The organism is Nitrospirota bacterium (genome assembly GCA_016194305.1).
GTDB lineage: Bacteria > Nitrospirota > Nitrospiria > JACQBW01 > JACQBW01 > JACQBW01.
Genome location: JACQBW010000033.1, coordinates 57,672 through 106,451, shown reverse-complemented (window position 1 = coordinate 106,451; position 48,780 = coordinate 57,672). Strand labels below are relative to the sequence as shown.

Below are 48,780 nucleotides of genomic sequence, written 5' to 3'. Positions count from 1 at the left end.
TGGCTGGATCACGATCTGATTTTCATTATTATCGTTAATGACCATGACATTTTTTGCAACCTGGGCAATTTTTTTGCCGTCCTTGTTATAAGAGGTAGCATTAATAACCAGCTGGTTATTATTCCCCACTTCAAAACTGATTAACGGTTCATTATTGACAAAAAGGACTTTAGGACAACCGTCAAAAACCTCTTCACCGATCATAAATTTTTGTGCTGACATGGAAGATTCCTTTTATATGAATAAATCCGGTTAACGATATCGAGGCACAGCCGGATCGACTTTCAGCGACCAGGCCTCAATTCCACCTGCCATATTCTTAACATTCTTAAATCCGCACGATTGCAGATATTTCATCGCTTTAAAGCTTCGTACACCCATATGACAGAGACAGACAATCTTCATTTCCGGATCCAATTCGTCTTTTCTCTTTTCTAACTGTCCAAGCGGAATTAAAACAGAACCTTCGATTTTAGCGGTCTGATATTCCCATGGCTCCCGGACATCCAGAATGGTTAAAGAGTTCCCGTCAGCGATCATTTTCTTAATCTCTTCGGCACTTAAATTGTCTTCGCCTCCAAGCGCTGCAAATCGTCCTTGAAAATCAAACATGCGAGACTCCTTATTTCATCTATCTGCAATCCTGATAGTACTGAATATACAGGATTGGAGTCAAACGACAATTTATTATACCAAAAACTGGCTGATGAGAGAAGGAAAACGAAAAAAGACCTGTTCAGCCTTGATAAGAGCAACCTGACAATATCCCAAAAAGTGGTAGAATTAGATCTGAATGTTACGGAATCAGGAACCTGATCTTGCGGGATTTCTATGGATCTAAGTCAGAGAATTGTGGTTCGGTTTCAGGATGGAAAGGTTCTTAAGGGAACGACCCAGGATTTCTTCCCCAATAAGGACCGGTTCCATTTAAACCAGACAGACGGAGAATCCTTTCCGGTGCCTGTCGAAATTTCCTTAACTCAGGTGAAAGCGGTATTCTTTGTAAAGGATTATAAAGGGAATAAAGAATACCAGGCGCCCAGCGGCTTTGAGGGATCGAGCCAGTCTCAATATGGGAAGAAAGCGATGATCCATTTCAAGGATGGGGAGATTCTGTATGGGTATACTCAGGGATTTTCGCCGGGCAGGTTAGGATTTTTTCTCTTTCCACACGATGCGAATTCCAACAATCTGAAAGTGTATATTGTTCAAGCCTTTGTTAGTAAACTCGAGTTTCCGAAGTAAGCGGGATTTTTTGCTTCAGGCAGCCGGGTGTCAAAATCACCTACCGAAGTAAAGGTACCAGGTAATTCCAGACATTGACCAATACAATTTTGTAACCTTCTGCTGTCGGGTGGAGCCCATCCGCCTGATTCAAACCCTCCTTTGCAGCCGTTCCCTCAAGTAAGAAAGGTATCAATTTCAAACGATACTTTTTGGCCAGGCGAAAATACATTTGATGAAATCCATCCGTATAATCCGCTCCATAATTAGGAGGGAGTTTCATTCCTGCCAACAATACCTTGATCTTCCTTTTCTGCAGAATTCCTATCATTTTGCCCAAATTGGATTCGATCAGGCCTAACGGGACACCTCTCAAACCGTCGTTGGCTCCCAGTTCCAGGATCACAATCTCAGGATTATGCCGGATCACTTCGTCTATTCGTGAGAGCCCCCCACTGGTTGTTTCTCCGCTGATACCGGCGTTCAAAACGCGATAGGAAAAATGATTCTCCCGCAACCGTCTTTCCAGAAGTGCCGGATAAGCCTCATCAGGAGTCACACCGTAACCAGCCGTCAGACTATTACCAAACGCTACGATGAGATGGGAAGATTTTTCAATGAAATTTTGATCTCCCCGGGCAGTGGCTATGGTCGTCAAAATTAGAATAAAGCCACCGAAATGTTTTAGAATGTTTCTCATGAAGTAATGATTCAACCATCCATTAGTTTGTGTATAATAACATAGAACATTTTCTCTCATCTCAAATTATTTATAGTCGCAGGAATGGCTTATGATTTTGGTTAAAGAGCTTGTAATGAAAGTCAAGAGCGGTTCAAAAGTGCTGACTATTTTAGACCATATCAATCTGGAAATCGGGCAAGGTCAGTTTATCGCGGTGATGGGACCCTCCGGAAGCGGCAAATCGACGCTCTTAGGGCTCCTGGCAGGCCTCGACAGGCCCACATCAGGAACTATTGAGATCGATCGCCGTGCTTTGGGACTGCTGGATGAAGATGAACTAACCACATTAAGGGGGAAACAGATCGGTCTTGTCTTCCAGTCCTACCAGCTGATTCCTCACCTAACCGCTCTTGAAAATATTTCAGTGCCGATGGAGTTGAACGGAGAAATGAACATTTCCGCCCGTTCGCAGTCACTCTTAAATGAGGTGGGTCTCCTAGAGAGGGCCGGGCATTTTCCGCTCCAGATGTCGGGAGGAGAGCAACAGCGTGTTGCCATTGCCAGAGCGTTTTCAGTCAATCCCCCCATTCTCTTAGCCGACGAACCGACTGGAAATCTGGATGAGGATACCGGAAAAAAGATCGTCGATCTTTTGATCGCTTTGCATCGGAAAGAGAAGAATACCATGGTCTGGGTGACCCACGATCCGGACATCGCGAATCTGGCCGATCGGGTTATCAAGCTTAGAAATGGAAGGATTGAGCTCTCGTGATGAACTTCTCTTATATCATCCGGATGGTTTGGAGGGAAATTCGATCTTCATGGCGTCGTTTTGGGTTCTTTATCTTCTGCATATCTCTTGGTGTGGCCGGAATCGTCACGGTCGGGGCAATTTCAAACCAGGTAGAGCGTTCGATGATGCGGGAGGCCAAAAGCCTGCTGGGAGGAGACATCGAAATCGAGATGAGCCATCCGATCTCAGCTCAGGGTTACGATTACATCAAGGGACTCGAAAAGAAAGGGATCCGGGAGACTCTGGTCTATGAATTGATTGCCATGGCAGGAAAACCTGGCGGCAAGGAGAGCCAGCTAGTCGAACTGAAAGCCGTACGTCCGGAATATCCACTCTATGGGGACCTGATTCTCGAGCCTGCGGGAGTTTTGTCCTCTTTTTCCTCGCCCGGAAAGGCCTGGGTTGAAAGCTCGTTTCTTGCCAAGCTTGGGTTAAAGGAGGGTGAAAAGATCCAGCTTGGTCAGTCCGAATTGGTCATTGAAGGAGTGATTCAGAAAGAGCCTGACCGGATGACCGAAGCCTTTAGTATGGGGCCAAGAATTCTCATTTCCGAATCTTCCCTTAATGAGACTGGCCTGATTCAGCCTGGAAGCAGAGTCCGATATCGATATCTGCTCCAGCTCCCTCACACCCTCAGCCCGGTTCCCCTTCTCGAGGAGCTCAAAGAGGCATTGACCGGAGATAAAGCCACTGTGGAATCTTACCGGGAGGCCCAGCCAAGGCTTCGCCGTTTTCTCAATAATTTGACCATTTATCTTGGTTTGATGGGAATGGTGGCACTTTTTATTGGCGGGATCGGGGTTGGAAATTCCATCCACGCTTACGTGAAAGAAAAAAGTGAAACGATGGGTATTCTCAAATGCCTGGGAACAACCTCTCGCGTGCTCTTTACGATCTATCTGATCCAGTCTCTGATCATGGGTCTTGCAGGTGCATCACTCGGCATCTCCATCGGGCTTGGCATCCATGCCTTATTTCAAGGGACTCTTCGAGGAATGATTCCCCAGGCGGGGTCGTATGTTTTTCCATTCATACCCATTGTTCAAGGAGTTCTTGCCGGAATAGGAGTGATCCTCCTGTTCTCAATCATTCCCCTTTATCGAATAATGGATCTTTCTCCATCGCTTATCCTCCGCGATAAGATTCTTCCACCGACCCGGGCAATCAAGGGGGTTCGCCGATGGATCACGGTGATTCTCATTGTGTTGGGGTCAATTTTCTTTGTTTTCTGGGTAGCGGAAGATATTCGAAGAGGAGCGCTCTTTCTAGGAATTTTCCTTGCTTCGGCACTTGTGCTCAGGCTCGCAGTCCTGTTGTTGCTTAAAGGAATCAAATATCTTCGTCCCGCCTCCTTTGCGATCAGATACGGGGTCGCCAATCTGCATCGCCCGGGCCAGTTTGTCCAGTCAGTCATTTTGTCGATCGGTCTTGGGACGACTGTGGTGACCGCCATATTGTTCATCCGGGCCGGTATGATTCAACAGGTGACTTCCAATATTCCGGAGCGGGCCCCTTCTTTTTTCTTTGTCGATATCCAAAACAATCAGGTTGGCCCGTTTGAAAACCTCGTCGAAAACAGATACCGTGAATGGGGATTCCCGGCGGGGCATGATCTCAATCCAATCCTTCGGGGAAGGCTCTATGCGGTCAACGGCTCACCGCTTGCTCAACTAAAAAGTAATCAGCAGTGGTACTTTCAGAGGGAGTATGTCCTGACCTTTCAAGAGAAGGCTCCCGAAGAGAATCGGATTATCCAGGGTCAATGGTGGAGCGAAGAAGAGGGAAGAGAAAAGGATCTGATTTCGATCGAAGAAGATCTAGCCCGCCATCTCGGCGTCGGAATCGGCTCGACCCTTACGTTTGACCTTCAGGGGTCGCCTGTCGAAGGCGTGATTACGAACATCCGGAGGGTTAACTGGGAAAATCTGCGAACCAATTTCTTTGTGATTTACACTCCGCATGCTTTCAAAGGAAAGGGAGTGACCTACATAGCCACCTCACGAGCACCACTCAATCAGGAGTTGGCCTATCAGGGAGAAGTCGTTGCTCTTTTTCCGAATGTGACGGTGATCAACGTGAGGCATATTCTCGACACCCTCAAGGATATCATGAGAAAAATCCTTTTGGCTGTTCAGTTTATGGGAGGATTTACTGTAGGAGCGGGATGGGTGGTCCTTGCCGGATCGATGGCGGCCACACGATACTTCCGGCTAAAAGAGGCGGTTATCCTTAAAATACTCGGAGCCACTCGGCGAAAGATTTCACACATGTTTATTGCGGAATATGCACTTCTCGGAATGATTGCCGGAACGATTGGCGTCGTCATGGGGTCAATCCTTGCCATTGTATTTTTAAAATATATTCTGGAGATAGAATGGAAAATGCCTTTTGTTATTTTTCCGACGGTCGTGATGGCAACTGTTTTGCTGACGATCGTCATCAGCTATTGGATAACGGGGCGTGTTGCACAAAGAAAACCGATGGAACTCCTCAGAGAGAACTAGCAGGTTGTTGAAAAATCCTGTTAGAATACAGGGTTATTCTTGAATCCTGTTGACTGTTATTCTGAAGTCTGGTACCAATAAGGTTAGCCCTGATTCATAAGGCCGATGTAGCTCAGTTGGCAGAGCAGCTGATTCGTAATCAGCAGGTCGGTGGTTCGATTCCACTCATCGGCTCCATTTTTTAGTAGTAAAAACAATTAGTTACGAAACATTCCAGAATTGTCCATTCCTTGGAATCTCTCCATTTGAACGCCTTGTAGACAGCATTAAAAAATAAATATATGGTCAGATGTGAAAACAGTAGATCTTTTGATGGAAATTTCCAAGACCGAAAAAAAATTGAGAGAAACGAAATTCTTTTTGGATAATCTTATTGCTGTCCACCGCCACCCTACCGAAGCCCATCCGGAAGCATTTGAACATTATTTAAGCGCGTTCCTAAGTGCCGGACGTAGCGTTACGATATATTTGCAAAATGAAGCAAAAAAGGAATATGACGAGTTTTTTCCAGTATTCGAAAAGAGCTTGTCACCTCAGGAGCGTTCTCTTTGTCAGGAAATAATAAACCAACGCAATAATGAAACTAAGAGTTCAGGGGCGGAATTTGAAAAGAAAGACAGGACTGTCCATTCGCCGATTGGTCCGGAATACGATGTAATTCCAGCCCCGGCTCTCTTTAGTATTGATCCCAATTTGGGTTTTTTTATTTCGATTAATATACCGCAGTACTTTTTCAAGATTGATGGATCTCATCCGTCCGAACTTATTCAGGCCTTTCAACAATACGTAGCCATATTGGAAAGATGGCTTAAGGAATTTAAAGAGAAATACTCCGTAAAGGATGTGTAGACTGAATGATATCAATAAAATGAAGAGTTCCCTTTATTGGTTTGTCCGGCTCTTGGGTAATCTAAACGCCGTGAAAGGGACCATGCGCCATTGAGAAGCGATTTGAATGGCGGATCATGGGGAAAAGTTTTCAGCCAAACGTCTATGGAAGCAGGAAAAATGGGTGACCCTAATTAATGTTATGCTAACCCTGATTACTACAGTTATGGGCCTGATAATTTGACGGTGGTTTAAATAGGGGAATCCATGGAGACAGTAATAGCTTTCTGTTTAAAATGTCAATTTGCCTTTTTTACCAGAAATGTGAAACAGATTATTGGGAAACAGCATGGAGTTATTAAGGGCCTTTGCGATAAATGCATGTCTGAAGAAATATTAAATACGGACGAGATAGACTTTGAACGAATAATTAGGGAAAACGAAAAACAGGGTGTAATCGAAAGGCCAGAAAATAGGGCAGAGCTTTTAGAATGGGTCGCGAAGTGGCTGGAAGTTTCATGAAATGAGCAAATTCGAATTGATCTCTTTGAAATGGTCTACATGAATCTAGATCGGAAAAGATTAGCCTACCACGAGGCCGGCCACGCCGTCCTAAGCCACCATTTCAATCAGATAGCCTTAAAGATCACCATTGAGCCTGAAGGAAACTTCTTGGGTTTTCATCAAGGAAAGTCTTTAGAAGATTTTCCGGATCTAAATGCAATAGAGGATCCGGATGAATATGAAAAATGGACAAAATTATATGAAGAAGAGATTCTGATTTGTCTGGCAGGACCTGAGGCAGAAGGATTGTTTACCGGAGAGTTTGATCTGACCGCTCAAGGAGAAGATTACGACAAGGCTTCCTCGTTGGCATTAAGACTTGGGTTAGACAATTATGATAGTTATCTGGATCAGCTAGGCGATTGGTTGGAGTCGGGAAATATAAAACGAAACATTAAAATAATAGCAAGAGGACTTCTTGACAAGAACACCCTCACTGGGGAAGAAATAGACAAGCTCTTAGGATCTAAGAAATGAACATTCTTGATCCGGAAATCCTTAGGGCGCCAGTCTGCAGACGAACCCTTATTAAATGGTTGATGCTCTCCCTGGCGGGGACTTTTTTGTTTTCGTTCCGTTCATTTCGGGCAATTGGTGCAGAGAGCCTTAAATCGTTTCAAGTCGTCAAATCCGATGGAGAGTGGAAAAAGATCCTTACGCCTGAGCAGTATCGGGTTCTCCGGCAGGAGGGGACAGAACCTCCTTTTGAAAACAAATACCACGATAATAAAGAAAAGGGGAGCTACTACTGCGCCGGCTGCGATCTCCTTTTATTTTCCTCGAAAGACAAATATGATAGTCAAACCGGCTGGCCTAGCTTCTGGCAGCCGATGTTTTCGGATGCCATCGGCACCAGGACCGATTTCAAACTCGGTTATCCCAGAACCGAAGTTCATTGTTCCCGATGCGGCGGGCATCTGGGGCATGTTTTTAATGACGGCCCCGCTCCAACCTATTTGAGATACTGCATCAATTCCGCCGCGCTCATTTTTAAACCGTCCAAATAAACTTTCGTTCGGATCCCCGCTTTACCTAAAAAACAGTCAGTCCAAGATCGACTTCATGATTGGCATTCTTGGTCCAAGATGAGATAATAGAAAGGTGAGGTCGAAGGCGACCGGATGTTCTTCAGTCACTCTGCGAGTGGTCTATGAAGGAGTATATCGATTATTATAAATTGCTTGATGTAAGGCCTGGTGCGACGACGCTTGAAATAAAACAGGCCTATTATTTGTTTGCGCGCAAGTTCCACCCCGATATTCATCATGAAAAGGAATCGGAAGAAAAAGCAAAAAGTATTTTCCAGGATATTTCCGAGGCCTATTTTATATTGTCGGACCCAGCTTTAAGGGCAGAATACGACCGAAAAACCTGTCGTCGTCCGTTTCTTTTTCAAAAAGGCGGTCTTCAAGCTAATTTTGGATTTGCCAGAGCGAGGGGAAAAGGCCACCGAAAGATAATTTGGACTCCCTATCCTTCGTTAAACTTTCTTTTTGACATGGTTGAATTGGGAATTATGCTGATCATCCTGGCACTTCCATTTATGGCCCCCTTTATCTTGATTTACTTTTTTCTTCTGTCTATTCGCTACTAAAATCAGAGTTCAATCGGATCCCTTTTCAACCCGAAGATTCAGATTGTCTTGAGATGATTCGAAGTTGGTCCGGAATATCGTGTTCGAGGGTATACCGAATGACCCACCTTGGAACATAGAATGCGGGCTTGAATTTGAGCATATAGATCAGCAGGGTGCCTTTCCCCTCTTCAACCTGTTTTAAGATCCACTTTCCTGAAAAGAGTTCCATATCTCCCCCGATTTTGTAGAAAGAGATCTCACGATCTTTCTTCTCAGAAATATTTAAAATAATTTTGATCTTTTTTCTAAAAAATAAGAAACGGTTCCGGCTGATCTGTTCAAGTATAATCTGATCTTCGGTTCTGCGAACGATTCGGCTCGATTCCATCCCGGGCAAAAAATCGGCTAGGTGATCGTAATTCGTCAAAGTATTCCATACCTTTTCAGGAGGGGCGGGAACCAAAATCTGGGCAGTGAGTGTCATGGGCCATTTAGTTTGGGTAAATTCCAGATCAACCGATTCATCTGACGCTGACGCTGATAGGCAGAAGAGGGTTATTCCAAAAAAAAGAACTGCGGAGTTAAAAAACATTTTTTGCCCCATTATCAGGAAAACTCTTTCGGATAAATAACCTTTTCAAGATAAAGGGCATAAGGCGGAGCCGTTTTGCCCGCCAATGTCCGATCTCTTGCTGCCAGAATTGTTTTGATCTCTCCGGGCTTCCTCTTTCCGGTGCCGACTTCCACCAGAGTCCCTACAACGGTTCTGACCATGTGCGTCAGAAAGCGATCTGCAGTTAACCGAATCCGGATCGAATCCTTTTCTCTTAAAATTTCTCCCTTAAACAGGTGACATATTTTCGAATCAGATTCCGACAGTGAAGAAGCGAAAGAGGTGAAATCATGCTGTCCGATTAGATCATTCAATGCTCTTCTCATGGAAACCAGATTAAGTGGATAAAAAATAGTCCACTCTCTCTTAAAAAGAAAGGGAGATCGATCTTTTCCGATCAAGTAAATGTAACTTTTTCTTCTAGCGGAATAGCGGGCATGAAAAGCCTTTGGAACAATTTCAACCTGGTTCACCGACACATCGTACGGAAGGAGCGCGTTAAGCGCCGTTTTCCACTTTTTCTCCGATAACAATTTTTCTGAATTGAAATTGGCTGCCTGTCCTATTGCATGAACGCCTGCATCTGTTCTTCCGGCGCCGGTCAATCGAATTTTCTCTCCTCCGGTAATCGTTTCAATGGCATGGGTCAGAACTTCCTGAATCGTGACCACGTTAGGTTGAGTCTGCCATCCATGGTAGCGGGATCCGTCGTAAGCAATCGTTAATTTAATATTGGGCATGTCAATTTCAGGTATTTAGCCCGAATAGGGATTTTAAAAAACAGAGGGATTCGAGTTGGCCGCGATGAACTTCGTAATTCCTTCAAGGAGCGATTCTGCCATCAGCTGGCGGTACGATCTGTTTTTAAGCCGTTGTTCTTCTGCTGGATTGCTGATAAACGAAACTTCCGCCAGAATACTTGGCATCGATGTATTGATCAGGACATAAAATGGGGCCGTTTTAACACCCAGGTCTACGACCGGATAGGAAGGCCTAAGCCGGTTCATAAAGGAAGATCGGGTGGCATGGGCCAATTCCAGGGACTCCCCTTTTTTATATTCCTGAAAAAGATCCTTTTTTATCGATACAAGATTCTGGTCCAGCTGGCTGGCCTCTTCTTCTGAAACATTATTTTCCCGGGCGGCGGTTCTCAGCGCCCGCTTGTCTGAAGATTTGCCGAGGAGGTAAATTTCAACCCCTCGTGTCGTCCTGTGGGGTGATGAATTGGCGTGAATCGAGATAAATAGATCAACATTCGCCTCGTTGGCCATCTTAGTACGTTCTCCCAGAGGAATAAAAACGTCGTTGGAACGGGTCATCATAACCTCGACTTTTAACGATTTTAAAAGAAGTACCTTCAAACGCAGGCCGATGTCGAGGACAGCTTCCTTTTCTGAATACCCTCCGAGCCCGACCGCACCAGGATCTTTCCCTCCATGCCCGGGATCAATCATAATTTTGCGAATCCCCTGATTGTGAGAATTAAAATCCTCTACGGTTTTCTTGGGAAAAGGTGTTAGGGGGGGTTGATCATGGGGAGTGTTTTCAACTTTTTGAATCTCTGAAAGCTGGAAATCGATGACCCATCGATGGGGATCATTCAACTGCGAAATATGGAAACGATCGTACGGAATATTGAGCAGGGAAAGGCGGGTTGTTTGTTCTTGAGGCTCTAATTCCGCCTTCATCTCCTTCCTTCCTAGCGTGTAGGATTTCTTCTCAAGGTTTGCATTGATTTTTGCATTTACAAAATCGATCTGGAGCAGATTGGCCTCTCTATTTTCATGTGTCTCGTAAATAGCTCTGTCCTGCAGGTCAAGAACAACTCTTAAGTGTTTGCCCTGGAGGGAATGGCGCAAATTGACAACGGTGTTGGGCAGGGCGGAGACAGGGTTTCTCGCAAGACCTTCCGACTGAAGTCTTCGCCAGTAATCTTCTTTATTCCGGTCTGACGGATTCGCCGAAATATTCCCTAAGCGATGATAGAAGTCAATCAGTTCCGAAATAGCCTCCATCCGGATCGCTTCAGTCGGGGCCTCGTGATAATAGCGCTTTTTAGCCACTGCGATACAAGCCCGCCAGTAGGAACTCTTTTTCTTGGGGAGAGCTTTGGCAACAGAAATGTCGCAAGATCTTAATTTCGAGAGAGGCAGAGAAGGGGCTGAAACCTCATCTGCCAGGCTGGATCCAGAAAAAAGTGAACTAAAAAAAAATAATAGGACTAAATGACGTATCGGTAAGGCAATGACGGAACGCTTCACTCAAACTCCTTGAAATCCCTTTTAAAATTATATCAATGGCGGATTGTTGTCAAATTATTTGAGAATTTAGGTTTGACTCAGTGCTGTATTTCAGATATTTTGTAGGATTAATTTTGAAAAGGGGATAGCATGTTTGAAATCATGGTGGAGGATTCATTTTCCGCCGCCCATAAATTGAGGAACCAGCAGGGCAAATCGGAAAAAATTCATGGTCATCACTGGAAGATTCAGTTCTTTGTCTTATGTAAAGATCTGAACTCTTCCGGCATCTCAATCGAGTTTAATCAGCTTAAAAAAGAACTTCGTTCACTGATCGATCCGCTCGATCGGTCATTTATCAATGAAGTATTTCCGTTTACAGAAATTAATCCGACGAGCGAGAATCTATCCAAATGGCTTTACGATACCCTGACAAAAAGAATCGATAGCGATGACATGGAAGTGTCCCGAATTGTCGTTTCTGAGGAAGAGGGACTTTCGGCGACCTATTTTGAAGATTAGCGTAATTCGGGTCGTTCTGATCGCACCGGGCTTGGTTTAACGTTTAAAAAATCGGGAAGGAAAAGAAGAATATGGAAATCACGCTTTCATTGGTTAAGCCGGATGGCGTAAAAAAAAATAATGTGGGAGAGGTAATCAGAAGATTCGAACAGAAAGGACTGCGTGTGGTCGGTTTGAAAATGCTTCAATTGACCAAAAGAGAAGCGGAAGGTTTTTACCTGGTTCATAAAAGCCGCCCCTTTTTCAACGACCTGACCACGTTTATGAGTTCAGGTCCTATTGTGGCGATGGCGCTTAAAGGAGAAAATGCCATTTCAAAAGTCAGAGAGATTATGGGAGCCACCAATCCGAAAGATGCGGCGAAAGGGAGCATTCGAGGGGATCTCGGCGGCGGCATCGAAGAAAATGTCGTACATGGTTCCGACTCAAAGGATTCAGCACTTTATGAACTTCCCTATTTTTTTAATACTCTGGAACTAAATGGCCAATAGCGTCAAGTTTGCCGTAAGAAGCAACGCCATCATTATCGGAACAGGACTTTCCGGTCTTGTCGCCGGAGCGGTTCTTGCCAGGGGAGGCAAAAAAGTAACCGTTCTTCTGGACGAAAAGGCACGGGAAGAGAAACCACTCTTTTCTCCCTTTCCGCAGCCCTTGCTTTCTGTCGGTTTCGAGAGGGATAGCCCGGTCGAAAGGATCTTTAGCGAATTGGGGATTTCGTTGTCATTGCTTCGCAGATCCAATGACCTTTTCAGGAAAAACTCAGCCTGGCTCCAAATTATTTTTCCTGAATTCCGGTTTACGATCTATTCTGACCGGAATGAGACTTTGTCCAATTTGAAAGCGGGTTTTGGAGAAAGGGTTCTGACTTTCAAGCATTTTCTTGAAAAAATGGATTCATGGATTCCGGTCTTGACTCCTTATTTATATGACGAGGGCATCCCACCCTTAAACAAAGAAAACTGGCTTCGTCCGCTTACGGACTGGTTGTGGTATCGATTCAAGGTTGCGCGGCTTCGAGTCAAGAATGCGGCCCAATTCTGCCAGGAATGCGGGCTCGATGAAGACGGAATAGCCTATTTTAACGCGCTGGTCATTTTTCAGACGGGTCAGACGCTTCAAAATATTTCCACGCTTGAATTATTCAGGCTCCTCCAGTTCATCAGCCATGACCCCCTTGTAGCAACCAAAAGCCTATCTGGATTGAGTGAACTCTTCCTAAAGATCATCAAGGAGAATAAGGGAGAGGTCTTAACCCTGACGCCGAACTCCCTGAGGTTTGAAAAGAAACGAATTGCCGGGATCGAGTTCCAGGGAAGAGAAGGGATCGGTTGCGATTGTCTGATCTGGAATCCCCGAAACGGAAATCTTCAGGGAGAAAGAGAAAACAAAATCTTTCAGTTATTTTTTGAATTGGACGAAATGATGATTCCAACTTCGATGGCTGATTTTCTGATCCTTAAACGAAACCCGCAATTGCCTCTGGAAAAATTTAATTTTCTCTATCTTTCCATGGCAGAGAAGGAAGTTTCAAATTCGAAGGAAGTCAAACAGAGCTCATCCAAAAGAGGGTTGGTGGTTCAATGTCCGGTCGATTCTGGCGGACCGGAAGTCAATGAGAAGGAACTGGCAAAAGAAATTGAAGAACGGCTGGTCTGGTTAATGCCCTTTGCGGAAAATCATCTTCGTCTTTCCGGAATCCTGTTGAACCAGCCGGAATTAAAGTATCCCAGCTTTTTCCCGCAGGAAGCGATCCGAAAAGCGGGAAATCCGCGGAAGAAATCCTGTCCGGTGATTTTGCTTGGAAAGTCATTTTATTTTTTTCCACACCTGGCCACCCCCTTTCTGATTCATTCGTCCCTCATCAAAAGAGGTTACGATCTGGCAAATATCGTGAAAGCAGGAAATTAATTTATAATGAAAACGCAACTATATCACTATCATCCTTGGAGGGTTTCATGAAAAATGAGGATTTGAAATTTTCAACCGATCATGAGTGGGTCCGGAAAGAGGGGAAAAGAGCCGTTATCGGCATCACGGATTTTGCGCAAGAATCTCTGGGAGATATCGTCTATATCGAGTTGCCTGAGGTTGATCTCGAATTGGCCGCTGAGGATGAAATTACCGAAATTGAGTCGACTAAAACGACGTCTCCGGTTCTCTCACCCGTGAGCGGCCGCCTTATTGAAGTCAATCAAGAACTCGTCGAAAGACCGGAATGGTTGAATGAAGATCCTTACGGCGCCGGTTGGATCGCTGTCATCGAGATGTCAGACCCTGCTGAACTGGACAATTTAATGGACCACAAAGAGTACAATGAATTCATTCGGGAAGGGCAGGAAGAGGAGGAATAAGGAGCGTTTTTTTAAAATATGCCTGCTTTTCCTCTCCGCGGGTTTGGCCATCGCAATTCAGCAAAACATGCTTTCGGAAAAACGATCTCTAATAAGCTGGCGCCCGGAGACGAGTCATTACGGTTTTCCAAACGAAAAGTGGAATGGACCCGAAGAAACGGACCTGGACGCAGACGCCACGAAACTGGATCTTAATCGGGCCTCCTTGGAGGAATTTAAACGATTGCCTGGTGTGGGAGAAAAGACCGCAGAGAGGATTCTCGAATTCAGGAGGAAACACGGAACTTTTCATGCCATTGAAGAGTTGATGGCGGTGAGGGGTATTGGAACTCTGAAATTTGAGAAAATGAAATCTTTCATCACGGTAGACGATCAACATGAAAAACAATGATGAAGTAAAAAAGGCAGTCGATTTCCTTTCGAGGGGCTGTGTCGAAATTATACAGAAAGAGGAGTTTGTTGAAAAGATCGAACAATCTATTCGGCTAAAGAAACCGCTCAGAGTCAAAGCGGGATTTGATCCGACTGCCCGGGACCTTCATCTTGGTCATACGGTTCTGCTCTATAAATTGAAAGCCTTTCAGGAGCTGGGTCACGTTGTTATTTTTCTGATCGGCGATTTTACCGGAACGATTGGCGACCCCAGCGGAAGATCCGAAACGCGTAATGCTTTATCGAAGGAAGAGGTATTGCAGAATGCGGAAACGTATCAGGAACAGGCATTTAAAATTTTAAATCGCGAAAAAACAGTTATTGAGTTCAATAGCCGATGGATGGGGAACATGTCCTCAGAGGCGCTTATTCAGTTGAGCGCTCATTACAGTGTTGCGCGAATGCTGGAACGGGACGATTTTCAGAAAAGATATCTAGCTCATCAGCCGATTTCAATCCATGAATTTCTCTATCCTTTGATCCAGGGCTACGATTCTGTTGCGTTGAAAGCAGATATCGAAATCGGGGGAACGGATCAGAAGTTTAATCTTCTGGTCGGACGTGATTTGCAGCGATCATATGGCCTAGCACCCCAGGTGGTGATGACGATGCCTCTGCTGGAAGGAACGGACGGAATTAGAAAAATGAGCAAATCCTACGGAAACAGTATCGGCCTGACAGAGTCCCCTACAGATATGTATGGCAAGGTGATGTCGATTAATGACACGGTGATGTGGAAATATTATGAACTTTTGACGAGTGAACCACTGGAAGAATTAAAGAAACTTCATCCGATGGAAGCCAAAAAAAGACTCGCTAGGGAACTGGTGAGCAGGTATCATGGCCAGGAAGTATCCGTAACTGCCGCAACAGACTTTAGCGGGAAATATAGTCAAAGAGAGTTTCCGGAGGACCTTCCTGCTCTTTTGCTTTCAGAGTTCATTCACGAAACCGGGGATGGATTCGTTCCCCTGGTTTCACTTTTGGTTAGACAGGGAGTGACCAGGAGCAATAGTGAAACGAGGCGCTTGATAGAACAGGGCGGAGTAGAGATCAACGCGATCCGGATGACCGATCCGTTTTTCAAACTGGAATTCAAAAAGAGCGGACAGGAATTTCGGATAAAGATTGGAAAAAAGGGATTTATGCGTCTGATCGATGCTTAGATGTTTTTTTTGTTTTTGATTTTTATCTTGCTTTTTTTTATAAAATCCTTATTTTATTAGAAAATATTGCCGGACAGCGGAATCATCGAACGATTAATAATAACAATGTGGAGGTTTTATGGCAAAGTCTATGACCAAATCAAAAGTCCTGGATCATCTATCTAAAAGACTGGATCTTTCCAAAAAGAAGGTGAATGAAGCTCTCGAGGAGCTCGTGGGACTTGCTTATCGCGAAGCAAAAAATGCGTTCACGCTTCCAGGAGTTGGAAAACTGGTTGTGGTAAACCGGAAAGCGAGAATGGGGAGAAACCCCCAGACCGGCGCGGCAATCAAGATACCCGCCAAGAGAGTTCTGAAATTTCGGATTGCGAAAGCTGCGAAAGATGCAGTCTTGGGAAAGAGATAACCGCAGCATTATTTGAGAAGTTAATTTTTATCATAGATTTTTTGAGAAACGGCCAAAAGCGTTTAATCCAAAAAGAATGGGCGTATGAAAATACGCCCATTCTTTTTTAACTTTCCATTTTGATTAGGCTGGATGAATAAGGAAGGAATACGAAAACATGTTCTTTCAATACGGCAGGAACTCTCTTCGGAGGAATGCCGCGTTCGTTCCCGGGCCATTCAAACCAGATTGTTCAATCGTGAAGAATTCAGAAGAGCAAAAAATATACATTTTTACATCAGTTTCAGAAAAGAGGTCGCAACCTGGGAGATGATCGAGAAGGCGCTTGAAATGGGAAAAGAGGTCGCGGTTCCCTTTATAAAAGAGGATGGAAGCGAGATTGGAATTTCCGGGATTCATAATTTTAAAAAGGATCTCCATGAAAATAGGCTTGGGATTAAAGAACCTTTCGGATCCTCTATTAGACCGGTTAGTCCCCTTTCAATCGACTTATGGATTATTCCGGGTGTCGCGTTCGACCCTTTCGGGAATCGAATTGGCTACGGAAAGGGATATTACGACCGCCTCCTCGTTCAACGGGGAAAAGGACTTTTAACGGGACTGGCATTTGATTTTCAACTGGTGGAGTCTATCCCCGTTGAGACCCATGACGTCCGGATGAACCAGATTATTACGGAATATCGAACCCTTGTGATGAATGAGCCAGATGGGATAAAGTGAATATATGACCGCGAAGATTATTGATGGAAAAAGCATTGGCCTGGAAATCCGGAACGAAATTGCCAGTCAGGTAAAAAAGTTGGCCTCCGAAGGGGTGGTTCCCGGTCTTGCAACGGTCCTGGTTGGAAACAATCCGGCTTCCCAGGTTTATGTTCGAAACAAGAGAAAACTGGCAGTAGAGGCTGGTATGTATTCTGAGTTCCACGAGTTGGGTCCGGAAGCGAAAGAAGAGGAGCTTCTCAAGCTGATTGATCGTCTCAATGGGGATCCAAAAATTCATGGAATCCTGGTTCAACTTCCCCTTCCCAGACATCTAGACGAACGTAAAATAATCGACAGGCTAAGTCCTGACAAGGATGTGGATGGACTGCACCCCATGAATGCCGGCAGACTGGTAATCGGAACACCGGGATTTATTCCGTGCACGCCTTTTGGTGTCATGAAGCTTCTTGATTATATGAAAGTGAAGATAGAAGGTTCGAATGCAGTTGTGATCGGAAGAAGTATTCTCGTGGGGAAACCGGTCGCATTATTGCTGTTGCAGAGGAATGCGACGGTTACCATTTGTCATTCCAAAAGCGCAAATCTTTCTTCGATTGTTCTGCAGGCGGATATCGTGATCGCCGCGGTGGGTAAATCGAAAATGGTCACGGAAGAAATGATCAAGCCTGGAGCGACGATTATCGATGTAGGTATCAACCGTACTTTAGACGGAAAATTAGTCGGAGATGTCGATTTCGAAGGGGTCTCGCGGAGGGCGGGTATGATTACGCCGGTTCCGGGCGGTGTGGGGCCCATGACGATTGCTATGCTCCTGCAGAACACGCTTTATTCAACTCAAAGGAGATTAAGATCATCCGATTATCATGATAATTCCTGACCTGCTTCAGAAGAAAAAACAAGGCAAAAAAATCACGATGCTGACCGCATATGACTTTCTTTTTGCCAAAATCGTTGATGAATCTGGAATTGATCTGATTCTGGTGGGAGATTCCTTAAGCGTCGTGGTACAAGGAAATGCCAATACGCTTCCCGTAACCATGGATGAGATGATTTACCACACCCGGATTGTTTCGAGAGGGGTCAAAACCGCGGTTGTATTAGCCGATATGCCATTTCTCTCGTACCAGACTTCGGTTTCCGACGCGGTCAGGAACGCGGGACGATTTTTAAAAGAAGGAAACGCAATAGGGGTAAAACTGGAAGGGGGAAGCGCCGTTCAAAGGCAAATTAAAGCCATTTCGGAGGCGGGAATACCTGTGATGGGGCATCTCGGATTAACTCCCCAGTCCATTCATCAAATGGGAGGGTATAAGGTTCAGGGGAAAGATCCGAAGGAGGCGGAAAAAATCATGTCGGATGCTTTCCTGATTCAGGAAGCCGGAGCATTCGGATTGCTCCTTGAGGGGATTCCGGCTGCACTCGCCAAGAAAATTACCAAGAGTTTATCTATTCCGACGATTGGAATCGGGGCCGGGGTTGAGTGTGACGGCCAGGTCCTTGTTTTATATGATCTATTAGGACTTTTTGATCAGTTTCTTCCAAAATTTGTCCGCCAGTACGCGGATCTCAAAGGTCAGGCGGGAGAAGCCATTCGCCGCTTTAAAGCAGATGTGGAGAGTGGGAAATACCCCTCATCCGACGAAAGTTATTAGCAGATTCGTAAAAAATGCCAAAGGCCGCGCTCTCGTTCATTAAACTCGTCGACGTACCTGCTTCGTACGCTTCTTTCGTTTTCGGAATTGCGGGATTGCACCCTCTTCGATACATTTCAAATGTTGGAATGTCCTCGGCAGCGGACGTGCGTTGTTTTTTGACCAAACTGTCCAAGAGGAGATTAGATTGAAAGAAGAGATCAGCCCGATTGAAATGAACAATCCTGATGAAATTGAAAAATTATTAAGTCATATTGCCTTAAAGGGAAAGGGGTTTACAACGGAGTGCCTAATGGCTGAAGTCCTTGAAGCGGGACTCTCTTACCCGGACTTTCTAAAAGCGAGCGGAGAAGACCCGCTCGCTGAATATGAGGGCAAGTCTCCTGCGTGGGCGACCTACCACGTGAGACAGGGGAAAAGAGTTTTTATGGTCTACGGGGACGGAATGAGCGGTCGAAGAACGCATTACTCGGAAACGCCTTGATTTGACAGTAAAAACCGGGTTCTCGCACACGGGTCGGGTATCGTAAACCAGCCTGAACAAGGCCTAAAATTGGCCTTGACACCAGCTTAAGAAGTAGTGTAATTTTTGGAATAGCCTGATTTTTGTTATCCTGAAAGTGCATTCAATCCGTTGAAATCATAACCGGTTTTTCAGCAACCTTTTCTGAATAAAGGAGAAAAAAGTGTCAGACGTTAAAACAAATTCTACCGCAACCGCAGAAGCTCCCAAATTAAGCGACGCGGCAATGCAGCGAGTGGTAACCCCGGATTACCTTTTTTTTGAAGCGCCACGTGAGAGAGTGTTTATCACCGGAAGCGAAGCGGCTAAAGAAGCGATTCGACGGAGCAACGTGGACATTGCGATCTCTTATCCGATCACGCCGCAGAGCGAAACGATGCAGCAGGTGGGGTATCTTTATGCGGAAGGATACCTGAAGGACTATTACAGAGGAGAAGAGGAGATTGGCGTGATGTCAGCGATTTCAGGCGCCTCTCGTTCAGGGGTTCGGGCGCTGACCGCGACTGCGGGTCCCGGATTACTCAGAGGACTCGAAACGGTCGTGTCATGGCCCGGAGGACGCATGCCCCTTGTTCTTCTGGTGATGTGCCGTGTCGTGAACGCACCGCTGGCTATTCAGCCCGACAATGTGGAGCTATCCTATTTGTTGAACTCCGGAAATATTCTTTTTCATGCTGAAAACCAGCAGGATTTCTTTGACTACACGATGAAGGCCTTTGTGATTTCTGAAAAAGTGGAAGTCAATCTGCCGGTGGTGGTCGCCGTCGATGGATTTTTTGTAACCCATGCGCGTGGTTATGTCGACCTTCCGCCCAAAGATATCAAACTTCCTCCTAGAGATCCTTACATGGCAGCGACCCCCTGCATGGACAATGAAAATCCTCCGGCCCGTATTTCAAGAGATGCTCCGATTCAAAAGTCCAATTTCATCAGTTATCACATGCATGCTTCCTGGCAGCAGGAAGTATTCGCGGCGCATGAGAGAGCCCGCCGCCATGTGGATCATTATCTGGGAGGCGCAATAGAAGTCGTGAATCCGGGTGCCGAGATCATGCTCGTAGCGAGTGGAAGTGCGGTTTCCCAGGCAAGGGAAGCGGTGCGGCAGGCAGAAGAAGACAAGGGCGTGATGATTGGTCTTGTAAAAGTTAAATCGCTTCGTCCGTATCCAAGACTGGAAGTCATCAATGCCTGTAAACATGCGAAAAAGATCATTGTTCCTGAATTTAACTATGTCGGCTGGCATAATAAAGAGGTGAAGGCGACCCTGTATGGGCATAGCAACGCCGAAATCATGGATGGTCCGAGAGTATTCGGAGGCATGTCGATGCCGACCGAAATGATTCTTGACTATATCTTTCCGACAAAAGGAAAAAAGTTTTAAAGAGCAGTCGCGACTTAAATTAGATAACCTGGATTCAAACTGGGAGAAGAAAATATGTCACTGAATACGATCAAGATATCCGACGGGTTTTCGCATTTCATGCCAAAGGAATATGTCGATCTCGTTGAACGGGGACCTTACGGAAGACAGGTGAAGGTTTCAGAAATGGGATCTTTTAAAGAAATTCTGGAAGAACATCCGATGTGTGCCGGATGTGCCATGACTCTTTTTATCCGGTTGACCATGGTGGGACTTCCGGCTCCTGAACATACGATCATTGTCGGCACGGCGGGATGCGGGCGTCTGGCATTGTCACAGGCCAATATCCCTTTTATTTATGGAAACTATGGGGACACGAACGCAGTGGCTTCAGGTCTCAAGAGAGGGCTTTCTATCCGCCACCCTGATCAGCCCAAAGACGTGGTTGTCATGGCGGGAGATGGAGGACTTGTGGACATCGGATTTTCCGCTCTGATGCATTCCTGGTTTAGAAAAGAAAAATTTACCACGATTTTGCTGGATAACGAAGTTTATGGTAACACAGGCGGACAAGAGTCCGGCATGACAACCAAGGGAATGGTATTGAAGATGGCTCCGCTTGGCAAGAAATTTGAAAAAATGGACGTCATTGGATTGGCGAAGACGGCCGGTCTTCCCTACATTGCGAGAATTGCACCAACCAATCCGACCCGGGTCGCCAATACCATACGCAAAGCGGTCTTGATAGCCAGGGAGATCGGTCCAACCTACGTTCAGGCCTATACTTCGTGCAACATTGAATATGCGATTCCAACTCCCAAAGTGATGGATGACGCGCGCGCCGTTGAAAAGGAGCGTTATGGATTTATGGAAATTATTTCCGATGAAGCGAAGGAGTATTTGGCGCGAGTCGAGAAAGATAGCAAAAAAGCGGTCCCCGCTTCCTGACAGGGATTAAAAATTGAGAATTTCAAGTGAAGGGATATATCGATGAAAAAGAGATATAATATTCGAATGGCTGGAATCGGAGGGCAGGGAGTCGTTACTGCTTCTCATATTCTGAGCAATGCTGTGATTATCAGCAAGGGAGAAAGCACGCTTGTCCCGTTTTTTGGATCAGAAAAGCGGATGGCGCCTGTTGAAAGTTATGTCCGTATTGCGGAGGATAAGATCTATGAAATTGGAGAGATTATTTTCCCGAATGCGTTAATGATCTTTCATTCCCAGGTGATTACGCATGGAAAATCGTATACCATGCCCTTTTATTCAGGTCTTAAAAATGGCGGAATCGTTTTGATCAACAATGAAACGCCTCTTAATTTGATCGAAGACGAAGAGAGAGAATTGAGAGAAAAGAACGCAAGAGTCTATTATATTCCGGCAACTCGAATCGCCGTGGAAGTCGCCGGAACCGAATTGGCAACGAATATGGCGATGTGCGGGGCAATGGCTGGTATAATGGGAATGCCGGATCTCACTTCACTGGAACAGTCGGTAAAGGAGAGGTTTATTGGGAAAGGGTTTGTGGTATCTGGCGGTACAGCTTCACTGGACAATGTGATTGAAAAGAAGTTTGCCAAAAAGGCCCAGCTCATTCAAAAAAATATGGATGCGATTACCTTTGCCCATAACTATGCCATTGAAAAAGGCTGGCAGGCCGTAAAAGGTTCAAAAGAACAGGTGATGGCGTAAAAATTATTAATTTATCTTATTTTTGATATAGCAAAAAGGAAATTCAATGTATGTAGTAGCTGAAATCGATGAATCTATTTGTTCGGAAACAAGTTGCCGTCTCTGTACTCAATATTGTCCGGAAGCCAATACAATTCTGTATGATACTGTGAGAAAAACCGCTTTCGTGGCGATTGACCGTTGCAAGGGATGCGAGATCTGTGTCGGAATATGCGACACGCTGGCCAAACATCACGCCATCAAGATGGTTGCAGCTGATCAGGTCAAACATCCATTTGAAATGTCGAAAGCAGGAATACCCAAGTAAAGCAGACGAAATCGTTTGAAGATGAAGAAAATCCCGCTAAGGCGGGATTTTTTATTTCATAAAGGCTGTCGTTTATGATCCTTTACTGCCCACAGTGCGATACGCCAAATTCAAATCAGTCCAGTTTCTGTGAAAAATGTTTAACGGAATTTCCTTCTTACCTTTGGGAAAAACATCTTTTCTGCCCTGAATGTTTTCATGAAAATATGGCCAAAGAAGAATTCTGCGAGAGGTGTCATGAACCCCTCCGTCCTGGACAGGTCGAATAGATTCAAGGTCACTCTCCCTTTGCCATTTCTTTGATTATTTCAATATAGCTGAATTCTTCAAACATCTGACCTCTTCTTAAACTTGAAAAATAGATTTCCGCATAGATCCCCCCGACTTGATGGATCACTTTGTGCCGGTCGATTCCGTTCTTCAGAAAGGTATTCACGACCTCAACGACTTCCTCAGGTTTGTTAATTTCAATCTGCTTTTCCATGACCAGATGGAGCGCGGTATGAACAAAGGGGTTCACGATTTCTCCATTAATTTCCTGTGGAGATGCGGACAAATCACCCAATTCCCAGATCGGAATGAATTCCGGGTGCTGGGACATGATTTCTGCAATAAGAGCCTCTTCGCTTTCCTGAACAGGAGTTCCTTTTTTCAGTTTTTCGGCGACACGAATGAATTTATGTTGATATTCTTTGCTAAATACGCTCATTTTGTTTTCTCCGGGAATGAATTAAGAATGGTAATAAGTTTCTACGGCAAGGCCACTCTTATTTCTGACTATTTCAGCGATCTCATCGAGCTCGCTATTTTCGAGAGGTTGAACATACGATTCAGTCGGTTTTCTGGCGACCGTATAGACCTGAATCAAATCAAATCTTCCGCCCGCATTGACAAAATCAATGAGCCTTCGAGAATAGGATTCTATCTCCAGTTTTGAAGGAACTTCACGATTTATTTTCATGAAACAGCTTTGTATGACAATGGACCTTTTTTGTGAGATAAGAAGAATGTTATCAAGAATTTTTTGGAACGAAAAGCCGGTCCGGCAAACCTGATGAAAATAAGCCTCCGTGCCGGCATCGAGTTTTGCCCAAAGCGTGCCCTGATCGGCATCGAGAAGACCAATGGCTTTCAAGGTTTCGGGCCTCGAAATGCCGCTGGCATTGGTAATCATGATAAGCTTCACGTTGGGAAATCCAAGAGAGTTTTTTAGAGAGATGACCTCTCGGGTCAGGTTGAATATCCCGGGAAACAATGAGGGCTCGCCATCGCCTGAATAAGCAATGTCTTTTAAATTGACTCGTTCTCTCGGAATCTCTATAAATGGCGGAGTTAAATAGATCGATTCATCCTTAAATGAGATCAAAAGGTTCCTTAGTTCACTAAGAACCGAACCAATATTGACCGTCTGGCTTCCTTCATCGGGAGTACGGCGGTCGACTTGGCAATAAATGCAATCGAAATTGCAGATCTTATCGGGATTCAAATTAATGCCAATGGAAATTCCTTTTGATCTTCGGGAGAGAACAGGATAGACAAAGCGGTTACTTAAATACAATCGGCTATGAGAGGACAATTCCATTCGTTCATCATAAAGGAGAGTATCAACAAGATCAAGTTGATAGAAAAAACTTTACTCTGGAAGGCAATTGACATATATTTAAAAGTTTGTTGCAACAGAATTCTTAGCCCTGTGACGGAAATTTTCCGATTCCATTCATTTCAATTTGACCCATGAAAAAATCTCCGCTTATCATCATCTTTGTCACTGTTTTTGTGGACCTTCTCGGTTTCGGCATTGTGATTCCAATTACCCCTTTTTATGCGGAGAAATACGGTGCAACGGCCCTTGCGGTGGGACTTCTAATGTCATCATACTCACTCATGCAACTAATCTTCGCGCCGATCTGGGGAAGAGTTTCTGACCGGGTAGGGAGGAGGCCGATCATTCTGATGAGCCTTCTGGGATCCACGATTTCGTATTTGATTTTTGGTCTGGCCGATTCCCTGGCAGTATTATTTATTTCGAGATGTTTTGCCGGAGTCTTTGGAGCCAACATTTCAACCAGCCAGGCCTATATTTCAGATTCGACCAATGCAGAAAACCGGGCTAAAGGAATGGGTCTGATCGGGGCGGCGTTTGGGCTTGGATTTGTCCTGGGTCCGCTTTTCGGAGGCTATTTCAGTCATTACGGATATCGAATCCCCGCCTATCTAGCTTCAGTCATCTGTGGTGTCAATTTTTTTTCAGCCCTGGTCAATCTCCCAGAGTCGCGTAAACCTGATCGCATTCTCGCCAGAGAAAGCAGATCGCTGACACTCCAGGGAATAAAGGGGACCTTTTCAATTCATTTGTTGAGCATCCTCGTCATTTTGACGTTTTTAATTACCTTCGCTTTTTCAAATCTTGAGGCGACGTTTGCACTTTTTGCGGAAAAAAAATATCAGTTTGGGTCTGTCGAGACCGGTTATATTTTCGGGTTTCTTGGAATCCTGATGGCCGTCATGCAAGGGGGCTTGATTGGCAGGCTTGCCAAAAAGTTTGGCGAAAAGAAGCTCTTGGTGGCCGGAACAATTTTAATGCTTTTTGGACTGGTTTTAATTCCTTTCGTCCCCCATTTTTATCTTCTGGTTGGTGTGTTAGTTCTGCTGGGGTTTGGTGTCGGCATCAATAATCCCTCTTTAAACAGCCTGATTTCCCAGTACAGCGATCCTCATCAGGTTGGAACGGTGATGGGTGTATCTCAGGCGATGGGAAGCCTGGCCCGTATTTTGGGACCGATGTTCGGGGGGTATGTCTATGACCGATATGGAATGGAATATCCCTATGTCGGTGCGGGAATTTTTATGTTGGTTGCAATTGGCATGGCAGTCTTATTTCTTAATGTCAGTGGAAAAGAAAAACCGGGACTTGTTGATCACAGGTAATTTCACTTATAATAGTGTCATCTTTGTTCGACGGCGGTACAGGTGGAGCGAGTCAAAATGACTGCTAAGCTATATTATTCGGGGGCCTTCGTCCCTGTACTCACTGCCCCCGAACCCCGCGTTTGGACTGGCGAAGCCAGATCCTCACTTTATGAATTAGTAATGTCGCTATTTTTTTTCCATGAATTTATTTTTTTCTTGAAAGTGTTTACGCGCCTGTAGCTCAGTTGGATAGAGTGCCAGATTCCGAATCTGTAGGTCGGGGGTTCGATTCCCTCCAGGCGCATTTTTTGGAACTCTTATCTTCTTTCTTTCGTATTATTCTTTCCATTTTCTTATCGCAGAACTTTTTAAATCATTTTGGTTTTAAAATAGTAGAATCCCGTGAAATCGGCATCCATGTGGAGAAGAACCATGATCCAAAGTGGTCGTTTTAAATCAATCGGATCAAAATTTCTCATCATTCTGGGAATCCTGGTATTCCTGCCGGTGACAACGCGTGCCGCTGAAGAATTATTGTCAGGTTCTGACGATGTCGTCCGGCTTGCCCGGATCAGTTATATCTCCGGAGAGCTTCTTTTTCAAAGGGGAGATGATGACAATTGGATTTCCACATCCGTCAACATGCCTCTTCGGCCGCATGATAAAATCGGGACCTCTGACGGGGCGAGAGCTGAAATCGAAATTGACAATGGTTCGATAATACGGATAGCGGAAAACACCCAAATCGCTTTTCTAAATCTGGAACAGGATATGACGCAGATTCAATTAACCGCTGGTTTGGCCACAGTCATGACCCGACTGGCTCCTTCGATGAGTGAGTCCGGTGCAGCCATGGAAATCGACACTCCCGAGGCCGCAATCATTGTTGAACAAAGAGCAATTTTCAGGCTGGAAGTGAGAGAGGACGGGTCAACCGAAATAACTGTGCAGGACGGAAAGATCAGACTGAGTACAGATGCTGAACCGGTCTGGATTACAAAAGGTCAGAGAATTGTCATCGATAGCGACGAAAACCCCCGATATTCGCTTGAATCTTTGAATCAATCGGATGAGTGGGACGAATGGAATCGTCATCGGGACCGGCAGATTCTCTCGTCGGTGAGCCCGAAATATCTTCCTCCGGAATATCGGATGGGGGTCTCGGAGTTGGATCAATACGGAATTTGGATTCAGGACACTTCCTATGGATGGGTCTGGGCGCCCCAGGTTCCTGGGGGCTGGATTCCTTATCGAAACGGAAGATGGGTCTGGATCGAGCCCTGGGGTTGGACGTGGGTTTCCTATGAACCCTGGGGCTGGGTCCCTTTCCATTATGGCCGTTGGATTAACAATTCTGGCCGGTGGATCTGGGTTCCAGGGCATCGACGTGAAGCCTGGTCCCCGGGTCATGTCAGATTCATACGTGGATCCGATTGGGTCGGGTGGATTCCGCTCGCACCGGGAGAACTTCATGATAACCGGTCTGGGCGGGGGAGATCGGTCAATCGTGACCTCATCAATTACCGCACTCCGGGGGCAACCACCATCCTTCCCCGAAATACGTTTGTTTCGGGAACGCCAATACCAAAGCGATTTTCGCCTCCCCGGGATCCGATAAAGGAGGGGCGATTAATTTCAGGGCAACTACCGATCATTCCCACCGAATTAAGTTTAAGACCAAAACCTGAAGAGAGGCTGAGAAGTCCCCTTCCCCCTTCGCGAATTGTGCACCGTCCGGTGACTTACGATCATCCGATTTTGAATCCTCCGCAGCGATTTGAAAATAGAATCAGGGATCTTAAGGAAACGATCGAAAAGGGAGATTCTCCCGATTCTTTGCCGTTCAAAAGAGAAGAAAACCGGTCTCCAAAACCAACATTTGAACCCAGGAGGGAAAGGCTTCATAAGGATCTGGTTGTAAGAACCCCCATAAAGGAGCTCGAGGAACCACTTCAAGCTCCCCGCCGTCCCCCACCTCCTCCTTTTAAGCATTTCGAACAGAGAAATGAACGCAGGGGAAAGCCGCCAGAGGTAAAATCGCTTTATCGGAAACCGCCCCGGCCTGTCAAGGAGAGGGAAATTAAATAAAACTATAAAATTGTTTTGACGAAGCGCAGATAATGTTCTAAAATTTCAAACATGAATTGGATTGCTTCGAAGGTTATTGTTTCTTTTTTTGTTTTAATTTCTTTTATTTCACTTCCGGCCGGTCAGGACCTTTTTGCAATGGAAGGAAATGGTGAATTGACCGGGAACATCCACTTTTCAGGTGTTTCTCCCAAGATAAAAAATGAAATTATTACCCTTAATCCTGAAATCTGCGGCAATCAGGTTCAACTGGAAGATTTTATGGTTAATCCAGAGAATCATGGTGTAAACAATGTCTTTGTCAGTCTGAAAAGCAGGCTTGAGGAGGCCTCTTCAGGAGGGGAGACAGATTCCGTGATTATCAATAATGTCAAATGTCGAATTGAACCTGCAGTCATACGGATAAAGGTGAATCAGATCATGAGCATTCGGAACTCAGACCCGATCTTTCATTCGTTGCAATTTCTCAATAAAGAACGGTTGATTTTTGATGCTGCCCTACCTAAAAACTCAAACGTATTGAGAAAAAAATTCGGTGAGCCCGGTGTGATCAGGGTAAAATGCGCGATTCATCCTTTTATGCAAGGTGTTATCTATGTCACTGACACCCCCACTCATACCTTAACCGACAGGAATGGAACATTTCGGTTGACTGACATAAAGCCGGGGCGATACATTCTGAAAGTTCGGCACAAATCGTTGAAGCCGGTTGAAAGGGAGATTGAAATTGTTCCTGGTAAGAATAGCGGTGTGTCACTGACAGTTGAAAAAACTGACGAATGACAAATGCGTCAGTTCATGTCGATGGATAACTCTGTTCTTTTCCCTTTGAGGATTATGACTTCCCTCTCTTTAGAAGAGAATCCTTCATGCCAAATTCTGATCTTATATTTTCCCTCTGGAATATCCGAAATCTTGTAGTTACCTTCAACATCAGAAATCGCCATATAGGGTGAATCAGAGACGTAGATCCATCCGAGCATGAATTTATGCGCGTCGCACTTAACTTTAATGACACCGGTCTGACCAATTGACCTTTTAATGTTTCGCCCTCCGGAGGGCATTGCGACGTTGAGAATGGAAGTCTCTTCCATGTAAAGATGGGTGTTGTGGAGAACGGGATCCGTGTTTTTTATTTCATAATTGTCCCCGATCATTCCTGCCATGACGTGAGGATTAAAATGGCATTTTTTATTTTCGATCATGACGGTAGAAACCAACTCTTTTTTGCCCTTTTGTATCCCTTCGATACTCACCACCACATTTTTTACGCCATGGTTCGACGCATTAACGTGATAGGTTTCATCCTGGACAGAAGCACCGCAAAAATCGGGATTATTTACGACCAGATGCGATTGATTGGAAGGGGGTTCCCCTTTAAATTTTATGGTTCCTTCCAGCGTTCCTCCTTCCACGACCGGGATTACTTCGTAGGCAAGGAGAAAAGAAGGTGAAAAAAGCGGGAACAATGAAATCAGGATGCCGGTTATGAAGAAACCTTTTATTTGTCTCGTGCCGTACATGTTCACTCCAAGCCTGTTAATGAAAGTCGTAACATTGTTGTAATAATTTGATCCAGTTGTTTCACCAAGTTTGCTTTAGTATAAAGTTTAGATTATTTATACATTTTGTCAAGTCAACATTTCATTTTGAGCAATAAAAAATTAGAATGTCGGGGGGCAATATGGGGAAGTGGCTTTTGCAGCGACCATTGATTTTGTCAATCATTGTTTTTGTTCTCTGTTATTTTTTTATTTATTCCTTATTGAAAATTTTTTCCAAATAAGGAATGTGCTTTCCGTTCAACGTGAGGTCTGCAAGGGGATTCCTGAATTGCCAGCCATTTTAGAAATTGAACTAGGAACAACGTTTCAAGTATAATAACAAGAATTTGCATATCCTTTCCAAAACCCGGAAATCCACGAGGAAGAACCTTGATCAGTAAGGAAGCGATTCTAGGCTATATTCAGAAAGCGATGCCGGACGCGGTTGTCGAAATCGTTGACCGGACTGGAACCATGGACCATTTCCGGATTTCAATTGTTTCCAATGCTTTTGACGGAAAAAATCTGTTAGACAGACAAAGATTCGTCTATCACACGCTGGACGAGCCGATGCAAGATGGAAGAATACATGCACTAGAAATCAAATCATCCACACCGGAAGAAGCCGGACGAAAGTTACCCTGAGTATAAATCCGAAAATTTAATCGCAAAAGGAGTCTGCCAAAAATGGAAAAGAACATTCAAGAAGAGATCAAAAATGAGATCACGCAAAATAAAATCTTGATTTACGGCAAAGGGACAAAGGGGATGCCTCGTTGTGGTTTTACGCTGGAGACTATCCAGTTTTTCAGCAAATACAACTACCCTTTTGAGGTCATCGACGTATTAAATAGCCCTGACAAGAGATCCGAACTTTCTAAAATGACAAACTGGCCCACGCTTCCTAAAGTGTTTATCAACGGAGAATTCTACGGGGACACGGACATCCTGGATGAGATGGAGAGAAAAGGAGAAGTCAAGCCTCTTCTTGATAAAGCATTTGGAAAGAATATTTCATAACGGGGTGAATAGACAATGAGTCAAGACAATCAGAAGAGCCGGACTCTCGTCGCAGGTTCAGATCGCGCTCCGGCCAGAGCGATGTTCAGGTCGGTCGGTTTTACTGACAAGGACTTGGAGCGGCCGATTATTGGAATTGCCAATACCTGGACGGAAGTGGGCCCGTGCAACTTCCACCTCAGGCGCCTTGCTGAAAAGGTGAAGGAAGGGATTCGAGCCGCTGGAGGAACCCCGATGGAATTCAATACCGTGACTATTTCAGACGGTATAACTATGGGAACCGAGGGAATGAAGACTTCGTTGATCAGCCGCGAGGTCATTGCGGATTCGATTGAGCTGGTTGGAAGAGGTAATATGTTTGACGGTGTAGTGGCCCTCTCCGGATGTGATAAAACGATTCCCGGCACGGTCATGGCTTTGATCCGACTCAATGTCCCTTCTCTCATGCTCTACGGCGGATCGATTATGCCGGGGTCCTATCAGGGAAGGGATATTACAATTCAGGATGTCTTTGAAGCGGTAGGGGCATTTGGAACAGGAAAAATCAGTGAAAAAGAGTTAAAGGCGATAGAAGAATCAGCGTGTCCGGGGGCAGGCGCATGTGGGGGCCAATTTACTGCCAATACTATGGCAACGGCAATGGAGATTATGGGAATCTCCCCGTCAGGGAGTGGTAGTGTTCCTGCGATGGATCCGAAAAAAGACGAAGTGGCCTATCAGGCGGGGATAACCGTGATGGCGCTGGTCAGAAAGGGGATACGTCCTGACCAGATTATTACGCGCCGGTCGATAGAAAACGCGATTTCATCCATTGCCACGACAGGAGGTTCGACCAACGGTGTTCTCCATCTTCTTGCCCTGGCAAAAGAAGCGAATCTTCCACTTGTAATCGATGACTTTCAGGACATCAGCTCTCGGACGCCACTTTTGGTGGATTTGAAGCCCGGAGGTCACTATGTGGCAAATGACCTTTATCATGCAGGAGGGATTCCTTTGGTAGGCAAGAGGCTCCTGGAAGGAGGTTTTCTGCACCCCAACGAACTTACTGTAACGGGGAAGACAATTGGTGAAGAAGTCCGTTTGGCGAAGGAAACGCCGGGACAAAAAGTCGTTCATCCTTTATCGAGTCCGATTAAAAAGAGCGGGGGACTTGTTATTTTAAAAGGAAATCTCTCTCCGGAGGGTTCTGTTGTCAAATTGGCGGGACATGAAAGGCTATACCATCGTGGCATGGTCAAGGTATTTGACCGGGAGGAAGATGCTTTTCATGCTGTCCAGAAGGGTGAGATCAAATCCGGTGATGTGGTGGCCATTCGCTATGAAGGACCTGTAGGTGGCCCGGGAATGCGTGAAATGTTAGGAGTAACGAGCGCTTTGATGGGAGCGGGACTGGGTGATTCCGTCGCGTTGTTGACCGACGGACGATTTTCGGGTGCAACGCGCGGATTGATGGTCGGGCATGTTGCCCCCGAGGCCGCAAAAGGAGGTCCTATCGCAGTGATAAGAAACGGAGACATGGTTGTCTTCGACATGGAAAAAAGGGAATTGAATGTTGAGCTTTCTGCTGCTGAGCTGAAGGATCGGTTAAAATCCTGGTTGCCCCCTGCACCCAAATACCAAAGCGGTGTCATGGCTAAATTTGCGAGACTCGTCTCTTCTGCTTCGACCGGTGCAACAACCGGTTAATCCCGTTTTCCTATCGAGTCGAATCTTCCGAAATCGTGTCAATACCGGCCCATTCATTAGAAGTTCTATTCGTTTGACTTAACAATGGTTTCTGCTATTCTTTAATGGAACCCAACCACGACAGCACTTTCAAACAGGTTTACGCTCTTTTCGAATGGAAATACTTTCAGAAATTTATGAAACGTACATCAAAGACTTAACCTTCGCCAGGGTGAAGTCTTTCTGGGTGCTTGGGATGATTATTCTCCCGCTTATTGCGACCGTTGATTATCTCGCCAATCCGGTTCATTCCGCGTTATATGTCCTGCGATTCGGGATCGGTCTTTTACTCGCTTTCGCTCTTTTTGCCTCTTTCAAATACGAACCCTTTGTCCGGAAGAATATTTTCCGTCTGGGATATTTTTCCTCGCTTTTGCCGGCTGTGATGATCGCCAGTTATTTCCTCTCGCACGAGAAAGGATTAAAATCAATTGATTCGGGATTTTACCTGATTCTGATGGCTTTTTGCCTTATGATGCCCTGGAACCTGAAAAGATCGTTGGGAACTTATGTCTCGATCTACCTTGTCATCCTGGGTGCGGAAGTGTCCGGACTGAAAGGTGACATTCCAATGATATTTTTTCAGGATCAATTGTTGATGGTGTCGGCTGTATTAATTGCCTCCGTGGCCAGCTATTTTCATGAACAGCTGAGATTTAAGGAATTCCGGGCGAAATTTGACCTCAATCAATCGCGAAAGGAGATGGAATCGGCAAAAAATGAGATCGAAAAAGCTTATCGGGATTTGAAGGAGGCGGACCAGATCAAGACTGATTTCTTCACGAATGTGAATCATGAAATTCGAACTCCGTTGACGTTGATCCTCCTTCCACTTGAAATGGCATTAAATCAGGAATATGGGAAGCTCTCGCCCGAACTTCATAAAAATATGTCGACCGTCAGAACCAATGCATTGCGCTTGCTTAATCTGATCAACGGGCTCCTCGATCTGGCAAAATCGGATGCCGGAAAAATGGAGCTCTATCGCAAAAAGCAGGATCTCAAACTGATTGTCCAGGGAATCATTTCGTCCCTGTCCCTTATTGCCGACAAAAAAAATATCAAGCTGTCCTTCTTAACCAGGACACGAATACCCGAATTTTATTTTGACAGGGAAAAAGTAGAGAGGACCTTGATCAATTTGATCTCAAATGCCCTGAAATTCACCGATTCAGACGGAATCATCGAAGTCAATATGGAAGTCAAAGGGGAATTTCTGGAGGTGAGCGTCAAAGATACTGGAATTGGAATTCCTCACGGGGCCTTTGAAAAAATATTCAAACGATTTGTCCAGGTAGACAGCTCGTCGAGCCGGAAATACCAGGGGACGGGTCTCGGACTGACACTTTGCAAAGAATTTGTCGAGCTTCACGGCGGGCGTATCGGGGTGGAAAGTCATCTGGGAGAAGGCTCAACCTTTCGATTTACTCTCCCCCTGATGGAAGAACTTCCCGGGCGGGAAGATGCCGTTGAAAAAAGATTCAGGGAGGTACAGACGAAATCGAGGAGAAGGAGTGAAGACCTCACAAAGAGCCTTTCTCTCTCGGCCCTTTACGAATCGCTTGATTTGACTTGTCCGGAAGAAATCATCGAAGTGCGAAGTCACGAGAGTCGTTTTAAGTATCAGATTTTGATCGTGGAAGAACATGCTCAGATGAGAGAATATATTCGATTGATGCTTCAAAAAGAATACCGGGTTCTTACGGCTCAGGATGGTATCGAGGGGTTGGAACAAATTAAGAAACATCTCCCTGATCTCGTGATTTCAGATCTGATGATGCCGCATAAGGATGGCTATCAACTTTGTCAGGAGATAAGAGCAAACGAAGAAACCCGGCACATTCCGGTCATTCTCTTGACTGCAAAATCGGAAATCTCATTTAAAATGAAGGCGATTGAGCAGGGTGTAACCGATTACCTGTCTAAACCCTTCTATGCCGAAGAGCTTCAGGCCCGGGTCAGATCCCTTTTCAGACTTGTCGAACTTGAAAAAGAAAACATTCAGTCGAAGAAGATGGGCGCCCTGTTTTTACTCATTTCTGGAATACTTCATGATCTAAGCGCGCAAGGGTCTACCCCGGAAAGCGTTCTGAGCGGAATGTCGCGGATCGAAGAAGCCATATCACAATTCAAGACATTCCGCGAACAGAGTGTGTCCGGAATACAATCGCTCCCCAATCCAAAGATTTGACTGAGTAGAGTCATACTCCACAATAGCCTTTGCCTTCCATTGATGTTATAATTTAACTCCGGAAAACCTCTTTAACCCATCGAATTGCGAATGTGCGGACATGCTTAAATCGACCCTCCGAATCGAAGATATTATCGAAAAAGTTTCTGAATATAATCCTTCCGCAGAAACAGCCCTGATCCGTAAAGCGTTTGAAAAGTCGGTCGGAGCCCACCAGGGTCAAATTCGTCGATCTGGAATTCCCTATGTTCAGCATCCCCTGGAAGTGGCTCAAATATTGACCCAACTGAGACTGGATCTCTATTCTATTGTCGCGGGATTGCTTCATGACACCGTTGAAGACACTTCACTGACTCAGGAAGAGGTTGCTCTCGAATTTGGTCCGACCGTTGCGTATCTCGTTGAAGGGGTGACGAAGATCGGAAAAATTAATTTTACAAGCGATGAAGAAAAGCAGGCTGAAAATTTCCGTAAAATGCTTTTGTCAATGTCCAAAGATATCCGGGTTATCCTGATTAAATTGGCTGATCGCCTTCACAATATGAGAACGCTTGAACACCTTCCCGAAGACAAACAAATCCGGATCGCCAGAGAAACACTGGAAATTTACGCGCCTCTGGCAAACCGGCTTGGAATCGGTTGGATCAAGGCGGAACTGGAGGATCTCTGCCTCCGGTATTTAAAGCCGGACATTTATTTTGGACTGGTTAAAAAGATCGCTAAAAAAAAGGAGGACCGCGAAGGGTATATCAGGGAAGTCACCGATATCATCCACCAAAATTTGAAAGAAAATCATTTCACTGCAGAGGTATTTGGACGCTCAAAACATATTTTCAGCATCTATCAGAAAATTGAAAAAAACGGGATATCTTTCGAGGAGGTTTTCGATCTTGCCGCGATCCGCATCATCACCGATACCAAGTTCAATTGTTACGCTATTCTCGGTTTGATCCATTCTCTTTGGAAGCCCGTCCCGGGGCGATTCAAAGATTATATCGGCGTTCCCAAATCCAATCTCTATCAATCCCTCCATACGACGGTGATCGGGCCAAGGGGAGAACGGGTTGAATTCCAGATCCGGACCAAAGAGATGCATCAGATCGCCGAAGAGGGGATTGCGGCGCATTGGAAATACAAGGAGAAAGGAAGTTTTGAAGAGAAAAGCGACGCCACATTTGCCTGGCTAAGACAATTGGTGGAATGGCAAAGAGATCTATCGGACAACCGCCAGTTTATGAATTCAGTTAAACTGGATCTCTTTTCTGAAGTGGTTTATGTTTTCACACCCAAAGGGGATGTCAAAGAACTGGTCAAAGGATCCACGCCAATTGATTTTGCCTACAATATCCATACGGAGATAGGCGATCATTGTACAGGGGCCAAGGTGAACGGTAAAATTGTTCCCCTCCGTTATGAGTTAAGAAATGGAGATATGGTTCAGGTCACCACTTCTCCCACCCAGTTTCCGAATAAAGACTGGCTAAAATGGGTTAAATCTCCCCGAGCCAAAACCAGGGTGAAACACTGGATCTCGATTGAAGAGAGAAGGCGCAGCCTGGATATCGGGAAGAAGCTCCTCGAAAAGGAACTTCGGAGAAATCATTTAAGTCCTTCTGCCACGCTTAAAACGGATCAGTTTCAGGGGATATTGAAAGAGCTCGGCGTGTTGTCTCTTGAAGAACTTTGGGTCGCGCTGGGATATGGGAAAATATCTCCTCATCAGGTCATTCAAAAAGTTCTGCCGGATGATTCGCTTAAGGAAGGTTTTAAAGAAAAACTGGTCAAAAAGTTTGGCATTGAAAAGGAAGGGGTCAAGGTCACAGGGATGAATGATATCTTGATTCATATTTCAAAATGCTGCAACCCTGTTCCGGGAGATCCCATACTTGGATTTATTACACGGGGAAGAGGATTGTCGATTCATTCCGTCGAATGTCCCAATATTGATGAGCTCGATTATGATCGGGAAAGAATTGTCGATGTGGACTGGGAAACGCAAAAGGATTCCACTTATCCGGTCAAGATTTCTGTTTTATCGGTTGACCGGCAGGGCATACTGGCTGCGGTATCGCAGGCGATCGCGTCGGCTGAATCGAATATCAGCCACGCGGAAATCACGACTTCCGAAAGCAAAAAAGCGAGTCTCATTTTTATTATCGATATCAAGAATATTCAGCATCTTGACCGCGTATTTAAAAATATTGAAAAAGTGGACGGCGTCGTGCAGGTAAGGCGCGTCAGGGGCTAGTCGCTATAGAAAGGATTCCAATTGGCGGATATCTATTTTCTGAATAATCAGTATTTGAAATTGGAAGACGCGAAGGTTTCGATCAATGACAGGGGTTTCCAGTTTGGCGACAGCGTTTACGAAGTCATCCGGTCTTATCGAGGCAAACTCTTTCATTTGGATATGCATCTTAAACGATTTGAGAGCAGCGCTGACAAGCTGGAAATTCCCATACCCTATTCTCAGCGGAAACTCAGAGATAAAGTTGGAGAGGCTTATCTGAAATCGGAATACGCGGAAGCCAAAATCTATCTCCAATTGACGCGCGGGACATCGGAGAGAGGCCATGTTTATCCGTCCGGTCTCATACCGACTTTCTTGATTACGGTCCTGGAACTCCGCCCTTTCCCAACTGAATTAAAAGAAAAGGGCGTCGAAATCATATCTATTCCGGACATTCGTTGGGGCAGGTGCGATATTAAATCCACCAACCTTCTGGCAAATGTCCTGGCTCAGCAAAAAGCCAGGCGGGAGGGTGTCTATGAAGCTGTGATGATACGGAATGGTAAGGTGACCGAAGGTTCCATCAGCAATTTTTTTCTGGTCAAGCAGGCGCGTGTATTGACGCCGCCGCTCAACCATGACATTTTGCCTGGCGTGACAAGGGATTTGGTTTTAAAGATTGCACGTGACTTGAAGATTACGGTTCAGGAAGAGATGATTTCGGAGAAGGAAATATATGATGCGGACGAGGTCTTTTTAAGCGGGACAACCGTTGAAATTGTTCCGGTAGTTCGGATTGACGGACGTCAAATCGGGAATGGCTTGCCCGGGTTGATGACAAAAAGATTGATCAAGGAATTTCAGATCTACACGAAAATCGCCTGAAGACGGGTCTGTCGAAGTTATTCTGAGGCCCCGGGCGAGCTCAAAATAGACCTTGCAATGCAAGTCAACCTATGATATAAATCTGACGTTTAGGATTGATTTTCTCTGAAAGTGGGCTTGAACTTTGCCCGCTTTTTTTGTTTATCAACGTAAAACTTTGAAGGGGGTCCTTTCCCGCACAACCTGCTTGCGAATGGTTCCATTGACAATACTCTTCCATAGCCGGCTCGGAGGAACCTGGGCCCTTCTCAAAGGCTAGAAAATACCTTCTTGGGGTTCTTATTATGGATGACCAACTCCCCCGAATTAAAGAGGCAATACTTTCAATTTTGAATTCTCTCAACTTAGAATTGTTTGATCTTGAATATGCGGGAAATGCCCGAAAAGGGGTGCTCAAGGTGACCATCGACAAGGCCGAGGGCGTAAAGCTTGAAGATTGTGAAAAAGCGAGCAGGAACATCAGCCCCCTTCTTGATGTTTACGATTTTATCGATCATCAGTATACGCTTGAAGTCTCCTCTCCCGGTCTCGATCGTCCGTTAAGAAAAATTGAAGATTTTAAAAGGGTGATCGGGAAGTTAGTGCACGTTAAAACGAAAGAGCCGATCGGACTACAAAAGGTCTTTATCGGAAGGTTGATTTCTGTTGAAGAAAATGGGAATATACACTTTTTGGTCGAGCAGAAAAAGAAGTCGGATGACCTGATCATATCCTTTGATAACATTTTGGAATCCAACCTGGAAGTAGAGTGGTAAAAATAAGGTATCATGTGAGAGAAAAAATTAAAGTAAGGAATAAATTAAAATGAATCGAGAATTATTGTCTGTCATTGGACAGATTGAGCGAGACAAGGGAATTCCTTCTGAACGCATCGTAAAAGCGGTTGAATCCGCGCTCCTTTCTGCGGCAAAAAAGAAATATGGTTCGTCTGAGAATGTTCAGGTAAAGCTGGATCCGGAGACGGGCGAAATTGAAATGGTGTCGCTCAAGAAAATTGTCGATGAAGTCACCAATCCCAAAATCGAAATTTCGCTGGAAGAAGCGAAAAAAGTTGACGAAAACGCCGAGTTTGGAGATGAGATCGGATTCCTGCTTGAAATGGAAGATTTTGGGCGAATTGCCGCGCAGGCCGCGAAACAGGTCATTTTCCAGAAAGTCCGGGAAGCAGAGTGGGACGCCGTGCAGAAGGAATATGGGGGTCGGACGGGAGATATCGTTACGGGAACCATTTTAGGGCAGGAGAGGCGTAATTACATCGTTGAAATAGGAAAGACGGAAGCTCTGTTGCCGGCTCAGGAGCAGATTCCCAGAGAAAACTTTCACAGAGGAGACAGAATCAGGGCCATACTTCTCGAAGTGAAGAGTTCTTCTAAAGGGCCGCAGGTGATCCTGTCCAGAAGCTCACCGGAATTTGTAAAGAAACTGTTTGAAATGGAGGTTCCGGAGATTTCAGAAGGAGTTGTCGAAGTCAAGGGAGTTGTTCGGGAAGCAGGTGACCGGACAAAAATTGCCGTTAATTCCAAAGAGCCGACGGTGGATCCGGTGGGAGCTTGCGTTGGAGTCAAGGGCTCGCGCGTGCAGTCGGTTGTCAGAGAGCTCAGGGGAGAGAAAATCGATATTATCACCTGGACGGAAGATCCGAGAACGTTTATCGGAGAAGCTTTAAGCCCGGCGATTGTAGAAAAAGTCGGTATTAATGAAAAAGAGAGATCGGCTGTGGTGGTGGTGGCCGATGCTCAGCTATCTCTGGCGATTGGAAAGAAAGGCCAGAATGTCAGACTGGCCTCCAGGCTGACCGATTGGAAAGTGGATATTATCAATGAAAGTGAATATGAAAAGGAGCGGTCAAAAGAGCGCGAAAAGGAAATATCGCTCGCTTTTGCCCAGGAACAAAAAGCGCAGGAACTGAAGGAACAACAGTCCCTTTCTCATCATAATTTACCGAAAGTATCCGATCTTCCTGGAGTCGGCGAAAAACTCGAAGAGAGTTTGAAGGAATTTGGATTTGATACGCTAGAGAAAATTGCCGCGGCGAATGAAGCTCAACTCAGCGCGATACCACTAATTGGCGAAAAAACTGCACGGAAATTAATTGAATCTGCGAACGATTTGTTGAAATCGTAAAAAGAAAAGGCAACTCCATGAAATCTCGGAACATGAAAGCATGAGAATTTTTGAATTGGCTAAGAAACTGGGATTGGGAAGCAAAGAACTCCTCGTTGTGGTGAATGAACTGGGAATTGAGGTTTCAAACCATATGAGTGCTGTCGACGATGCCGATGTACGACTGATTTCAAACAAGGTCAGCGGTAAAAAGGAGCCTCCGGCAAAAAAGGACCTTCCATCCGGCCTGCTCCGGAAAGAAAAACCTAAAACGACATCTGCTTCAAAAGCAGTTCCTGAAGAAAAACCTGCAGAAAAAAAACCGCGTATGCTTTTGAAAAAAAAGCTCAAAGTCGAAGGACCTCCAGCAGACCCTGAACTCGTAGCACTTCATACTGAAAGAGACCCGAGCCTTGCTGAGATCAGTTCCGGGTTGGAACTGCATAAAGAGGGTGTTCAGGCTGAAACGTCCATTTCCGGGAAAACGGCTTCGGAGACATCGGGTGGCGTGGCCGCCCCGGTCAAAGATAAAAAGGATGAACCGACCTCTTTGACCAAACCGGCCGTAGTCTCTGCCGCCGGGATTGCCGCGAAACCTGAAGAGAAAGCTAAAAAGAGGACCGCGGAGGAAGAACTTCTCCTTCAACAGGAAAATCTGTCGAAGGCAAAGGACAAGTTCAAAAAGGTCAAAAAGAACAAATGGGAGAAAGATGATGCCGTATTGCAAATTCCTTCAGAAACCAGAGACTGGCAGGACTTCAAGCCAATTCATAAAAGGGATGATCGTGGAAAAGCCGGGAAAAAATTTGCTCAACCGGCAGCTGTCATCGACATTACCAAGCCCAGGAAAAAGGTGATTAAGCTGACCGAAGGGACCACCGTCAAAGAATTTGCTGAATTAACCGGCGTCAAGGGGACAACTGTCATTGCCAAACTGATGGAGATGGGAGCCATGGCCACATTGAACCAGCCGATGAATCTGGATGCGGCATCTTTGATTGCGGAAGGCCTGGGAATCAAGATAGAAGTTGTTCTCGAAAAGACTGAAGAAGAAAAGCTCGAACGACAACAAGACTCCGCAGAAAGTCTTCAGCCACGTCCGCCGGTGGTGACCATCATGGGGCATGTCGATCACGGCAAAACCTCTTTGCTGGATGCCATCCGTGAAACGAAGGTGACAGAAGGAGAAGCCGGCGGAATCACCCAGCATATCGGGGCTTATGTTGTGGAAGTGGGTGAAAAGAAGATCTGTTTTCTGGATACTCCGGGACATGAAGCGTTTACGGCCATGCGGGCAAGAGGGGCAAAAGTGACCGATATTGTGGTCCTGGTTGTCGCAGCAGACGATGGCGTTATGCCACAAACTGTAGAGGCTATCAATCATGCCCAGGCTGCCGGTGTACCCATAATCGTGGCGATCAACAAGATCGACAAACCTGAGGCAAATGTGGAAAAAATCAGAAATTCTCTTTCGGAATTCCAGCTGATTTCTGAAGCCTGGGGGGGACAAACCATCTTTGTAGAAGTTTCGGCGAAAAAGAAGATCGGATTGGATACACTACTTGAAATGATTCTGCTCCAGGCCGAAGTCTTGGAATTAAAGGCGGATCCGAATAAATTGGGCCGGGGAACGATTATAGAAGCGAAGCTGGACAAGGGAAGAGGGCCAGTGGCTACGGTTCTTATTTCTGAGGGTAAAATTCAGATTGGCGATGTTTTTGTGACGGGGAGCTATGCCGGAAAAATCCGGGCCTTGATTAACGACCGGGGTCAAAATGTGAAGGAATCCGGTCCTTCGTCTCCGGTGGAGGTCATTGGTCTTGAAGGGGTTCCGTCCGCAGGCGATTCCTTTGTCATTGTCAAAGAAGAAAAGATGGCCCGTGAAATCGCGTCAAGCCGGGCTTTGAAATTGCGTGTATCCGAAATGGGCCAGGCTCGAAAGGTGACGCTGGACGATCTTTTCAACCAGATCAAAGAGGGGGACGTCAAGGAATTGAGGCTGGTCCTCAAAGGGGACGTTCAGGGATCAGTCGAAGCGTTGAGAGAATCCTTAAATAAATTAACGACGCCCGCGGTCAAGATCGTCGTAATTCACAGCGGAGTAGGAGGAATTACGGAAAGCGATGTCTTGCTTGCTTCCGCCAGCAATGCCCTGATTATAGGATTTAACGTAACGGCCGACACCAAAGGCAATCAGCTTGCCGAAAAAGAAAAGGTGGATATTCGATTTTATAATATTATTTATAATGCGGTTGCCGATGTGAAGGCGGCAATGGAAGGGTTGCTTGAACCAACTCTCAAGGAGAGATCACTTGGAAAGGCTGAAGTCCGCCAGACTTTTTCGGTTCCTAAAATTGGCGTCATTGGTGGATGTTATGTGATCGAAGGGGTGATCGCCCGATCCGCGATTGGAGTTCGATTGATCCGGGATGGCGTCGTAATTTATGACGGGAAACTGGGATCATTGAGGCGGTTTAAAGACGATGTCAAGGATGTGCAAACAGGTTATGAGTGCGGAATCGGCATAGAAAACTACAATGATTTGAAAATAGGCGATATTATCGAAGCCTATACGATTGATAAGATTGCTGGCAAGCTTCTATAATGATTGTCGGAATATTGAGTGTGAGCCTTCAGGTGCCCGGAAGCCAGTCGCTCAAAGACAAGAGGCAGGTCATCAAAAGTTTGATTGAAAAGACAAAAAACAGATTTAATGTGGCTGTTGCAGAGATCGGAGATCAAGAGCTTTGGCAAAGAGCCTTGATTGGAATTGTTACGATTGCCAACGATAAGAAATTTGTGAATCAGGTTCTCGATAAGGTTTTGAATTTTGTCCGGTCGAATCCCTTCATCCATCTGATCGACTATCAGATCGAAATTTTATAGCGGGAATCGAAGGTCGCATACCTTGAAATCTTTTCCGGAACCATTTAAAAGAGCGGACCGCGTGGGGGAGGCGATTAAGGCCGAGATTGCCAATATCCTTTCCACGAAAATAAAAGATCCGAGAGTCGGTTTCGTCACAGTAACTTTCGTTCAGGTGAATGATGACTTGAGGACTGCCCGGGTATATGTGGCTCCTTCCATTGAAACATCCGGTGAAGAGGTGATAAAAAATCTCTCTCGTACCGTCGGATACATTCGAAAGGAGCTTGGCAAGGCGTTGCAGCTGCGGTATGTTCCGGAGTTAATTTTCAAGCTCGAATCTGAATCGCCACTGAAGATATTGGATTTGCTGGAAAAGGTTAGAAAAAAAGAGAACGAGGTTTGAGGGATGACCATGATAAACCAAGCCATTGAAGTCATTAAAAGACACCAGAATTTTATGGTGACAACGCATATGAGTCCTGAGGGAGATGCTTTAGGGTCGTCTCTGGCCTTGGCATTATTTCTAAAACAGCTGGGCAAGAATGCCAAAGTTGTAATTCGAGATCCGATTCCCTATTTTCTCGAATTCCTTCCGGAGAAAAATATGATTTATCAATCTCCTGCAATAGAAGGGCAATACGATGTTATTTGTGTCTGTGATTGTGGAGATGTTGCAAGAACCGGTTATTTCAAAAATCCGGCTCCCGGTCAAAAAATCCCTTATCCATCCAAAGAAGTGATCAATATCGACCATCATGTGACCAATAAGGGATTCGGAACCGTGAACTGGATCGAAGGCGAGGCCAGCGCAACCGGAGAAATGATCTATGATCTCATCGTGGCGCTCAAAGGAACGCTCACCCCTTCCATTGCGACTGCGATATATACCACAGTCATTACTGAAACCGGATCATTCCATTATTCAAATACCACGGAAAAAATGTTCAAAATTGCAGCGGAATGTGTTTCAAAAGGGATTGACGTGAACCAGATTGCGAAAGGGATTTTTGACACCAGTTCGAAAAGTCGGCTCGCTCTTCTTGGAAAAGTCCTTGAATCGCTCGACGTTAGTTCGGACGGAAGAATTGCGTCGGTGTCCGTAGCCGGGGCGATGTTTAAACAAACCGGAACGACCGCCGAAGACACGGAGAATTTCGTGAATTATCCCAGATCGATCAAGGGAGTGGAGGTTGCCATCCTGTTTCGCGAAGTGAATCCGGCTGAGTATAAAGTGAGCTTAAGAGCCCAGAAAGCCCTAGATGTCTCAGAAATCGCCGAAAGTTTTGGCGGCGGAGGTCATAAGAAAGCGGCGGGTTGTACTGTTCAGGGCTCTCTTAAAGAGGTCAGGGAAAAAGTCATGAAAGCCATTGAGACAAGGATGTTCCGTTCTTGATTGAAAATGGAGTCTTAAATGTCGACAAACCTGCGGGTTTGACTTCCCATGATGTTGTTGTCCGCGCCAGGAGACTCCTCAACATAAAAAAGATCGGGCATGCCGGAACGCTTGACCCGGATGCAACAGGCGTTCTGGTACTCTGTATCGGAAAAGCAACCCGCTTGGTTGAATACCTGATGGGAATGGATAAGGAATATCAAGCTGTCATGCGTTTAGGCGTCTCGACGTCCACTCAGGACGCTTCGGGCGAAATATTGGAAGAGAAGCGATGGGAGTCCGTTTCGGAAGAAGATCTTAAACGTTGCATGATGGAATTGACGGGAGAAATTACCCAGATACCTCCTGCATTTTCTGCAATCAAGATCGACGGAGTCCCCTCTTACAAACGGGCGAGAAACGGAGAAGAGGTCAGAATTCCTGCACGGGTTGTGACGATTCATCATATGGACTACCTTCGAAAAGAAGGGCGCGATATCTTGATGAAGATCCATTGTTCAAAAGGGACTTATATCCGGACCCTGTGCCACGATATGGGCCGGTCACTGGGAACCGGGGCGCATCTCTATTCACTTAGAAGGCTCCGGTCAGGTCCCTTTGAAATAGCGGATTCCATTACTCTGGAAGAAATCTCCGAATATGTTGCAACGAAGCGGATAGATATGGAACTATATGGCATGGATGAAGTGATGAAAAGTTTCCCGTCTATTTCTCTAGATGAATGGAGTGAAAAAAAGATCATTCATGGTTCGCCATTGCATTTGAAAGACGGAGAAGGGGAATTTCTCAAGAAAGGGAATTTGGTCTGTTTGAAAAGCAGGAGTGGTACGCTCGTCGCGCTCGGAGTGTTTGAAAATGAAGGGACAAAACAAATAAAAATTGACAAGGTTTTAGTTCAATAAGAGAGGAGAAGGAAGTCTCATGCTAGCTAAGGAGCAGAAAAAAGAATTGATTCAACAATTTCAAACTCATGTCAATGATACAGGGTCGGCGGAGGTTCAGATTGCTATATTGAGCAATCGAATTACGTACCTGACGGATCATTTTAAAACCCACAAGAAGGATCATCATTCGCGTCGGGGGTTAATCAGACTTGTGAGTCAAAGAAGAAAGATGCTCGATTATCTCAAAAAGAAAAATTTAAGTGGATATCAGCAGATCATTGCCAAATTGGGCATCCGTAAATAACCTACATTTTGTAAAAGTCACCCTGAACCAGGGCAGGAGACAGGAACAGTCAAGGGACTTGTTCCTGATGGGCGGCAGAGAGGGTCATTGCAAGTGACTCCTAAAATTACAAGGAAATAGAGAGAGAAAAATAATGTTGCATAAAGTGGAAATGATGCTGGCTGGAAAGAAATTAATCCTTGAAACCGGAGTCTGGGCCAGGCTCGCGGATGGAGCGGTAAAAGCCCAATATGGAGACACGGTGATTTTAGTGACCGCGGTAGCCTCTAAAATGAGCAAGCCGGGAATTGACTTTCTTCCCCTGACCGTAGACTACCAGGAAAAGGCTTATGCAGCCGGTAAAATTCCGGGTGGTTTTTTCAAGCGAGAAGGTAAATCGTCCGAGAAGGAGATCTTAAATAGCCGGCTGATTGATCGTCCTTTGAGACCGCTATTCCCCTCCTCGTTTTTTAATGACATCCATGTCGTCGCGTCGGTCTTATCAGCTGACCAGAGCGGATCGACTGATTTTCTCGGTATTATTGGCGCATCCGCCGCGTTGATGATTTCAGATATTCCCTTTTATAGTTCGGTTGCTGCAGTAAGAGTCAGCCGGATGAATGGCGAACTGGTCATCAATCTCGACGCCACGGAATCGGATAAAAGCGATCTGAATATGATTGTCGCGGCGACCGAAGATGCGGTGATGATGGTGGAAGGGGGTGCACAGGAATTGTCCGAGGAACAGATATTAAAAGCGATCGACCTGGCCCATCGGGAAATAAGAAAGATTATTGCTTTACAAAAGGAACTACAGGCCAAAGCAGGTAAGCCTAAGCAGAAACTGATTTCGATAGAAATTCATGCCGAGCTGAGAAGTCAGGTCGACAAAGCCGTAAGAACTAAAATAGAAGAGGCCGTTCAGATTGCGGAAAAGAGTCAGCGCCAGGAGGCACTCAATGCCATACGGGAGAATATCCAGGAGGAGCTCAAGTCCGAAAATGGAGATCCTGACCGCCAAAGAGATATCAATGTCGTTTTTCATGAGATTGAGAAAGAGGTTGTGAGGAAAGGTGTGATCGAAAAGGGAATCCGTTCAGACGGAAGAGGTACCGCGGATATCCGGCCCATCACCTCAGAAGTTTCCGTATTGCCAAGAACTCACGGTTCAGCACTTTTCACGCGGGGAGAGACTCAGAGTCTGGCCGTTGTGACTCTGGGAACCTCCGATGATGAACAGAAAATCGACGGGTTAGAAGGGGCTACGACAAAGAGTTTCATGCTTCATTATAATTTTCCAGGATTTAGCGTCGGGGAAGTCAGGGCGATGAGAGGGCCAGGTCGCAGGGAGATCGGACATGGCGCATTGGCTGAAAGGGCATTGAGAGCCATCCTTCCTCCTAAAGAAACCTTTCCTTACACGATCCGGATTGTTTCGGATATATTGGAATCAAATGGTTCGTCATCCATGGCGACAGTCTGCGGCGGAACGCTTGCCTTAATGGATGCCGGCGTGCCGATTAAAGCGCCGGTTGCAGGAATTGCCATGGGATTGATTAAAGAGGGAAACCAGACCTTGATCTTGTCAGACATCCTGGGCCAGGAAGATCATCTCGGCGATATGGATTTTAAAGTTGCCGGTACGCGCAATGGCGTGACGGCGATTCAGATGGATATTAAAATTGACGGACTGGATAGTGCCACCCTTTCCCGGGCGCTCGAACAGGCCCGCATAGGGAGACTCCACATTCTTGAAAAAATGCAAAATACCCTTGCGGAACCGAAAAAAGAGTGTTCGATCTATGCCCCTAAAATCATTCGAATTAAAATCAAGCCGGAGAAAGTTCGCGAGGTCATTGGTCCTGGCGGAAAAATGATCCGGAGTATTATTGAACGAACGGGTGTAAAGATCGATATCGAGGACGACGGGACGATTGCGATCGCGTCAAGCGATGACGCTTCTGCAAAAGCGGCAATCGAAATCATCAATAAGATTACCGAAGAAGTGGAAGTGGGAAAGATCTACCTCGGAAAAGTGAGCAAGATTATGGATTTCGGAGCGTTTGTGACGATACTTCCCACAGTCGATGGTCTGGTACATGTATCCCAGCTCGCACATCACCGGGTCAAAAATGTTTCCGATGAAGTCAAAGAAGGGGAAGAGATCCTGGTCAAAGTCCTGGAAATTGACAAGCAGGGAAAAATCCGATTAAGCCGGAAGGAGGCGATGACCGCGCCTGAAAACAAAGAAGCAAACTGATACGATCTTCTGCATCTTTCCAATAAAAGGCTTTTATGTTTAAAAAGGTGATCTTAGATAACGGGATCCGTATTGTGACGGAAAGGATCCCGTCGGTCAAATCTGTGTCCATTGGGATATGGGTCAACGTCGGATCCAGAGACGAAGAAGGGAGCGAACATGGGCTTTCTCACTTTCTGGAGCATATGTTTTTTAAGGGGACGCAGAGAAAGTCGGCTAAAGAACTTGCTCAGGTGATGGATTCTCTCGGTGGAGAAATGAACGCCTTCACCACGAGGGAATCGACAACCTTTTATACGAAGGTTCTGGATGATCACCTTCCCAAAGCAATTGAAATTCTTGCGGATGTATTTCATCATTCCGTTTTTGATCCCGCAGAAATTAAAAAAGAAAAAAAGGTCATCCTTGAAGAGATTAAAATGGTCGAAGATGATCCGGAAGAGCTTCTCAACGACTTTTACCTTGAACAGGTCTGGAAAAAAAACCCCCTCGGACGATCGATTCTGGGGACCCTTGATACCGTCTCTTCATTAAAACGGGAAGATATCCTGTATTTTTTGCAAAAATATTATCACCCAACCCAAATTGTCATTTCTATTGCCGGAAATTTTAATTCCACCGTTCTGTTTAAAAGTCTGAACCGGGCATTCGGAAAGTATCATAACCGGAAACGATTTATTCCCGAGAGGATAGCTCCCCAAATGGAGACGGGAGTTTTCTGTAAAAGAAAAAATCTGGAACAGCTCCATCTCTGTCTCGGAATTCCCGGAGTTTCCCAGACCGATAAGAACCGGCATCCCCTTCATATCTTAAATACGGTACTCGGGGGAAGCGTCAGCTCGCGTCTGTTCCAGGAGGTCCGGGAAGAAAGAGGCCTGGTTTACTCAATTTATTCTTATCCTTCGTTCTTTCAGGATACCGGGCTCTTTACCGTTTATGCCGGAACGAGCGTCAAGAGTGCGCGTCAAGTGATTCAGATTATTCTAAAAGAACTTAAGAAATTAAGAAATGAAGGTTTAAGTTCAAAAGAATTGCGAAAAGCGAAGGATCATTTGAAAGGGAGCATGATGCTTGGAATGGAGAGCACCAGCAGCAGAATGGGACAATTGGCAAAGGACGAGCTCTCTTTTGGGAGATTTTTCAGCATGGAAGAGGTCTTGAATGATATCGAGACGGTCACGAAAGAGTCGGTGTTTCAAATCGCGAATCAGGTTTTCGATGCCACCCGATTTTCATTAACGACGCTTGGACCTCTCGGCAAAAAAGAACTCGATTCTGACATCTTATTCTCTTGATGGATTCAATCGAATTCAAACGTTTCCTTCCCCAGTTTTCTAGAATAAGTTGTCTGCTCCTCTTCTTTGTCCTATTGCTACCCGAAATTGGTCTAGCGGGCGATATTCAAAGCTATTACGGTCCTGAAGAACATCTTCAGGATAAAATGATTTCCCTTTATCAAACTGCCGAAAAATCCATTTATGTCGCTTGTTTTAATATGACCTCCTGGCCGATTATCAAAACGTTAATTAAGGCTAAGAAGAAGGGGATTGATGTCCGAGTGATTACGGATGCCGGCGAGCTTGAAAACAAAAATACCCATCGTGCAGTTAAAGCGCTCCTCGAAGCAGAGATCCCTGTAAAAGTAAACCGTCACGACGGATTAATGCATATTAAACAATCGGTCATCGACGAACACGCCAACACATCAGGTTCTTTCAATCAAACCTGGACGGCCGATCATCTGAATGACGAACGACTTGATATTATTACGGATTCTCTAAATACAAAGAAAGCGAAAGAAAAATTCCTCTCCATGTGGAATGATTCAGGCAATTTCAAAGATCTTAAAGAAGATTTTTGACTTATGAATTGTTTAATAGCAGTTAAAGTGTTGGCAGGTAAATAGAACGATGGAAATGCGCTTGAATTTTAAAGTGATTTGCAACGTAGATAGTTTGATGACGTAATTGATTCGATCTTGTTGTTTTTTCTTCTTTTTTCTTCATTTCAGATTTGACTTTTCTGTTAAAATCACTATACTAAACCATTTATTTGTCGTTTTAACCTGCCTCTAACCCTATGAAGAACGAACTCAAAATGATGATCGAAAAAGGGGTCAGTGCTCTACAAGAAGAGTTTCAGCTTAAAGAGCTTCCGCCGGTCTTACTGGAAGTTCCCAAAAAAGCAAGCCAGGGAGACTACGCGACGCCGGTCGCCATGGCGATCGGTGCAATGACC

The 48,780-nt window shown here is 45.4% G+C and carries 54 protein-coding genes and 2 tRNA genes (1 of these 56 cut by a window edge); 47 read left to right on the top strand and 9 right to left on the bottom strand.

What is annotated here, in order from left to right; genetic code table 11:
- Both HY200_10165 and HY200_10160 read right to left on the bottom strand, forming a co-directional pair.
- Positions 1-222: hypothetical protein (locus HY200_10165; GenBank protein ID MBI3595309.1), on the bottom strand; the 222-nt coding region annotated here is incomplete at its 3' end.
- Positions 223-252: 30 nt separating this feature from the next.
- Positions 253-612 carry a rhodanese gene (locus HY200_10160; GenBank protein ID MBI3595308.1) on the bottom strand — a complete coding sequence of 120 codons (360 nt, stop codon included), beginning with the start codon at positions 610-612 and terminating at the stop codon, positions 253-255.
- A 219-nt stretch (positions 613-831) separates the two neighbouring features.
- Here HY200_10160 and HY200_10155 point away from each other — a divergent pair, with 219 nt between their 5' ends.
- Complete coding sequence (locus tag HY200_10155; protein ID MBI3595307.1) at positions 832-1,245, top strand: hypothetical protein; 414 nt, start codon at positions 832-834, stop codon at positions 1,243-1,245.
- A 40-nt stretch (positions 1,246-1,285) separates the two neighbouring features.
- On the opposite strand, the gene HY200_10150 is transcribed toward HY200_10155, so the two are convergent.
- On the bottom strand, positions 1,286-1,924 hold the full coding sequence (locus HY200_10150) for an arylesterase (GenBank protein MBI3595306.1): 639 nt from the start codon (positions 1,922-1,924) through the stop codon (positions 1,286-1,288).
- Positions 1,925-2,015: 91 nt separating this feature from the next.
- Here HY200_10150 and HY200_10145 point away from each other — a divergent pair, with 91 nt between their 5' ends.
- The 8 genes from HY200_10145 to HY200_10110 all read left to right on the top strand — a co-directional run bounded on the left by HY200_10145 (position 2,016) and on the right by HY200_10110 (position 8,189).
- Positions 2,016-2,678, top strand: a complete 663-nt coding sequence (locus HY200_10145; GenBank protein MBI3595305.1) for an ABC transporter ATP-binding protein — start codon at positions 2,016-2,018, stop codon at positions 2,676-2,678.
- Positions 2,678-5,203 carry an ABC transporter permease gene (locus tag HY200_10140; protein ID MBI3595304.1) on the top strand — a complete coding sequence of 842 codons (2,526 nt, stop codon included), beginning with the start codon at positions 2,678-2,680 and terminating at the stop codon, positions 5,201-5,203. Before HY200_10145 ends, HY200_10140 begins: the two co-directional genes overlap by 1 nt.
- A 101-nt stretch (positions 5,204-5,304) precedes the next feature.
- Positions 5,305-5,380: transfer RNA gene (locus HY200_10135), tRNA-Thr, on the top strand.
- Between the two features lie 135 nt (positions 5,381-5,515).
- Positions 5,516-6,052, top strand: a complete 537-nt coding sequence (locus HY200_10130) for a hypothetical protein (GenBank protein ID MBI3595303.1) — start codon at positions 5,516-5,518, stop codon at positions 6,050-6,052.
- Between the two features lie 246 nt (positions 6,053-6,298).
- Positions 6,299-6,553: a hypothetical protein gene (locus HY200_10125; protein MBI3595302.1), complete on the top strand. Its 255-nt coding sequence runs from the start codon at positions 6,299-6,301 to the stop codon at positions 6,551-6,553.
- Between the two features lie 39 nt (positions 6,554-6,592).
- A complete protein-coding gene (locus tag HY200_10120) occupies positions 6,593-7,072 on the top strand; it encodes a hypothetical protein (protein ID MBI3595301.1) in 480 nt (159 codons plus the stop codon).
- Positions 7,073-7,134: 62 nt separating this feature from the next.
- On the top strand, positions 7,135-7,602 hold the full coding sequence (gene msrB / locus HY200_10115) for a peptide-methionine (R)-S-oxide reductase MsrB (GenBank protein ID MBI3595300.1): 468 nt from the start codon (positions 7,135-7,137) through the stop codon (positions 7,600-7,602).
- A 143-nt stretch (positions 7,603-7,745) separates the two neighbouring features.
- Positions 7,746-8,189 (top strand): J domain-containing protein, encoded by a 444-nt coding sequence (locus HY200_10110; protein ID MBI3595299.1) that lies wholly within the window; start codon positions 7,746-7,748, stop codon positions 8,187-8,189.
- 25 nt (positions 8,190-8,214) lie between these two features.
- On the opposite strand, the gene HY200_10105 is transcribed toward HY200_10110, so the two are convergent.
- From HY200_10105 to HY200_10095, 3 genes are read right to left on the bottom strand one after another with little or no spacing between them, the layout of a single operon-like run.
- Complete coding sequence (locus HY200_10105; protein MBI3595298.1) at positions 8,215-8,763, bottom strand: SRPBCC family protein; 549 nt, start codon at positions 8,761-8,763, stop codon at positions 8,215-8,217.
- A 14-nt stretch (positions 8,764-8,777) separates the two neighbouring features.
- Positions 8,778-9,524 carry a tRNA pseudouridine(38-40) synthase TruA gene (truA, locus tag HY200_10100; protein ID MBI3595297.1) on the bottom strand — a complete coding sequence of 249 codons (747 nt, stop codon included), beginning with the start codon at positions 9,522-9,524 and terminating at the stop codon, positions 8,778-8,780.
- Between the two features lie 33 nt (positions 9,525-9,557).
- On the bottom strand, positions 9,558-11,045 hold the full coding sequence (locus HY200_10095; GenBank protein MBI3595296.1) for an N-acetylmuramoyl-L-alanine amidase: 1,488 nt from the start codon (positions 11,043-11,045) through the stop codon (positions 9,558-9,560).
- 129 nt (positions 11,046-11,174) lie between these two features.
- On the opposite strand from HY200_10095, the gene HY200_10090 reads away from it, so the two are divergent.
- From HY200_10090 to HY200_10015, 16 genes are all read left to right on the top strand, one after another.
- Positions 11,175-11,546: a 6-carboxytetrahydropterin synthase gene (locus HY200_10090; GenBank protein MBI3595295.1), complete on the top strand. Its 372-nt coding sequence runs from the start codon at positions 11,175-11,177 to the stop codon at positions 11,544-11,546.
- A gap of 71 nt (positions 11,547-11,617) precedes the next feature.
- Entirely contained in the window at positions 11,618-12,037 is a 420-nt protein-coding gene (gene ndk, locus HY200_10085; protein ID MBI3595294.1) for a nucleoside-diphosphate kinase, read from the top strand.
- Positions 12,027-13,454, top strand: coding sequence for a hypothetical protein (locus tag HY200_10080; GenBank protein ID MBI3595293.1), 1,428 nt, complete (start codon positions 12,027-12,029; stop codon positions 13,452-13,454). Before ndk ends, HY200_10080 begins: the two co-directional genes overlap by 11 nt.
- A gap of 47 nt (positions 13,455-13,501) precedes the next feature.
- On the top strand, positions 13,502-13,897 hold the full coding sequence (gcvH, locus tag HY200_10075) for a glycine cleavage system protein GcvH (protein ID MBI3595292.1): 396 nt from the start codon (positions 13,502-13,504) through the stop codon (positions 13,895-13,897).
- 67 nt (positions 13,898-13,964) lie between these two features.
- A complete protein-coding gene (locus HY200_10070; protein ID MBI3595291.1) occupies positions 13,965-14,288 on the top strand; it encodes a helix-hairpin-helix domain-containing protein in 324 nt (107 codons plus the stop codon).
- Positions 14,275-15,495, top strand: coding sequence for a tyrosine--tRNA ligase (locus HY200_10065; protein ID MBI3595290.1), 1,221 nt, complete (start codon positions 14,275-14,277; stop codon positions 15,493-15,495). The genes HY200_10070 and HY200_10065 overlap by 14 nt, the downstream gene beginning before the upstream one ends.
- Before the next feature lie 118 nt (positions 15,496-15,613).
- Complete coding sequence (locus tag HY200_10060) at positions 15,614-15,901, top strand: HU family DNA-binding protein (GenBank protein ID MBI3595289.1); 288 nt, start codon at positions 15,614-15,616, stop codon at positions 15,899-15,901.
- Between the two features lie 132 nt (positions 15,902-16,033).
- Complete coding sequence (locus HY200_10055) at positions 16,034-16,621, top strand: 5-formyltetrahydrofolate cyclo-ligase (protein ID MBI3595288.1); 588 nt, start codon at positions 16,034-16,036, stop codon at positions 16,619-16,621.
- Positions 16,622-16,625: 4 nt separating this feature from the next.
- A complete protein-coding gene (folD, locus tag HY200_10050; GenBank protein ID MBI3595287.1) occupies positions 16,626-17,501 on the top strand; it encodes a bifunctional methylenetetrahydrofolate dehydrogenase/methenyltetrahydrofolate cyclohydrolase FolD in 876 nt (291 codons plus the stop codon).
- Entirely contained in the window at positions 17,488-18,276 is a 789-nt protein-coding gene (gene panB / locus HY200_10045) for a 3-methyl-2-oxobutanoate hydroxymethyltransferase (GenBank protein ID MBI3595286.1), read from the top strand. Before folD ends, panB begins: the two co-directional genes overlap by 14 nt.
- 199 nt (positions 18,277-18,475) lie before the next feature.
- Positions 18,476-18,760 (top strand): hypothetical protein, encoded by a 285-nt coding sequence (locus HY200_10040; GenBank protein ID MBI3595285.1) that lies wholly within the window; start codon positions 18,476-18,478, stop codon positions 18,758-18,760.
- Between the two features lie 265 nt (positions 18,761-19,025).
- Positions 19,026-20,180, top strand: a complete 1,155-nt coding sequence (locus HY200_10035; GenBank protein MBI3595284.1) for a ferredoxin oxidoreductase — start codon at positions 19,026-19,028, stop codon at positions 20,178-20,180.
- Between the two features lie 54 nt (positions 20,181-20,234).
- Positions 20,235-21,107, top strand: a complete 873-nt coding sequence (locus tag HY200_10030; GenBank protein MBI3595283.1) for a ferredoxin oxidoreductase — start codon at positions 20,235-20,237, stop codon at positions 21,105-21,107.
- Between the two features lie 42 nt (positions 21,108-21,149).
- The gene (locus HY200_10025; protein ID MBI3595282.1) at positions 21,150-21,851 is read left to right on the top strand and encodes a 2-oxoacid:acceptor oxidoreductase family protein; all 702 of its coding nucleotides are present in this window, start codon (positions 21,150-21,152) and stop codon (positions 21,849-21,851) included.
- A gap of 46 nt (positions 21,852-21,897) precedes the next feature.
- Positions 21,898-22,158 (top strand): pyruvate ferredoxin oxidoreductase, encoded by a 261-nt coding sequence (locus tag HY200_10020; GenBank protein MBI3595281.1) that lies wholly within the window; start codon positions 21,898-21,900, stop codon positions 22,156-22,158.
- A gap of 74 nt (positions 22,159-22,232) precedes the next feature.
- The gene (locus HY200_10015) at positions 22,233-22,427 is read left to right on the top strand and encodes a zinc ribbon domain-containing protein (GenBank protein MBI3595280.1); all 195 of its coding nucleotides are present in this window, start codon (positions 22,233-22,235) and stop codon (positions 22,425-22,427) included.
- Positions 22,428-22,435: 8 nt separating this feature from the next.
- Here the strand turns inward: HY200_10015 and HY200_10010 are convergent, their stop codons facing one another.
- Positions 22,436-22,867: a DUF1841 family protein gene (locus tag HY200_10010; protein MBI3595279.1), complete on the bottom strand. Its 432-nt coding sequence runs from the start codon at positions 22,865-22,867 to the stop codon at positions 22,436-22,438.
- A gap of 21 nt (positions 22,868-22,888) precedes the next feature.
- Positions 22,889-23,740 carry a radical SAM protein gene (locus tag HY200_10005; GenBank protein MBI3595278.1) on the bottom strand — a complete coding sequence of 284 codons (852 nt, stop codon included), beginning with the start codon at positions 23,738-23,740 and terminating at the stop codon, positions 22,889-22,891.
- Between the two features lie 152 nt (positions 23,741-23,892).
- Here HY200_10005 and HY200_10000 point away from each other — a divergent pair, with 152 nt between their 5' ends.
- The 4 genes from HY200_10000 (at position 23,893) to HY200_09985 (ending at position 27,939) form a co-directional block, all read left to right on the top strand.
- On the top strand, positions 23,893-25,086 hold the full coding sequence (locus HY200_10000; GenBank protein ID MBI3595277.1) for an MFS transporter: 1,194 nt from the start codon (positions 23,893-23,895) through the stop codon (positions 25,084-25,086).
- A 212-nt stretch (positions 25,087-25,298) separates the two neighbouring features.
- Positions 25,299-25,372, top strand: a tRNA-Arg gene (locus HY200_09995).
- Positions 25,373-25,500: 128 nt separating this feature from the next.
- Positions 25,501-27,156, top strand: coding sequence for a FecR domain-containing protein (locus HY200_09990; GenBank protein ID MBI3595276.1), 1,656 nt, complete (start codon positions 25,501-25,503; stop codon positions 27,154-27,156).
- Between the two features lie 138 nt (positions 27,157-27,294).
- Positions 27,295-27,939 carry a carboxypeptidase-like regulatory domain-containing protein gene (locus tag HY200_09985; GenBank protein ID MBI3595275.1) on the top strand — a complete coding sequence of 215 codons (645 nt, stop codon included), beginning with the start codon at positions 27,295-27,297 and terminating at the stop codon, positions 27,937-27,939.
- An 8-nt stretch (positions 27,940-27,947) separates the two neighbouring features.
- Here HY200_09985 and HY200_09980 read toward each other — a convergent pair whose 3' ends face one another.
- The gene (locus HY200_09980) at positions 27,948-28,679 is read right to left on the bottom strand and encodes a hypothetical protein (protein ID MBI3595274.1); all 732 of its coding nucleotides are present in this window, start codon (positions 28,677-28,679) and stop codon (positions 27,948-27,950) included.
- A gap of 453 nt (positions 28,680-29,132) precedes the next feature.
- On the opposite strand from HY200_09980, the gene HY200_09975 reads away from it, so the two are divergent.
- The 18 genes from HY200_09975 to HY200_09890 form a co-directional block, all read left to right on the top strand.
- Complete coding sequence (locus tag HY200_09975) at positions 29,133-29,345, top strand: BolA family transcriptional regulator (protein MBI3595273.1); 213 nt, start codon at positions 29,133-29,135, stop codon at positions 29,343-29,345.
- A gap of 42 nt (positions 29,346-29,387) precedes the next feature.
- Positions 29,388-29,720 carry a glutaredoxin gene (locus HY200_09970; protein ID MBI3595272.1) on the top strand — a complete coding sequence of 111 codons (333 nt, stop codon included), beginning with the start codon at positions 29,388-29,390 and terminating at the stop codon, positions 29,718-29,720.
- A 15-nt stretch (positions 29,721-29,735) separates the two neighbouring features.
- Positions 29,736-31,406, top strand: coding sequence for a dihydroxy-acid dehydratase (ilvD, locus tag HY200_09965; GenBank protein ID MBI3595271.1), 1,671 nt, complete (start codon positions 29,736-29,738; stop codon positions 31,404-31,406).
- A gap of 154 nt (positions 31,407-31,560) precedes the next feature.
- On the top strand, positions 31,561-33,636 hold the full coding sequence (locus HY200_09960; protein MBI3595270.1) for a hybrid sensor histidine kinase/response regulator: 2,076 nt from the start codon (positions 31,561-31,563) through the stop codon (positions 33,634-33,636).
- 100 nt (positions 33,637-33,736) lie between these two features.
- Positions 33,737-35,884 (top strand): bifunctional (p)ppGpp synthetase/guanosine-3',5'-bis(diphosphate) 3'-pyrophosphohydrolase, encoded by a 2,148-nt coding sequence (locus tag HY200_09955; protein ID MBI3595269.1) that lies wholly within the window; start codon positions 33,737-33,739, stop codon positions 35,882-35,884.
- Positions 35,885-35,905: 21 nt separating this feature from the next.
- Entirely contained in the window at positions 35,906-36,751 is an 846-nt protein-coding gene (gene dat / locus HY200_09950; protein MBI3595268.1) for a D-amino-acid transaminase, read from the top strand.
- A gap of 284 nt (positions 36,752-37,035) precedes the next feature.
- Positions 37,036-37,506, top strand: a complete 471-nt coding sequence (locus HY200_09945; protein ID MBI3595267.1) for a ribosome maturation factor RimP — start codon at positions 37,036-37,038, stop codon at positions 37,504-37,506.
- Positions 37,507-37,555: 49 nt separating this feature from the next.
- On the top strand, positions 37,556-38,875 hold the full coding sequence (gene nusA / locus HY200_09940) for a transcription termination/antitermination protein NusA (GenBank protein ID MBI3595266.1): 1,320 nt from the start codon (positions 37,556-37,558) through the stop codon (positions 38,873-38,875).
- A 40-nt stretch (positions 38,876-38,915) separates the two neighbouring features.
- Positions 38,916-41,459 carry a translation initiation factor IF-2 gene (gene infB, locus HY200_09935; protein MBI3595265.1) on the top strand — a complete coding sequence of 848 codons (2,544 nt, stop codon included), beginning with the start codon at positions 38,916-38,918 and terminating at the stop codon, positions 41,457-41,459.
- A gap of 20 nt (positions 41,460-41,479) precedes the next feature.
- Positions 41,480-41,740: a DUF503 domain-containing protein gene (locus tag HY200_09930; GenBank protein MBI3595264.1), complete on the top strand. Its 261-nt coding sequence runs from the start codon at positions 41,480-41,482 to the stop codon at positions 41,738-41,740.
- Positions 41,741-41,762: 22 nt separating this feature from the next.
- Complete coding sequence (gene rbfA, locus HY200_09925) at positions 41,763-42,125, top strand: 30S ribosome-binding factor RbfA (GenBank protein MBI3595263.1); 363 nt, start codon at positions 41,763-41,765, stop codon at positions 42,123-42,125.
- 9 nt (positions 42,126-42,134) lie between these two features.
- On the top strand, positions 42,135-43,115 hold the full coding sequence (locus tag HY200_09920; GenBank protein ID MBI3595262.1) for a bifunctional oligoribonuclease/PAP phosphatase NrnA: 981 nt from the start codon (positions 42,135-42,137) through the stop codon (positions 43,113-43,115).
- Complete coding sequence (truB, locus tag HY200_09915; GenBank protein ID MBI3595261.1) at positions 43,112-44,017, top strand: tRNA pseudouridine(55) synthase TruB; 906 nt, start codon at positions 43,112-43,114, stop codon at positions 44,015-44,017. The genes HY200_09920 and truB overlap by 4 nt, the downstream gene beginning before the upstream one ends.
- A 19-nt stretch (positions 44,018-44,036) precedes the next feature.
- The gene (gene rpsO, locus HY200_09910; GenBank protein MBI3595260.1) at positions 44,037-44,303 is read left to right on the top strand and encodes a 30S ribosomal protein S15; all 267 of its coding nucleotides are present in this window, start codon (positions 44,037-44,039) and stop codon (positions 44,301-44,303) included.
- Between the two features lie 133 nt (positions 44,304-44,436).
- Positions 44,437-46,542 (top strand): polyribonucleotide nucleotidyltransferase, encoded by a 2,106-nt coding sequence (gene pnp, locus HY200_09905; protein ID MBI3595259.1) that lies wholly within the window; start codon positions 44,437-44,439, stop codon positions 46,540-46,542.
- A 35-nt stretch (positions 46,543-46,577) separates the two neighbouring features.
- On the top strand, positions 46,578-47,837 hold the full coding sequence (locus HY200_09900; GenBank protein MBI3595258.1) for an insulinase family protein: 1,260 nt from the start codon (positions 46,578-46,580) through the stop codon (positions 47,835-47,837).
- Positions 47,837-48,403: a hypothetical protein gene (locus HY200_09895; GenBank protein MBI3595257.1), complete on the top strand. Its 567-nt coding sequence runs from the start codon at positions 47,837-47,839 to the stop codon at positions 48,401-48,403. Before HY200_09900 ends, HY200_09895 begins: the two co-directional genes overlap by 1 nt.
- A gap of 218 nt (positions 48,404-48,621) precedes the next feature.
- Positions 48,622-48,780, top strand: the beginning of a protein-coding gene (locus HY200_09890; protein MBI3595256.1) for an arginine--tRNA ligase. The gene runs 1,488 nt beyond the window's last position; 159 of the gene's 1,647 nt are visible here — the first part of the coding sequence; it begins with the start codon at positions 48,622-48,624; its stop codon lies beyond the right edge, outside the window.

Excerpts from the sequence above, each read along its gene's own strand:
- HY200_10160 (MBI3595308.1), bottom strand. The coding sequence starts at position 612 with ATGTTTGATTTTCAAGGACGATTTGCAGCGCTTGGAGGCGAAGACAAT.
- HY200_10155 (MBI3595307.1), top strand. The coding sequence starts at position 832 with ATGGATCTAAGTCAGAGAATTGTGGTTCGGTTTCAGGATGGAAAGGTT.
- HY200_10150 (MBI3595306.1), bottom strand. The coding sequence starts at position 1,924 with ATGAGAAACATTCTAAAACATTTCGGTGGCTTTATTCTAATTTTGACG.
- HY200_10145 (MBI3595305.1), top strand. The coding sequence starts at position 2,016 with ATGATTTTGGTTAAAGAGCTTGTAATGAAAGTCAAGAGCGGTTCAAAA.
- HY200_10140 (MBI3595304.1), top strand. The coding sequence starts at position 2,678 with ATGAACTTCTCTTATATCATCCGGATGGTTTGGAGGGAAATTCGATCT.
- HY200_10130 (MBI3595303.1), top strand. The coding sequence starts at position 5,516 with ATGGAAATTTCCAAGACCGAAAAAAAATTGAGAGAAACGAAATTCTTT.
- HY200_10125 (MBI3595302.1), top strand. The coding sequence starts at position 6,299 with ATGGAGACAGTAATAGCTTTCTGTTTAAAATGTCAATTTGCCTTTTTT.
- HY200_10120 (MBI3595301.1), top strand. The coding sequence starts at position 6,593 with ATGAATCTAGATCGGAAAAGATTAGCCTACCACGAGGCCGGCCACGCC.
- msrB (MBI3595300.1), top strand. The coding sequence starts at position 7,135 with ATGCTCTCCCTGGCGGGGACTTTTTTGTTTTCGTTCCGTTCATTTCGG.
- HY200_10110 (MBI3595299.1), top strand. The coding sequence starts at position 7,746 with ATGAAGGAGTATATCGATTATTATAAATTGCTTGATGTAAGGCCTGGT.
- HY200_10105 (MBI3595298.1), bottom strand. The coding sequence starts at position 8,763 with ATGTTTTTTAACTCCGCAGTTCTTTTTTTTGGAATAACCCTCTTCTGC.
- truA (MBI3595297.1), bottom strand. The coding sequence starts at position 9,524 with ATGCCCAATATTAAATTAACGATTGCTTACGACGGATCCCGCTACCAT.
- HY200_10090 (MBI3595295.1), top strand. The coding sequence starts at position 11,175 with ATGTTTGAAATCATGGTGGAGGATTCATTTTCCGCCGCCCATAAATTG.
- ndk (MBI3595294.1), top strand. The coding sequence starts at position 11,618 with ATGGAAATCACGCTTTCATTGGTTAAGCCGGATGGCGTAAAAAAAAAT.
- HY200_10080 (MBI3595293.1), top strand. The coding sequence starts at position 12,027 with ATGGCCAATAGCGTCAAGTTTGCCGTAAGAAGCAACGCCATCATTATC.
- gcvH (MBI3595292.1), top strand. The coding sequence starts at position 13,502 with ATGAAAAATGAGGATTTGAAATTTTCAACCGATCATGAGTGGGTCCGG.
- HY200_10070 (MBI3595291.1), top strand. The coding sequence starts at position 13,965 with ATGCTTTCGGAAAAACGATCTCTAATAAGCTGGCGCCCGGAGACGAGT.
- HY200_10065 (MBI3595290.1), top strand. The coding sequence starts at position 14,275 with ATGAAAAACAATGATGAAGTAAAAAAGGCAGTCGATTTCCTTTCGAGG.
- HY200_10060 (MBI3595289.1), top strand. The coding sequence starts at position 15,614 with ATGGCAAAGTCTATGACCAAATCAAAAGTCCTGGATCATCTATCTAAA.
- HY200_10055 (MBI3595288.1), top strand. The coding sequence starts at position 16,034 with ATGAATAAGGAAGGAATACGAAAACATGTTCTTTCAATACGGCAGGAA.
- folD (MBI3595287.1), top strand. The coding sequence starts at position 16,626 with ATGACCGCGAAGATTATTGATGGAAAAAGCATTGGCCTGGAAATCCGG.
- panB (MBI3595286.1), top strand. The coding sequence starts at position 17,488 with ATGATAATTCCTGACCTGCTTCAGAAGAAAAAACAAGGCAAAAAAATC.
- HY200_10035 (MBI3595284.1), top strand. The coding sequence starts at position 19,026 with ATGCAGCGAGTGGTAACCCCGGATTACCTTTTTTTTGAAGCGCCACGT.
- HY200_10030 (MBI3595283.1), top strand. The coding sequence starts at position 20,235 with ATGTCACTGAATACGATCAAGATATCCGACGGGTTTTCGCATTTCATG.
- HY200_10025 (MBI3595282.1), top strand. The coding sequence starts at position 21,150 with ATGAAAAAGAGATATAATATTCGAATGGCTGGAATCGGAGGGCAGGGA.
- HY200_10020 (MBI3595281.1), top strand. The coding sequence starts at position 21,898 with ATGTATGTAGTAGCTGAAATCGATGAATCTATTTGTTCGGAAACAAGT.
- HY200_10015 (MBI3595280.1), top strand. The coding sequence starts at position 22,233 with ATGATCCTTTACTGCCCACAGTGCGATACGCCAAATTCAAATCAGTCC.
- HY200_10010 (MBI3595279.1), bottom strand. The coding sequence starts at position 22,867 with ATGAGCGTATTTAGCAAAGAATATCAACATAAATTCATTCGTGTCGCC.
- HY200_10005 (MBI3595278.1), bottom strand. The coding sequence starts at position 23,740 with ATGGAATTGTCCTCTCATAGCCGATTGTATTTAAGTAACCGCTTTGTC.
- HY200_10000 (MBI3595277.1), top strand. The coding sequence starts at position 23,893 with ATGAAAAAATCTCCGCTTATCATCATCTTTGTCACTGTTTTTGTGGAC.
- HY200_09990 (MBI3595276.1), top strand. The coding sequence starts at position 25,501 with ATGATCCAAAGTGGTCGTTTTAAATCAATCGGATCAAAATTTCTCATC.
- HY200_09985 (MBI3595275.1), top strand. The coding sequence starts at position 27,295 with ATGGAAGGAAATGGTGAATTGACCGGGAACATCCACTTTTCAGGTGTT.
- HY200_09980 (MBI3595274.1), bottom strand. The coding sequence starts at position 28,679 with ATGTACGGCACGAGACAAATAAAAGGTTTCTTCATAACCGGCATCCTG.
- HY200_09975 (MBI3595273.1), top strand. The coding sequence starts at position 29,133 with ATGCCGGACGCGGTTGTCGAAATCGTTGACCGGACTGGAACCATGGAC.
- HY200_09970 (MBI3595272.1), top strand. The coding sequence starts at position 29,388 with ATGGAAAAGAACATTCAAGAAGAGATCAAAAATGAGATCACGCAAAAT.
- ilvD (MBI3595271.1), top strand. The coding sequence starts at position 29,736 with ATGAGTCAAGACAATCAGAAGAGCCGGACTCTCGTCGCAGGTTCAGAT.
- HY200_09960 (MBI3595270.1), top strand. The coding sequence starts at position 31,561 with ATGGAAATACTTTCAGAAATTTATGAAACGTACATCAAAGACTTAACC.
- HY200_09955 (MBI3595269.1), top strand. The coding sequence starts at position 33,737 with ATGCTTAAATCGACCCTCCGAATCGAAGATATTATCGAAAAAGTTTCT.
- HY200_09945 (MBI3595267.1), top strand. The coding sequence starts at position 37,036 with ATGGATGACCAACTCCCCCGAATTAAAGAGGCAATACTTTCAATTTTG.
- nusA (MBI3595266.1), top strand. The coding sequence starts at position 37,556 with ATGAATCGAGAATTATTGTCTGTCATTGGACAGATTGAGCGAGACAAG.
- infB (MBI3595265.1), top strand. The coding sequence starts at position 38,916 with ATGAGAATTTTTGAATTGGCTAAGAAACTGGGATTGGGAAGCAAAGAA.
- HY200_09920 (MBI3595262.1), top strand. The coding sequence starts at position 42,135 with ATGATAAACCAAGCCATTGAAGTCATTAAAAGACACCAGAATTTTATG.
- rpsO (MBI3595260.1), top strand. The coding sequence starts at position 44,037 with ATGCTAGCTAAGGAGCAGAAAAAAGAATTGATTCAACAATTTCAAACT.
- pnp (MBI3595259.1), top strand. The coding sequence starts at position 44,437 with ATGTTGCATAAAGTGGAAATGATGCTGGCTGGAAAGAAATTAATCCTT.
- HY200_09900 (MBI3595258.1), top strand. The coding sequence starts at position 46,578 with ATGTTTAAAAAGGTGATCTTAGATAACGGGATCCGTATTGTGACGGAA.
- HY200_09895 (MBI3595257.1), top strand. The coding sequence starts at position 47,837 with ATGGATTCAATCGAATTCAAACGTTTCCTTCCCCAGTTTTCTAGAATA.